The organism is Methylomusa anaerophila (genome assembly GCF_003966895.1).
Taxonomy (GTDB): domain Bacteria; phylum Bacillota; class Negativicutes; order Sporomusales; family Sporomusaceae; genus Methylomusa; species Methylomusa anaerophila.
Map to the genome: position 1 here is coordinate 2,706,544 of NZ_AP018449.1, position 57,671 is coordinate 2,764,214.

General features: G+C 50.6%; 43 protein-coding genes and 6 riboswitches (2 of these 49 only partly in view). Of the genes, 40 read left to right on the top strand and 3 right to left on the bottom strand.

Translation table 11 applies throughout. From position 1 onward, the window contains the following. The 25 genes from MAMMFC1_RS12270 to MAMMFC1_RS12385 all read left to right on the top strand — a co-directional run. Positions 1 to 288 carry the 3' end of a DUF1638 domain-containing protein gene (locus MAMMFC1_RS12270; protein ID WP_126308782.1) on the top strand. 390 nt of this gene lie to the left of the window's left edge, so the window shows 288 of its 678 coding nt (coding positions 391–678); its start codon lies beyond the left edge, outside the window; its stop codon occupies positions 286 to 288. Positions 289 to 319: 31 nt separating this feature from the next. Further along, positions 320 to 2,104 carry an ASKHA domain-containing protein gene (locus tag MAMMFC1_RS12275; RefSeq protein WP_197723812.1) on the top strand — a complete coding sequence of 595 codons (1,785 nt, stop codon included), beginning with the start codon at positions 320 to 322 and terminating at the stop codon, positions 2,102 to 2,104. A gap of 66 nt (positions 2,105 to 2,170) precedes the next feature. Beyond that, on the top strand, positions 2,171 to 3,445 hold the full coding sequence (locus MAMMFC1_RS12280; RefSeq protein ID WP_126308784.1) for a PocR ligand-binding domain-containing protein: 1,275 nt from the start codon (positions 2,171 to 2,173) through the stop codon (positions 3,443 to 3,445). Between the two features lie 15 nt (positions 3,446 to 3,460). Further along, entirely contained in the window at positions 3,461 to 4,165 is a 705-nt protein-coding gene (locus MAMMFC1_RS12285) for a corrinoid protein (protein WP_197723813.1), read from the top strand. 333 nt (positions 4,166 to 4,498) lie between these two features. Beyond that, positions 4,499 to 5,137, top strand: a complete 639-nt coding sequence (locus tag MAMMFC1_RS12290; RefSeq protein ID WP_126308786.1) for a corrinoid protein — start codon at positions 4,499 to 4,501, stop codon at positions 5,135 to 5,137. A 55-nt stretch (positions 5,138 to 5,192) separates the two neighbouring features. Beyond that, a complete protein-coding gene (locus tag MAMMFC1_RS12295; RefSeq protein WP_126308787.1) occupies positions 5,193 to 6,572 on the top strand; it encodes a methyltransferase MtaB domain-containing protein in 1,380 nt (459 codons plus the stop codon). A gap of 60 nt (positions 6,573 to 6,632) precedes the next feature. Continuing rightward, on the top strand, positions 6,633 to 7,430 hold the full coding sequence (locus MAMMFC1_RS12300) for a methyltetrahydrofolate cobalamin methyltransferase (RefSeq protein ID WP_126308788.1): 798 nt from the start codon (positions 6,633 to 6,635) through the stop codon (positions 7,428 to 7,430). A gap of 86 nt (positions 7,431 to 7,516) precedes the next feature. Beyond that, the gene (locus MAMMFC1_RS12305) at positions 7,517 to 8,113 is read left to right on the top strand and encodes a GTP-binding protein (RefSeq protein WP_158618749.1); all 597 of its coding nucleotides are present in this window, start codon (positions 7,517 to 7,519) and stop codon (positions 8,111 to 8,113) included. Continuing rightward, on the top strand, positions 8,106 to 8,570 hold the full coding sequence (locus tag MAMMFC1_RS12310; RefSeq protein WP_126308790.1) for a hypothetical protein: 465 nt from the start codon (positions 8,106 to 8,108) through the stop codon (positions 8,568 to 8,570). The genes MAMMFC1_RS12305 and MAMMFC1_RS12310 overlap by 8 nt, the downstream gene beginning before the upstream one ends. 406 nt (positions 8,571 to 8,976) lie before the next feature. Then, positions 8,977 to 9,152: riboswitch (cobalamin riboswitch) on the top strand. Between the two features lie 385 nt (positions 9,153 to 9,537). Further along, positions 9,538 to 9,900: a response regulator transcription factor gene (locus MAMMFC1_RS22680; RefSeq protein ID WP_158618750.1), complete on the top strand. Its 363-nt coding sequence runs from the start codon at positions 9,538 to 9,540 to the stop codon at positions 9,898 to 9,900. Between the two features lie 50 nt (positions 9,901 to 9,950). Beyond that, positions 9,951 to 10,082: a hypothetical protein gene (locus tag MAMMFC1_RS22685; RefSeq protein ID WP_269471833.1), complete on the top strand. Its 132-nt coding sequence runs from the start codon at positions 9,951 to 9,953 to the stop codon at positions 10,080 to 10,082. 102 nt (positions 10,083 to 10,184) lie between these two features. Further along, positions 10,185 to 10,634 (top strand): OmpH family outer membrane protein, encoded by a 450-nt coding sequence (locus MAMMFC1_RS12320; protein WP_158618751.1) that lies wholly within the window; start codon positions 10,185 to 10,187, stop codon positions 10,632 to 10,634. A 512-nt stretch (positions 10,635 to 11,146) separates the two neighbouring features. After that, a complete protein-coding gene (locus MAMMFC1_RS12325; RefSeq protein WP_004098827.1) occupies positions 11,147 to 11,392 on the top strand; it encodes a type II toxin-antitoxin system Phd/YefM family antitoxin in 246 nt (81 codons plus the stop codon). A gap of 4 nt (positions 11,393 to 11,396) precedes the next feature. Further along, positions 11,397 to 11,729 carry a type II toxin-antitoxin system RelE/ParE family toxin gene (locus MAMMFC1_RS12330; protein ID WP_126308793.1) on the top strand — a complete coding sequence of 111 codons (333 nt, stop codon included), beginning with the start codon at positions 11,397 to 11,399 and terminating at the stop codon, positions 11,727 to 11,729. A gap of 171 nt (positions 11,730 to 11,900) precedes the next feature. Beyond that, positions 11,901 to 12,082, top strand: a riboswitch (cobalamin riboswitch). A 208-nt stretch (positions 12,083 to 12,290) separates the two neighbouring features. After that, entirely contained in the window at positions 12,291 to 12,920 is a 630-nt protein-coding gene (locus tag MAMMFC1_RS12335; RefSeq protein ID WP_126308794.1) for a precorrin-8X methylmutase, read from the top strand. Between the two features lie 7 nt (positions 12,921 to 12,927). Beyond that, positions 12,928 to 13,896 (top strand): ABC transporter substrate-binding protein, encoded by a 969-nt coding sequence (locus MAMMFC1_RS12340; RefSeq protein ID WP_126308795.1) that lies wholly within the window; start codon positions 12,928 to 12,930, stop codon positions 13,894 to 13,896. Positions 13,897 to 14,072: 176 nt separating this feature from the next. Then, a riboswitch (cobalamin riboswitch) is annotated at positions 14,073 to 14,254 on the top strand. Positions 14,255 to 14,522: 268 nt separating this feature from the next. After that, positions 14,523 to 15,419, top strand: a complete 897-nt coding sequence (locus MAMMFC1_RS12345) for a hypothetical protein (RefSeq protein WP_126308796.1) — start codon at positions 14,523 to 14,525, stop codon at positions 15,417 to 15,419. Then, positions 15,409 to 16,356: a 4Fe-4S binding protein gene (locus tag MAMMFC1_RS12350; RefSeq protein WP_158618752.1), complete on the top strand. Its 948-nt coding sequence runs from the start codon at positions 15,409 to 15,411 to the stop codon at positions 16,354 to 16,356. Before MAMMFC1_RS12345 ends, MAMMFC1_RS12350 begins: the two co-directional genes overlap by 11 nt. After that, positions 16,349 to 17,587: a 2-hydroxyacyl-CoA dehydratase subunit D gene (locus MAMMFC1_RS12355; protein WP_158618753.1), complete on the top strand. Its 1,239-nt coding sequence runs from the start codon at positions 16,349 to 16,351 to the stop codon at positions 17,585 to 17,587. Before MAMMFC1_RS12350 ends, MAMMFC1_RS12355 begins: the two co-directional genes overlap by 8 nt. Positions 17,588 to 17,601: 14 nt before the next feature. Continuing rightward, entirely contained in the window at positions 17,602 to 18,372 is a 771-nt protein-coding gene (locus tag MAMMFC1_RS12360; RefSeq protein ID WP_126308799.1) for an acyl-CoA dehydratase activase, read from the top strand. A 56-nt stretch (positions 18,373 to 18,428) separates the two neighbouring features. Further along, positions 18,429 to 18,851 (top strand): DUF3887 domain-containing protein, encoded by a 423-nt coding sequence (locus MAMMFC1_RS12365; RefSeq protein ID WP_126308800.1) that lies wholly within the window; start codon positions 18,429 to 18,431, stop codon positions 18,849 to 18,851. A 134-nt stretch (positions 18,852 to 18,985) separates the two neighbouring features. Next, a riboswitch (cobalamin riboswitch) is annotated at positions 18,986 to 19,168 on the top strand. 222 nt (positions 19,169 to 19,390) lie between these two features. Further along, a complete protein-coding gene (locus tag MAMMFC1_RS12370; protein ID WP_126308801.1) occupies positions 19,391 to 21,349 on the top strand; it encodes a TonB-dependent receptor plug domain-containing protein in 1,959 nt (652 codons plus the stop codon). 130 nt (positions 21,350 to 21,479) lie between these two features. Then, positions 21,480 to 22,250 (top strand): carbon-nitrogen hydrolase family protein, encoded by a 771-nt coding sequence (locus MAMMFC1_RS12375; protein ID WP_126308802.1) that lies wholly within the window; start codon positions 21,480 to 21,482, stop codon positions 22,248 to 22,250. A 22-nt stretch (positions 22,251 to 22,272) separates the two neighbouring features. Beyond that, positions 22,273 to 25,986, top strand: a complete 3,714-nt coding sequence (gene cobN / locus MAMMFC1_RS12380) for a cobaltochelatase subunit CobN (RefSeq protein WP_126308803.1) — start codon at positions 22,273 to 22,275, stop codon at positions 25,984 to 25,986. Next, positions 25,979 to 27,001, top strand: a complete 1,023-nt coding sequence (locus tag MAMMFC1_RS12385) for an ABC transporter substrate-binding protein (protein ID WP_158618754.1) — start codon at positions 25,979 to 25,981, stop codon at positions 26,999 to 27,001. Before cobN ends, MAMMFC1_RS12385 begins: the two co-directional genes overlap by 8 nt. A 178-nt stretch (positions 27,002 to 27,179) precedes the next feature. Here MAMMFC1_RS12385 and MAMMFC1_RS12390 read toward each other — a convergent pair whose 3' ends face one another. After that, positions 27,180 to 28,016, bottom strand: coding sequence for a MerR family transcriptional regulator (locus tag MAMMFC1_RS12390; protein WP_126308805.1), 837 nt, complete (start codon positions 28,014 to 28,016; stop codon positions 27,180 to 27,182). A gap of 247 nt (positions 28,017 to 28,263) precedes the next feature. On the opposite strand from MAMMFC1_RS12390, the gene MAMMFC1_RS12395 reads away from it, so the two are divergent. From MAMMFC1_RS12395 to MAMMFC1_RS12465, 15 genes are all read left to right on the top strand, one after another. Next, on the top strand, positions 28,264 to 29,208 hold the full coding sequence (locus MAMMFC1_RS12395; RefSeq protein ID WP_232035435.1) for an ABC transporter substrate-binding protein: 945 nt from the start codon (positions 28,264 to 28,266) through the stop codon (positions 29,206 to 29,208). A 103-nt stretch (positions 29,209 to 29,311) separates the two neighbouring features. Next, a riboswitch (cobalamin riboswitch) is annotated at positions 29,312 to 29,489 on the top strand. A gap of 160 nt (positions 29,490 to 29,649) precedes the next feature. Continuing rightward, positions 29,650 to 29,961 carry a TonB-dependent receptor gene (locus MAMMFC1_RS12400; protein WP_126308807.1) on the top strand — a complete coding sequence of 104 codons (312 nt, stop codon included), beginning with the start codon at positions 29,650 to 29,652 and terminating at the stop codon, positions 29,959 to 29,961. A gap of 106 nt (positions 29,962 to 30,067) precedes the next feature. Then, on the top strand, positions 30,068 to 32,407 hold the full coding sequence (locus MAMMFC1_RS22690; protein ID WP_126308808.1) for a cobaltochelatase subunit CobN: 2,340 nt from the start codon (positions 30,068 to 30,070) through the stop codon (positions 32,405 to 32,407). A 25-nt stretch (positions 32,408 to 32,432) separates the two neighbouring features. Then, a complete protein-coding gene (locus MAMMFC1_RS22695) occupies positions 32,433 to 33,944 on the top strand; it encodes a cobaltochelatase subunit CobN (protein WP_158618755.1) in 1,512 nt (503 codons plus the stop codon). Between the two features lie 42 nt (positions 33,945 to 33,986). Beyond that, a complete protein-coding gene (locus MAMMFC1_RS12415) occupies positions 33,987 to 35,993 on the top strand; it encodes a putative cobaltochelatase (protein ID WP_126308810.1) in 2,007 nt (668 codons plus the stop codon). Between the two features lie 33 nt (positions 35,994 to 36,026). Further along, a complete protein-coding gene (locus tag MAMMFC1_RS12420; RefSeq protein WP_126308811.1) occupies positions 36,027 to 37,067 on the top strand; it encodes an ATP-binding protein in 1,041 nt (346 codons plus the stop codon). A 117-nt stretch (positions 37,068 to 37,184) separates the two neighbouring features. Next, complete coding sequence (locus MAMMFC1_RS12425; protein WP_232035436.1) at positions 37,185 to 39,095, top strand: TonB-dependent receptor plug domain-containing protein; 1,911 nt, start codon at positions 37,185 to 37,187, stop codon at positions 39,093 to 39,095. 258 nt (positions 39,096 to 39,353) lie between these two features. Continuing rightward, positions 39,354 to 40,724 (top strand): MATE family efflux transporter, encoded by a 1,371-nt coding sequence (locus MAMMFC1_RS12430; protein WP_126308813.1) that lies wholly within the window; start codon positions 39,354 to 39,356, stop codon positions 40,722 to 40,724. A 118-nt stretch (positions 40,725 to 40,842) separates the two neighbouring features. Then, positions 40,843 to 41,024, top strand: a riboswitch (cobalamin riboswitch). A 322-nt stretch (positions 41,025 to 41,346) separates the two neighbouring features. After that, positions 41,347 to 41,967 (top strand): tetratricopeptide repeat protein, encoded by a 621-nt coding sequence (locus MAMMFC1_RS12435; protein WP_126308814.1) that lies wholly within the window; start codon positions 41,347 to 41,349, stop codon positions 41,965 to 41,967. A 133-nt stretch (positions 41,968 to 42,100) separates the two neighbouring features. Beyond that, a complete protein-coding gene (locus MAMMFC1_RS12440) occupies positions 42,101 to 42,301 on the top strand; it encodes a hypothetical protein (RefSeq protein WP_126308815.1) in 201 nt (66 codons plus the stop codon). A gap of 16 nt (positions 42,302 to 42,317) precedes the next feature. Then, on the top strand, positions 42,318 to 42,851 hold the full coding sequence (gene cobO / locus MAMMFC1_RS12445) for a cob(I)yrinic acid a,c-diamide adenosyltransferase (RefSeq protein ID WP_126308816.1): 534 nt from the start codon (positions 42,318 to 42,320) through the stop codon (positions 42,849 to 42,851). A gap of 85 nt (positions 42,852 to 42,936) precedes the next feature. Then, the gene (locus MAMMFC1_RS12450) at positions 42,937 to 43,935 is read left to right on the top strand and encodes a TIM barrel protein (RefSeq protein WP_126308817.1); all 999 of its coding nucleotides are present in this window, start codon (positions 42,937 to 42,939) and stop codon (positions 43,933 to 43,935) included. Positions 43,936 to 44,303: 368 nt separating this feature from the next. Continuing rightward, positions 44,304 to 52,640: a GH36-type glycosyl hydrolase domain-containing protein gene (locus MAMMFC1_RS12455; RefSeq protein WP_126308818.1), complete on the top strand. Its 8,337-nt coding sequence runs from the start codon at positions 44,304 to 44,306 to the stop codon at positions 52,638 to 52,640. Positions 52,641 to 52,916: 276 nt separating this feature from the next. Next, positions 52,917 to 53,867 (top strand): NPP1 family protein, encoded by a 951-nt coding sequence (locus MAMMFC1_RS12460; RefSeq protein ID WP_197723814.1) that lies wholly within the window; start codon positions 52,917 to 52,919, stop codon positions 53,865 to 53,867. A gap of 413 nt (positions 53,868 to 54,280) precedes the next feature. Continuing rightward, a complete protein-coding gene (locus MAMMFC1_RS12465; RefSeq protein ID WP_126308819.1) occupies positions 54,281 to 55,663 on the top strand; it encodes a B12-binding domain-containing radical SAM protein in 1,383 nt (460 codons plus the stop codon). A 152-nt stretch (positions 55,664 to 55,815) separates the two neighbouring features. Here the strand turns inward: MAMMFC1_RS12465 and MAMMFC1_RS12470 are convergent, their stop codons facing one another. Then, complete coding sequence (locus tag MAMMFC1_RS12470; RefSeq protein ID WP_126308820.1) at positions 55,816 to 57,561, bottom strand: ABC transporter ATP-binding protein; 1,746 nt, start codon at positions 57,559 to 57,561, stop codon at positions 55,816 to 55,818. Beyond that, on the bottom strand, positions 57,554 to 57,671 hold the end of the coding sequence (locus MAMMFC1_RS12475; protein WP_232035437.1) for an ABC transporter ATP-binding protein. The gene runs 1,700 nt beyond the window's last position; only the last 118 of its 1,818 coding nucleotides appear in the window; its start codon lies off the right edge, out of view; the stop codon is at positions 57,554 to 57,556. Before MAMMFC1_RS12475 ends, MAMMFC1_RS12470 begins: the two co-directional genes overlap by 8 nt.

Consider the following 57,671-nt stretch of genomic DNA (forward strand, 5'->3'; position numbering starts at 1 on the left):
AAATACGGAACAGCCGATGCGGGATACTTAATTCGGACTCTCTATGGAACATATCGGGGGGCGGTGTTGATCCGCACCTGCGGCGGGGGAAAAATCGAAGAATGCCGACAGAAGGTAAAAAACATTGCCGACTTCTTTGACTGGTCGGTCACGGAGGTAGAGGGGGACTTAGGCTTATTAACGGCCGTTGTCGGCGGAAAGCAGCATCCGGATATTATCTGGGTTCCTCCCGGCAAACCTGTAAAATTAGAGGAGGGGAATAGTTCTGAATATCAAAGTCAATTCTAAACCACTGACTGCAGAGGAAGGGGAAAGCTTGATGGCATCCCTGCTTCGCCATCACCAGATAAGCGTGCCTAACATCTGCAATGGGCGGGGCACGTGCGGGAAATGCAAGGTCAGAATCGTGCGGGGAGCGCCGGAACCGTTGGAGATCGAGTACCAGAAACTGAGTGCCGGAGAGCTTGCCGGCGGAATTCGTTTAGCCTGTCAGGTCCAGCCCTGTGAGGATATGGAGATTATCTGCGGGCCGACCGGCAGTGTCGACCGGAAGGAGGGGCTCTTATTCGCCCCGCAAATATGCGGCCAGCATTCTGGTTTACGACTGGAAGAAATTGATGTGGACCTGCCGTCTCTCGAGGATGAGCGGGGTGACTGGGACAGATTGTCCCATAAATTGCAGGAAGCTTGTTCACTTACCCAACCGGCGATTAGTTTGCCGTTATTGCAAACACTGGCGCCGCTGCTGCGACAAGAAAATTTTTCGGTTACCGTTGCTTTGTGGAACAATGAAGTGTTGGCTGTCCGGGGAAAGGGGACTGTGCCGGTTTACGGCGTAGCTATTGATATCGGCACAACCAATATTGCCGTTGCTCTTTATGACCTGACTACCGGTCAGATAGTGCGTCTGGCAGCGGCAGAAAATGGCCAGACTCGTTTTGGCGCCGACGTCATTTCCCGCATTGAATTTTCCAATAGCAGCCCGGACAACCGCGCTTCGTTGCGTCAAGCGGTTATTGATACCATTAACGGGTTGCTGGCTAAACTGTGTACAGCGGCGGAAATTGACAGCCGGGATATTTTAAAGGCGGTTATAGTCGGCAATACTACGATGCATCACCTGTTTCTTGGCCTTGATGTCTCCTATTTGGCTCTTTCTCCTTTTGTTTCGGTGCGCAACGATTACCTGGAGCTAAATGCCGCCGAGACAAAGCTTGAACTGCAGCCGCAAGCCAAGGTGTTATTACTCCCCAATATAGCGGGTTTTGTTGGCGCGGATACTCTGGGGGCTATTTGGGGAGCAGAGGATCTTTTGGCGACAGGATGCCACTTGCTTATTGATATCGGTACCAACTGTGAATTATATCTTCAAGACGGCTCCCGGATGTGGGCTTGCTCCACCGCCGCGGGTCCCGCCTTTGAAGGGGCGGGAATTACTTACGGCATGAGGGCTCAGCCCGGGGCCATCGAACGGGTGACGATAGACGAACAAGGGCTGACGGTTACCGTCATTGGCGGTGGGGAGGCTTCGGGTATCTGTGGATCGGGGCTTATTGAAGCTATACAGCAAATGCGCCGGGCCGGCATCATTACTCAACAGGGAACCATTATTGACCCGGAGGATCCGGAGGCACAAGCCGACTTGGTTTATGGACTTAAAGACCGCATCCGTGATGGGCAGCACGGCCGGGAGTTTGTTTTATTCTACAGTTCCGCCGGCGATGACATCGTTTTAACCCAGCGGGACATCAGTCAGCTGCAACTAGCCAAAGGGGCGGTTTGTGCAGGTATCCGGACCTTGTTGGATATTGCGGGATTAACTGTGGGGGATCTTGAAAGCATCGTACTGGCCGGAACCTTTGCCGCCCATCTTAATCTCATAAGCACAATGGAAATTGGATTGATTCCGCAAATGAGTCCGCACAAACTAAAGACAGCAGGCAATGCCGCCCATGCCGGGGCAGTCAAAGCGCTGCTGGATCAAAGAGCTTTTAATGTCCTGCGGCAGCAGGCAAGCAACATCGTTCATGTGGAATTGGGCGGAAGCAGCATCTTTAGCCAGTATTTCATGGAGAGCATGTACATTGAACCATATAAAATCTAATCTATTATTCCTATGCGCTGCGCAAAACTAAAGGAGGATGCAACGGATTTGAGGTGATGATCACCGATGATTATTGACAGAAACTTGGTTGATCTCCAAGTTCTCCAGGAAATACTGGAGAACTTCTCCAAGGCCACCGGCTTACATGTGGTAATCGTAAATAAAAATGGGGAATCCTCCGGCCTATTTAATACAGCCGAGCGCTGTGAGTTTTGCCGCTATATCCGCAGTAAGCCCGCCGGTGTGGCAAAATGCCGGGCCTCCTATAAACAGGCTACTTTGGAAGCCGCCGGCTGGGAAGAGCCTTATTTCTTTCGCTGCCGTGCCGGAATGGTCATCTGGGTTGTGCCCATCAGCCTGCGTGGTATTTCATTGGGAAGTATCATCTGCAGCCAGGTGCTGTTATGGAAACCGGACCGGTATTTTTATCAGGAACTGCGCCAATTGAATCCGGAAGTGGAAGATTTTGCCGAAATGGAAAGAAAAGTGGCCCGGATGAATATCGTTGCTCCCGAACGTTTCCAGGCTGCGGCCGACGTCTTATATGCCGCCGTCAATCAGTTGATGCAACGCGACTCGTATGTTTTGGAAAAAGTTGAGACATATAAAATGCAGCAGCAAATCCGTAATGCGTTGGAGGACCGCAAAACACGGCAGATACCCGCAGCAAAAGGTAGTAACGACTATGGCGCATACCTTCATCAGGAACGAACCTTTCTCCGCTACATTCGGCTAGGCGATAAACCCCGGGCCGAAAAGAGCCTGCAAACGTTACTGACACAGTTGTTCATTAAGACCGCCGGCGATCAGGAGATCATCAAAATGCGGATTAGCGAATTGGCGGCTTTGGTTTCCCGGGCTGCTGTGGAAGGTGGCGCCAAAGCGGAATGTGTGATGGTAATGCTGCATCAGTTCAATGGGAAGATCAATGACTGCCGGCAGATGGAAGAATATTTTTCCCACATGCAGAAGCTCGTTAGCATGTTTTTGGTTCAAAGCCTGTCGCTGGAGGATAAGAAACACAATGGCTTGGTCAATGAGGCCAAAGGCTTTATCCGGGAAAATTATTCACGGCCTATTAAAATTGACGATGTGGCGGCACAGCTGTTCATTAGCCCATCCCACCTGTCGCGTTTATTTCGGCGGGAACTCAACTGTACGGTTAATGACTATATTACCAGGGTGCGAGTGGAACAAGCCGTTGAACTTATGAAAAAACCGGAGCTCAGTGTTGCCCAGGTTTCTCAAGCGGTCGGCATTCAAAGCCAGAGTTATTTTGCGAAAGTATTCAGCAAATACATTGGTGTTGCGCCGCTGGTTTATCGCAACAGCTTGGTTTGACGGGGAGGGATGTCGTTGATTTACACTGAAATTGTTGAAAAAGTCAAGAACGGTGAGGCGGAAGCCGTGATGGAGCTTTGCTGCAAAGCTTTGTCGCAGGGGTATCCAGCCCTGGCTGTTTTGCAAAAAGGGCTGATACTCGGTATGGACAAGGTTGCGGACAAATTTAGGCACCGCCGGGTCATCGTACCGGAAGTGTTAATGTCTTCCCGGGCAATGCACGCCGGACTGGCAGTATTGGAGCCGCAACTGAAATACAAAGTAAAACGGCAGGCCGGTAATATTGTGATCGGTACGGTAGCGGGAGACCTGCACGATATTGGAAAAAATTTAGTAAAACTAATGCTGATGAGCACCGGTGCCCACATTGTCGATTTAGGGATTGATGTTACGCCGAAAAAATTTATCCAGGCTGTCGACAAAACAAAAGCGGAGATATTGATGATGGCCGCATTGTTGACCACTACTATGCCGGTGATGAAAAAAGTTATTGACGCTTTGGAGGATACGGGTATGCGCAAAGGAGTAATCGTCGCCATAGGCGGTGCGCCGGTGGATGAAACGTTTGCACGGGCAATTGGCGCCGATTGCTACTTTAAATGCGCCATGGATGCCAAAAGCTTTCTGGAAAATAATTTAGACAAAATTGTGTTGCGGCGGAAACTGGCCGTATGGGAAAACATTGCAAACTCCGCGACGCTTGAAAAGATATCACAATAGTTCTACACATAGTTCTTGGTTAAGAATTTGTATTACAAATAGTGGACTTTTAACCGGCGTAATCCATGACTGAAGAATTTAATTTGTTTTTTGTTTCACAATGTCGACTATGCACGGAATGCACTCAAAAGGATAGAAATGTATCGAATTTTCAAAACAATAGCAATGCTATAATTAAACCAGTCAAAGGTAATACTATAGAAGCTTTAACAATCAATCAATTTATTGTAAAGTCGGAAGGAGGTAGATGCACCGATCCAAGAGGATGTAATATGGGCAATGGCAGAGTAATAAAGGTAAAAAGAAGAAGAAAAACATGAGGAGGAAGAAAAAATGGATTTAAATCAACTTTCGCTTGCTGTACAAAAAGGAAATGCCGCAAAGGTAAAAGAAATAGTGAATGAAGCTTTGGCGCAGAAGGTTTCTCCGTCAGAAATATTAAATACCGGATTGATTGACGCCATGAGTGTAGTAGGGGAAAAGTTCAAAAATAACGAAGTGTATGTACCGGAAATGTTAATGTCGGCAAAAGCAATGAATGCAGGGATGCAAGTATTGGAACCTATTTTAACTTCTACCGGGGTTAAACCTATTGGTAAGGCAGTTATTGGTACTGTTAAAGGCGATTTGCATGATATTGGGAAAAACCTCGTGCGCATGATGTTAAAAGGCGCAGGCATTGAAATGTATGATTTGGGCATTGACGTAACTGCCGAAGCCTTTTTGGCTAAAGCCAAAGAGGTTCAGGCCGATCTGGTTTGTCTCTCCGCCCTGCTTACCACAACAATGCCTTATATGGAAAGTGTTGTCAAAGAATTCGAGAAAGCCGGTGTACGGGACCAATTTACGTTTGTGATCGGCGGAGCTCCTGTTAGCGAATCCTATGCCAAGAGCATTAAAGCGGATTATTATGCTGATGATGCCGTTGTGGCGGTCGATGTTGCCAAAAAGATACTGGCCCAGAAAAAATAAATCTTAAATAAATCTTAAATAAATCTTATTTAATTTATTAAGGAGGTAAAGGCAAATGGCTAAAACTTTCGATAAATTAGCTTATAATTCGCTTAATGATTTTGTATATGGGAGTGCACCCAATCCTGTCAAAACCAAACATGGACTGGTTATCGGCGGTGGCGCAATTTACCCGGAACTTAATTTCACTCTGCCCCCCATGGAAGTTACTGCTGCTAACATGCCGGAAATTAAACAAATCTACAGCGAAATGATTGACGGAGTCTTAAAACGGGCTGTTGAGTTGCATGCACCCGGACTTGTAGTGGAATTCGAAATGTTGCCGGAGATGACCCTTGTACCTGAATGGGGAATTGAAGTCAACAACATCCTGGTCAATGCCATAGCTGAATATCATGCGAAATATGGTTTGAAAGGCGCACTGCGCAGTACGCCCGGCGACGTGCGGGAATTCAAACGTCCTCCCGTTCAGCGCAGTGGTGAAATCTACCAAAACCTTCTCAGGACGATTGAAGGATCTGCTAAAGGCGGAGCCGATTTTATCGCCATTGAGACTACCGGTGGTAAAGAAGTGCATGACGAGGCCCTTGTTAATGCCGACTTGACCAAAGTCATTTTTGCATTGGGAATAATGGGTACTCGTGATATGAAGTTCATCTGGGAGAAGATCGTTGAAATCTCTAACGCAAATGGAGCCCAGGCAGCCGGCGATACTGCCTGCGGTTTTGCTAATACCGCCATGGTATTGGCCCATAAAGGCTTTATCCCGAATGTATTTGCTGCCGTCGTACGGGTGGCATCTGTGGCTAGAACCCTCGCTGCTTATGAAGCAGGCGCTGTCGGCCCGAATAAGGACTGCGGCTATGAAGGCGTTTATTGCAAAGCCATTACCGGTTCACCAATTGCTATGGAAGGAAAGTCAGCGGCGTGTGCCCATTTAAGCGCTGTCGGCAATATAGCTGCTGCTGTCGCCGATCTGTGGAGCAACGAGTCGGTAACGAATGTTCGTCTTTTGTCGGATATAGCGCCCGTTGTGTCTATTGAACAGTTAATTTATGACTGCCGGTTAATGAATTTGGCCAAAGAAAAAGGATATGGCGTTACTTTCCGGGATTTACTGGCCGATTCCGATTCCAAATGGGATCCCCAAGCTTATGTTTTGCGTCCTGATGTAGTTCTTGACATCAGTAAAGACCTGATCAAAGCCAAGACTCCTTTCCTGAGAACCAAAGCTGGCGCTAAACTGGCCATTGATAAGATCAGAAAAGCAGTGGACAACAACGAAATCATCATTGCCGAGCGGGAAAAACCCTGGTTGGATATTATGGACAATCAAGTGGAAGCTATTCCTGATGATGAAGAGAAATTCTGGCATGAAATCAAAGGCGAGTTGGAGTTGGATAAATTTATTCCTTCCGAATACGAGCTTAAGTAATCTAAATTAATTACCACTGGGACCAGCGTGAAACCCATTAACAAGGAGGCGCACGAATCGATGTTAGTTGTCGGTGAATTGATCAATTCCAGCCGTAAGGCTATTGGCGCTGCTATTGAAGCACAAGATACAGCCCAGATCCAACAAGTGGCCAAAGACGAATTCGCGGCCGGAGCCCATTATATCGACGTTAATGCCGGCATCTTTGTAGGAAAAGAGGCCGAATACCTTAAATGGCTGGTAAAAGTAGTGCAAGAAGCGGTGGATGCGCCTTGCTGCATTGACAGTCCGGACCCGAAATGTGTGGAGCAAGCGCTGGCCGTGCATAAGGGAACGGCAATGGTCAACTCTATATCCCTGGAAAAAGAGAGATATGATGCTTTATTGCCGGTAATAGCCGGAACGGACCTTAAAGTAGTGGCGTTGTGCATGAGTGACGAAGGAATGCCGGAGACTACAGATGCTAGATTGAAAATTGCTGATAAGTTAATTAACAGTCTGGTTCAAAACAAGATACCTTTGGATAACATCTATGTCGACGCACTGGTTCAGCCGGTGGCGACCAATGATTCCTTCGGCATCGAATTCCTGGATGCCATTCAGGCAATTACCACTAATTATCGGGGAGTGCACACTATTTGCGGTTTGTCCAATATTTCGTACGGTTTACCGAACCGCAAATTTATAAACCAATTGTTTGCGGTGATGGGCATTGCCAAAGGCTTGGACGGTTTGATTATTAACCCGCTGGACAAGGCCATGATGGCTAGCGTAATAACGGCGGAAACACTGGCCGGCCGGGATAACTTCTGCAGTAATTATCTTGAAGCTTACCGGCGGGATGCATTTACGTTTTAGTCATTAGTCATTGTAGCGGTAGGGGCTGTCTCCGGTAATATGGGGGATAGCCCCTTATGTTGTAAGAGATGCAAAAGGAGGAAACTATGCGTATTTTGCTTTTCGGCGGTTTCTTAGGCTCCGGCAAGACTACAACAATGCTGCAGGTAGCCAAATACCTTACTGACGTTCACCAAGAAACGGTAGCCATTATCGAAAATGAGGTCGGGGCAGCCGGAATTGACGACAAACTTTTTTCTGCCAGCGGTTTAAAGGTTAAACAGCTATTTGGCGGCTGTGTGTGCTGTCAAATTGGCAGTGACTTAATAAGCGCCATAAGTGAAATTCATGGGTCCATCCACCCGGACTGGTTGTTGATCGAAATGACCGGTCTGGCGTTTCCCTCCAAGACGGCCGCGACGATCAAAAAATATAGTACGGTTTACTCTGCTTTTAAAACAGTTACGATTGTGGATCGCGCCCGCTGGTCGGAATTGAAGTTAATGCTAGAGCCGCTTGTTACTGGACAGATTAAGGGGAGTGACCTGATTGTTCTTAACAAAACGGATCTTATTGCCGGTGAAGATGTAAAGAGTATTATAAAAGATCTAAAGGAAATTGACGCCCACATCACGGTTGTGATTACGAGCGCAATAAATGAATTGCCCCCTGACGTACTTGAGGAGATTGTTTCCTATGAGTAGTGATGCAACCGTCTTTAGCCAAATTTATCATAGAGTTTTTGAGAAATCTTATACAATCCGGGAAACGGAAGGCCTATTACGGGACTTTGTCGGATCAATCGGAAAAGCGTTATCCCATAATGAGATCATTTTGGGCCATATTAAAATATTAGCTAAACTGCCGGAACCAGCGGCGGAATATTTTATCACTTTGTCGCTTACCAGGTTGGATCAGATAGATGTAACCCCCTCAGAGCATTGGCGCAATGGCGGCGGGGTTATCTTGGACAGTTTAGAACTGTATGTGAATGTCCTTATTTTTGGACACACGATAAGTGCAGTGGAAAAGGTAGTAACTGAAACACTAAAGGATTTGGGGACGGGTAGTACTGAATGGAAGGAACCATCAAAAAACGTATCACGCAAGGTTCAACCAAAAGTTTTGCGCGGCAAAAAGCGCAATAGCAACGAAAAATAATTGCTCCCTTTAAGGTAGGCAGTAAAAACAAAAAAACTGTTTATCTGAAAGGGGAGTATTTCTTATGCCCCAAAAGAATAAAATTATCACCGGACTGTGCTCCCTTTCATATAGGGAGCTTTTTACTTTTAAAAATCATATCCATATCATACGGATCATACGGTTATGTACGGAAAAATGAAATCTATACAGCAAACGATAAATAACGATAAAAGTAAAAAAAAGAAATTTTTTGAAAAATACCTCATTTGAGGTATTTACAGCTTCAGTCTACATAGTCTAATCTTAGATAGAGATTAGGAATTCTGACTACCGAGCAATTTGTGGTCAATAAAAAAATAATAAAATAATGCTGGGATAGGTGCCTAATGAAAGGTGTTGACGATAGATTTCTGCCTAAGTGGGCAGGAGTATTTTTCGGCAGCCAGGAAGGCTAAAAAGAGAAGCCGGTAACAAGCCGGCGCGGTCCCGCCACTGTATCGGGGAGTAAATCCGCACAGATGTCACTGAAGCATAGCTTTGGGAAGACGCGGATGAGCGAAGAGCCGGAGCCAGGAGAACTGCCTATCTGACAATCGCCGCTTGACCTACGAACGATGGGGAAGGAGGTTACGAATCCTGTCAATAGGCCTTATTCCTATTGGCAGTGTAAGTGTAACGCTCTCTTTTCACAGGGAGCTTTTTTATATCCAAAATATAAGGAAGAAAGACATTATGAAATCAATCTTTCAGACACTTGTTTTTCCCGGCGATTTATAAACTGTCATCAATATTTAAAAGGCTGAAGGTGTTAAAGACGATGCCTCCCGATGTTTTTCGACTATTGCATTCATCTTATCAAGGTATCTGCATTCTAAATTGGAATTTCAAAAAAAAATATCAGAATGAGAGCGCCAAAAAGATTTTTGCTGAAAGATGTCCTGAGCTTTTTCAACAACTCGAAAAAATTTGCCGGAATTTCAGCGAAATGGTTAATGACGTTAATAATCCTTTAATTAGCCATAGCGGGATGCTTCACTTTCTGTCCGGTACCCTTGTCTTTAGTTGTCTGCGGCTTGGGAAAGCAGAGAAAACCTGTTATTATATTATCTTCGATTATATTTCCCTGCTGGAGAACGAACTCACCAATGAAATAGCTCTTACACCACGGGAGCGGGAAATTGTGCAAATCATGGCGATGGGCAAGACGAACAAAGAAATAAGCAAAATATTGTGCATCGGTCTGGAAACAGTAAAATCGCATATTCGCAATTTATTTGCCAAGACAGGCGCGACTTCCCGGGTGGAATTGATTGGCAAGGTGCTTCAATTGCCCCGGCAGGCGCAGTAATTAAAACCTTGATACCATTGTGTTAGATCATAAAAAAGGAGGATTGCGTTATGGTTAATTCGTTTTGGAACGGTTTTGCGGTAGGAGCATTTCTTTTTTCGATAGTGGGGGCGGTTACCGGAACACTTATTGCAGCATTGTGTCATATAGCGGCGAAGGGAAAGAGCAGCAATGAATTTTAGTAATAATTTCCCAAAAAACAAACAGAAAGCGCTCCGCTTGACCGGGTTATGTACTACTCGGTCGTGGAAAGCCTTAAAAAATTTAGAAAAAGGAACAGACAAATGAAAAAAATCATAAAAACCATTTCCCTATTGGCCGTTGTTTTTCTCTTATCCGGCCTGGCAGCGCCCGTCCCGGCACTGGCTGCCAAGGCCAAAGACCGGCAGGAGACAAGTATCGGCTATGTCAATAGGCAGAAGATTTTCGCCGCTTACCCCGGCATTCAGGACATCATGAATCGCATCCAAACCATGCGGAATGAAGCGCAAAAAGACTACGACGAGCATACCAAAGACCTGCCGCCGGCCGACAAACAAGCCTATGGCGACAAGCTGTCGCGGCAACAGGAGCAGCAGGAAGACGAACTCATGAAACCGGTGAGCGATAAAATCGCCGCCGCCATTCAAGCCATCGCCGTAGAAAAAGGGCTGACCGTCGTTGGCGATGCCGCTATCGTGGTCTACGGCGACAGGGATATCACGGCCGATGTCATTGCCAAAGTGAAACGATAAAAAGAAGCAAAAGAGACCTGGATACATAAAAAGGTAAGGAGCATGCTGACGGCAAAGTATCCGGCAGCCCGGGACGGAAAGAAGGCGCAAAGGGCCAATTGAATTTTGAATCAATCTCAAAGTCATTACGATTACCAAAAAAAACTTTACAAAATACACTATAAATGCTAAAATAGCATGAAAAGTGGATTTTTGAAAAATTCACAAATGTGACTAGACGTCATATTTTGCGTCACACCCATAGTAAAAAGACAACATGTTAGACAGAATGTGGTATGAAACCATGGGAGTAAAAAACTTCCCTGGGTTCATACCTTTTTTATTGTCAAAGTGTTGGTTGCCAACGTTCTTGTGACAATATCTTAAGCTGATTACGGAACAATACGTAGCCTTTGTTCAGCGCCAGGAAGAAGGAAAGTTTCATATGGCCTTTGTGGATGTGCATTAAATGATTTTGTATTTTACGAATAATTAGGCTATAATAATATCAGCAAAGAAAAGGAGCGATTTTTATGCCGAACATTAAACCGGTTTCGGACTTGCGGAATTACAATGAAGTGCTGCGGGATGTTGCCGTTGGCGCTCCGGTCTTTCTGACGAAAAACGGCAGAGGACGCTACGCGCTTGTTGATATTGCCGATTACGAAAAAACACAGGCAACTATTAAGCTCATGTCACAGTTGGCGGAAGGTGAAAAGGCCGGACGCGAAAAAGGCTGGTTAACTATTGAGGAAGTTGAAAAATCTTTAGGGGTTTAGCAGCATGAAGGTCTGTATATCACCTGAAGCGCAGAATGATTTACAGGGCATTAAGAACTATATTGCAATGGAACTTGACCACCCTATGGCCGCCCTTGACACGGTTTCCAAAATAGTAGAAGCTGTTTGCAGACTAAAAGGTTTTCCTGATAGCGGAGCACCTTTGTCAGCTATTCTAGATATGAAGACCGATTATCGCTTTTTGGTGAGCGATAGTTATCTTGTGTTTTACAGGCATGAGGGTGAAAGCATTTACGTCGTGCGCATTCTCTATGGCAGACGGGATTATATGAGAATCCTATTTGGAGAACAGCAAAAAGACGAACCAAATTTTTGATGGATGACTATCTGTGAAAGACTCGTAGCTTTGTTTCGGGGATGATACCGCCCTGGCCGGGTTCTGGCCATGATCGCGCAGGGGGAAATCGCCTGAATTTTCACGTCCGTTTTTTCCTGTGCTATTGACAAAATAGTTGCTTTTCTGTAGTATGATATACAAGTACTGGTAACTGAATATTTTGAGTTAGGTGCCCAGTCGGGCTTAATAGGGAAGACCGGTGCAATACCGGCGCGGTCCCGCCACTGTAACGGGGAGCAAGCTTAAGATATGCCACTGAGACCATTGTTTTGGGAAGGTTTAAGCAAGCCATGATCCGGAGCCAGGAGAACTACCTAGCTGACAATCACCGTTTTTCACCCACGCGGTATGGGGAGGGGATTACAGTTAAGCGTATCTTCCGGGAGCATCCCGGAAAATTTGCGACTTTGGCTTAATTCACTCCTGATATTTACTATCAGGAGTTTTTTATTGGCCTACCTACTGTTAGGACACTCCCGGTTGCTTTGCGCAAGCGGGAGTTTTCTATATAGAAACTTGTCTTTATAAGGAGGTCATTTTATGGATTACATTATGGAACCGCAGGCCATCGAACAGCGGAGCATGGAGATCATTGCCGCCTACCTTACCGATCTTAACCTGAATGACCAGGCTGCCAGAGTATATTCCCGGATTATCCATGCTGCCGGCGATCCCGATTATGCAAAAAGTATCAGTATCCATCCCCAGGCTATTGCTGCCGGTATGCAGGCGCTGCAGCAGGGCAGGCCCATTTACTGTGATGTGGAAATGGTACGTACCGGCATTAACAAACGGCGCTTGGCCGAGTATGGCGGTGAAGCGCATTGCCTGATTGCCGATTCCGGTATTGCCGAACAGGCCAGACAGGCCGGCATTACCCGCGCTATGGCAGCCATACGGGCTTTTGCCGATAAACTGGACGGCGCCATTCTGGCTGTTGGCAATGCTCCGACCGCCCTGTTTGAAGCCATAAAAATCATGCAGGAGTCCCAGGTCCGTCCGGCGGTAATTATCAGCGTCCCGGTAGGCTTTGTCGGTGCGGCGGAGTCCAAGGAATACCTGGCTGCGCATTCACCGGTACCTTATATCACTGTCCACGGCAACAAGGGAGGAAGCGCGATTGCTGCGTCGGCCATAAACGCGCTGCTGTATATGCTGCCAGGCAAGTAAATATGTAATGATAGTAAGAATAGTAAGAATAGTAAGAATGGTTATTGTGATATGTATGGCGCTGTGGATAAGCGGCTGTACTACCAATCAGACGGCTCAGATGGGCAAAGGCGCGGCAAGTTATGGGCTGGCAGATAACAAAGGTCAGATTATGGTCTTAAAGGACAAACCGCAGCGGATTGTCTCGCTGGGGATTGCTATGGATGAAATTTTGGTTGACCTGGTTCCCGCCCAGCGCATTGCCGCGTTAACCTACCTGGCGGATGATGGCAAAATTTCCAATATTACTGCCCAGGCCAAAAAAATACCCCGCAGGGCAACTGCCGACGCGGAGGCGATAATCAAACTGCAGCCTGACCTGGTGCTTGTTCCCGACTGGCAGCCGGTGGAACTGATTCAGATCTTGCGGGATACCGGTATCCCTGTGTATTTGTATAAGGCACCGAAAACAGTTAGAGAAATCAGGGATGTAATCGCGGAAATTGCCGGCGTTGTCGGCGAAGCTCAAGCCGGAGCGCAGATCATTGCTGAAATGGAGACTAAGCTTGCCGCTATTCGCGCCAAAGTGAGTCAGATACCTGGCGGCCGGCAGCCGGTGGTTGTCCGTTTTAGTACTATGGGGGTAACCGGCGGCAAGGACAGTCTGTTCGATGATATCTGCCGGCATGCCGGCGTCCAAAACGGGGCGGCCTTGGCCGGCCTGCCGACGAACGGTCAGTTGTCCAAGGAGCAAATTGTTAAGGTGAATCCGGATGTGTTTCTCATTCCGGTTGCCGACCGCAGTGGCCGGAATGCGGATATGCGGCAGTTCAAGGCCGACCTGCTGGCCGACCAGGCGCTGCAAGCCGTGACGGCGATTCAGCAGCGCAGGCTGGTTACGGTGCCGGATGCTTACATGTACTGCTCCTCGCAGTATATCGTAAACGGCGTATACGCTATAGCCGCGGCTGCGTATCCGCAGTATTTCGGACAGTAGCAGCTGGAAGCGGGGGCCGGTCTTCTTTTGCTTCCTTTTGCAGGTACATAGAGCGGGTTAGGCGAGAATCCTGCCATACAGATTCCCGTAGCCTGGAAGCACCGGGAGCCATCCTTACATAGCTGTTAGCTATCCGTCAGGCCGTGTATCAAATTATTTCAGCCGAGATTTACAATTTCATAGATATTGAGACAGGTGCCCTACGGGGCTTAATAGGGAAGACCGGTGCAATACCGGCGCGGTCCCGCCACTGTAACGGGGAGCAAACCCAAGGAATGCCACTGGGGCGAAAGTCCTGGGAAGGTTTGGGCAAGTGTTGATCCGGAGCCAGGAGAACTGCCTGACTGAAAATCACCGTTTACTCACGAGCGATGAGGAGGGGATTTGACCAAAAGAATGTTTTTTAACATTTGCTTACTTCCAGTCTTCCAGTCTTCTGCACTCTGTTCAGAAGACTTTTCTATTTGCCCGGATTCAGCTTGATAATAAGTCAAGACTCCCGCCTCTACAGGCGGCGTTAATTCAGGTGGAGCAGACTCTCCACCTGAATCCCCGTGTTTCAGTGATGCTGAAACGAGTTCACTGTAGACGAGGCCCAGGCCATGCGGAGGAGAGGAGGATTATATTTGCCGCATAACAAAATACTGCGTACCCGGAATATACTGGCGGGTATTTTTTTGGCATTCCTGCTGCTTGTTCATAGCGCGGAATGCAGCGGCTTTGAAGACAGACCGGCATTTCTCTGGCTGGAGTATGGTACGAAACAGGATGAGCGGGACGGATCGGCAACGCAGACTATTTATATTACAAGCAGTGCCGAATCACTAACGCTTGCTGAGCTTACCGATTTAACCGCTTTTTACCATGACGGCCGCCAAACCGGTGAAAAACAGTATTACCGGATTCCCGTCGAGCAGCAGGATGGCCGCTACTTCCTGCGGGTTAATACCTCTTCCCGGTTTTTTTATCACGTGGTTGTCACAGGTAGCCGCCAGGGAGAGCATTTTACGGCCCAGACGACTTTTCCCCTGTATGCGGACGGGATGGATAAGCGGATAGAGCAAGGCCGGGCGATGGCGAAAAATACCAAAGTATTTCCCGCCATTGAACTGGACTTATCCGGCAATCCGTACAGGACGCTGATGACAGGCCAAACGTTCCGGTTTCTGTATAAGCCGGTTTATTCGCCCGGTCATGCTGTCCGGGAAATGCAGATCCTTGATTTGCGCAACAAGACTTCGGAAAAACTTTTGCCTGATGCCGCCGGTATATTTTCTTTTACCCCGCCTCACGATAAACGCCTGGATAACGGCGGCTACAATGCGTATAAGGAGACCATCGTCTATGCGGAAGAAGCTGTCGGCAATGAAGTGTACAAAACCTCAATGAATTTTTTACTGCGCCGCTCATACTTGGCTCACAACAACCTTACCCATGGCCTGCTTCTTTTCTTCTTGGCCATGGCAGTCAGTATCACCGTTGTATTATTTCGCAGAAGGAGCTTCCGGTATCATGGTAGATAACTTACGGTTACTAATTCAAAATTTCATGTTTGTTTTCTGGACCTACGGCGGCCGGGCCGGAGTAAACCTGGGCTACTCGGTTCCCTGTTTTTCCTGTCCTTATGTTCCTGGCTGCGCCGGGTATTGTTATCTCATGGCCTTGCAGGGGCAATGGAGCCTAGCCTTTTTATTTCCCGAACTGCTTTCCTATAAAAGCTTTAAGGTAGTACTGTATTTTCTTCTCTTTGTTCTGTTGGCAATTCTGCTGTCAAAACTATGGTGCGGCTGGATATGCCCGTTTGGCACCCTGCAGGATTGGCTGTCCCAGCTCAGAAAGAAGCTGGGAATCCGGGAAACGGAGTTTTCCTGGAAAACCCGGGAGCGCCTGAAGCCGGTTAAATATGTACTGCTGGCCCTGCTGATTATTACGCCGTTCTTAATGGCATTTGGGGGGCTGCACCGGGATTTTTACCTGCTGTTCTGTCAAATTTGCCCGGCCAAGCCCATTATGCCGCTGTTTGCCGGGCAAACCCGCAATCTCGCCCTGGACTATACGAACACGATCACGCTGACCTTCTCGGTTTTATCCCTCACCATTGCCGCCGTCACGCTGGTCGGGAGTTTTTTCAAGGACCGGTTTTTTTGCCTGTTCTGTCCGATGCTCCCCTTGATTCAGATGACCCGCAAACTTAGCTTTATCCGCTTTGAAAAAAAAGGTCATACCTGCTTAGGCTGTGGCAACTGCCAAAGAATGTGTCCGGTGGATATCCGGGACGTGCATCTGGAAACCAGTGAAAAAAACGTAATGAGCGAAGACTGTATGCTTTGCCTGCGCTGTATCGAATCTTGTCCGGAAGACAACACATTAACTGTAAAATTCTTTAATCACGATATATTTTCGTCGTCACGCAGGTATGTTGCCGAAAACTATCAACAGAGGAAATCAGCCAATGGATAACATGGTGTCGAAAGAGGAAGAGCGGCGTCTAAGACAGCGGGCAAAGGCGTATGAAAAAACCTGTGAAGAATATGAGCAGGAAATTGACGCATTAAAGGCAAGAGCCGACTATGTTGCCGAGTTCGACTATTTTCTGGATTTATTAACCTTGCCGCTGCAGCCTTCCCGGCTCAGAGAAAAGGTTGGCCGGCCGCTCATTGGCCTGTTTTGCATCCAGGCACCATGGGAACTGTTTCATGCTTTCGGGGTTCATCCGGTGAAACTGTGCAGCGGCTCCTATACGGCGCAGCGGCTTTCCGCAGCTTATCTGCCGGTGCTGATGTGCCCCATGCTCAAATCCTATATTGGCAGTATGGACTTTGCCGGCGCAGCGGCTGGTTATGACGCCACAATTGTCCCGACGACCTGCGACTGGGTTGTGAAAATGCCGGAAATCGCCAGAGAGAAGATCGGACCCCTGCATTATCTGGAGCTTCCCCATGTCAAACAGAATGAAAAGGGCCAAAAGCGCTGGCTTGAGGAAATCTATGCCTTAAAACAGTTTCTAGCGGAAAAAACAGGAGTTACACTAAAAAGACAAGGCCTCCTCTATTCGATGAATGCCTTTATGCATGTCTGGAAGCTGTTTCAGGCACTCATTGATTTAAAAAGACGCAATATCCTTCCCGGCATATGGTTTTTTTGCATTGCCAATACGTTTATGCTGGACGATCTTGATCGCTGGGCCGAGCAACTGGCGCTGGTGATACAACGCTTTCAGACGGAAGCTCCGCGCCAGAATCCGTACAAGGTCTTTCTTGCCGGGTCGCCGGTGATCTTTCCGAATCTGAAGCTGCTGCAGCTTATTGAACAGGCGGGCATGACCGTCTGCGCCGACGACCTCTGTTCTTCCGAACGGATACTTCCCGGCGCAACGGTGTATGATGACCCGTCGGAGCACGGCCTGTTAAGAGCGCTGGCCGAAAGATACCATAAGGCCTGTATCTGCCCGACCTTCGCGGATAATGAACGGCGCGTCAATAATATCCTGAAGATAACCGGGGACCACCAGATGAAAGGAATTGTCTTTCATGTGTTAAAAGGCTGTCATCCCTACGATATTGAGAGTTTTTCCATCGAAAAGAAAGTAAAGGACAGTGGACGCAAGTTTCTCAAAATTGAAACTGATTATGTAAAAGAAGACAGCCAGAACATTTTGACCCGTCTGGAAGCTTTTAAACAAACTTTATAGGAAGGTTGATCGCTATGAGCTATAAAATTGGCATTGATCTCGGCAGCACGGCCATCAAGGCAGTGATCGTCAAAGACAGCGAGCTTATCTGGAAAAAAGCGGTGCCGACCGCACCCGGCCAGGAGACCCTGGCCCGCCGGTTGCTGGACGAGGGTTTGGCTGAGATTGAGGTAAGCGAACAGGATAGTGAGGGTATCTCGGTCACCGGCTACGGCAAAAATCTGATTGCCGGCGCGCATACCGTTATTGACGAGGTTTCCGCCAATGCCTGGGGCGTTTACCTGTTAAGCGGCAGGAAAGCGCGCACGGTTATCAATATCGGCGGCCAGGATATAAAAATTATTCGGCTGGCCGAGGACGGCAAATTAAGCGACTTTAAGATGAATGATAAATGCGCGGCCGGGACCGGACGTTTTTTTGAAATGGCCGGCCGTATCCTGGACACGCCCATTCATGATTTTGCGGCCTTAGCGGACAAGGCCGATGCTTCCGTAAGCCTCAACAGTACCTGTGTGGTATTCGCGGAAAGCGAGATCGTATCCCTCATCGCCAAAGGAACGAAAAAGGAAAACATCATCCGCGGGCTGCATGAATCAATCGCCAGACGCATAGCCGGCATGATGGGAAATCAGGATTTCGAAGATGAATTGTATCTTGACGGCGGATCGGCCAATAACGGCGGGCTGGCGGCGGCAATGGAAGATGAACTTTTCCGGGATGTATATATTCTTCCCCATCCCCAGTTCACGGTCGCTTATGGCGCAGCCTGTTCGCTGCGAAGATAAGACAGACTACTAGGCCATGGGTTGACGAAAATGAAGAGAGAAAGCGGGAGGTTAAAATGAAAAAAAAAGGTATATGCCTGGGCTTACTACTGATGTTTTTGCTGGCAATCGGGTGCATGGCGCAGACGGCAGCGGCAGACAGCCAGAGTTGTGCCAATGTAATTGCAGAAAAAATGCTAACAGGTCTGAAGGAAGACAACTACGCAAAATTCTCGGAGGACTTTGACCAGCAAATGAGCAATAGCTTGCCGGCAGCGGAGTTTGCGAAAATAAGCCGGGAGATCAAAGGGAAAATCGGCGACTATATTGCCAAAGAATTTGTCAGCAGTGAGCAGAAGGAGCAGTACAGCATTTTTACTTATAAAGCGAAGTTTTCCCAAGAAGTTACTGATGTTGTTGTTCGAATTGTTCTAACGGAAGCTGACAGTAAATTCCTTGTCTCCGGTTTTTGGTTGGATTCCCCCAATTTACGCCAATAGCGGTATGTTGACTAACTAATTCACGGCATTACCCGGCAGCGTAACCCTTCCCTGGAAGCACGGGAGTCATCCTTACATAGCTGTCAGCTATTCGTCAGGCCGTGTATCGAATTATTCCAGCCGAGATCTACAATTTCATAAGTATTGAGACAGGTGCCCTGCAAGGGCTTAATAGGGAAGAACGGTGTAATACCGGCGCGGTCCCGCCACTGTAATGGGGAGCAAAGCCAAGATATGCCACTGAGACGAACGTCTTGGGAAGGTTTGGCCGAGCCATGCTCCAGAGCCAGGAGAACGGCCTGTCTGTCAGTCACCGTTTTACCCACGAGCGATGGGGAGGGGATTATTGCCGGGATTCTTTATTTAGATAAACCTTGCATAACCCTTCCTGCAGCGCAGAGAGGGTTTTATGTTGTCGGCGGAGCCTGCATGGGGCTGCGCGGTGCCTGCCATATGGCCGGAAGGCTGCGGAAGCAATATTCTGAAATTCTTTGGATTACTATGGGGATTTGAATGTGGATTTGAGGGGGACAACGGTAATGAAGCAGGCAAGGTTAAGGTTGACAAACAAAAGAAAAGCCATGTTGTGCGCCATGGTGAGCAGCGCACTGGTGCTGGGCATGACAGGGATTTCCTATGGAGAAGGGGAGAAACAGCAGGATTATTCGTTTGATCAGGTGGTTGTTACGGCCACGAAAACACCGGTTAAAGAGTTTGAGGCTAAGGCTAACATCAGCGTTGTTACCAGAGAAGAAATTGAAAAGAACCATTATGCGGATGTCAGTGAAGCCTTGCGGCATGTACAGGGTGTCACAATTTTGAATTATAGCGCCAGCGGCGAAAACTACAGTTCCAACGGCTTATACATCAACGGGGCCGCTAATGTGGTCTATTTGATTGACGGCGTGCGGGCCAATACCAATGGCAGTACATACAGTAAGGCTCCCATCGGGGAGTTTGTCAATATGGATGCGATTGAGCGCATTGAAGTACTGAAAGGATCCGCTTCCACCTTGTATGGTTCTGATGCGCAAGGCGGCGTCATTAATATCATTACCCGGAAGCCCAAAGACGGAGAATCCATCAACAAACTTGGCGTTGAATACGGCAGCTACGGCAAAGAGCAGTATAATTTCACCCACAGCGGGAGCAAGGATGGTGTTTACTGGAGTATTGACGCCCAGAAACGGCTTATGGGTGATTTTAAAGACGGCCGCGGCAACCCGGTCATTAATGATATTAACTCTATGGCCCTGAATTTCAAAATTGGCAAAGATTTTGATGAAAACTCCCATCTTACTTTACGTTATCAAACCTACCGGGCGGATTACCAGCGGCCTGACGGCGGCTCGTTTACTACTGTCAGAGACTATGGAGAAAAAGATAATAACAGCTTCAGTCTCATCTATGACCGAAAGATTTCCGAAAAGTTAACGAATACATTTTCCTTGTTTAGAAATCAGAATCGCCTCAGGGACAACTGCAGGGTACCGACTATGTGGCTCATGGATTTAGAAACCGTCGGCTTTAGTGATCAGCTAACCTATAAAGCCGGCGGACACACGCTGACCGGCGGCGTGGATTACTACCAAGACAAAGTCAAAGATTATTACTCGGCTTACTACGCCGGGTCGGTGTTCAATGTCGAGACCTATCAGGATAAAGTCCTCTCCAACCGGGCGGTGTTTATCCAGGACGAATGGGAACTCAGCAAACGCTGGAACCTGACTTGGGGGATTCGCTTCGACCATCATTCCGAATACGGCAATCACAGCACGCCCAGCCTTGTGCTGGGGTATAACCAGGATGATAGAACCAATTATTACGTCAGCTACAAAGAATTTTTTGTTGCTCCCAACCAGTATCAGATTTTTTCGCAGATTGGCAGCAAGGATTTGCAGCCTGAAGAGGGAAACACTGTGGAATTTGGTGTAAATCACAAGTTTGATGATACCTTTGCCGGCAGCTTCAACATTTACAAACAGAAGGCTGAGAATATAATTGGCTATCGTTATCTTGCGAGCGCGCCCTACTACCAATATTACAATACCGGGAAAGAGGATTCCCGCGGCTGGGGCGTCCGGCTGACAAAAGATTTTACGAAAAATTTCCGGGTCAATGTGGGTTATACCTACATTTATATCGATCCCGCCTCTGCTACGGCCAATGCGAACCGAAACGGGTTCCTGCCCCGCGGGACCTGGAATATCGGCTTGGATTATGAACGGGATAAATTCAACACAGTACTCAATGGCCGGGGGATCGTCGACCGGGAAGGCGGCTATGGCAAGGCTACAGTCGCCGAATTTAAGAACTTCTGGGTTTGGGACTTAGCTGTTAATTACAAGGCGTCGGATACGGTCAGAGTTTTTGCGAAAGTTAATAATATTTTCGACAAATTCTATGCCGAACAGGGGACAGACGGGAATCCCAGCCAAACTTACTGGTACTCTGCCCCGGGACGCAATTATCAAATTGGCATGCAATACAGTTTCTAATTCCAGTTTCGGACAAGGCTGGAGCATTAGCCCGGGCGCAACACTCTGCCCGTCCTTATAGAGAAAAAAGGAGATATTTCAGCAAGGGCCAGGCTTTGTATATATACAGAAAAAATAAGGAGAAAGTATCATGCGTATTGCTTTATTACATCTGGATCTAAGCGGCGGGCCGGAAGAGCGAAATCTGGCGCTGCTGCAGCAGGCTGTAACTCTGGCAGCCCAAGCGGGCGCAAATTGGGTTGTTACCCCGGAAACGGCGCTGCAAGGCTACTTTTTCACGCAAAAAAACCGGCCTTTCTCGATTCCGGTACAGCCGGCGCCAAACTTGCAGCCTCTGCGGTGCGTGGCTGCCGCTTACGGCCTGACGGTATTTCTGGGCTGCGGTGAGCAGGATGCGGCGAGCGGCCTGTGCTATAACAGCTGTCTGGTGATGGGCAGCGACGGGGAAATCATCGGCCGCCACCGGAAAATGCACTCCCATGGCACGGGCGCCGAGGGCTGGGCAGCCAAGGGGACAGTACTGGAGCCGCTGATCTGCAAGGAGATGACAGCCGGGGTTTTAGTATGCGCCGACGCCTATTTCGCCGAAAATGCCCAGACACTGAGAGCCAAACAGGCGCAGGTCATCCTGGTGCCGGCGGCCTGGCCGCCGGGACACTGCGGCGGACTGCCCGTCAATGCCTGGGAACGGTGTTCGCAGGCAAGCGGTCTGCCGGTCTGGGTCTGCAACCAGACCGGCAACCGGGAAGTAATGGATATGAGCCAGGCGCAGAGCGCCGTGGTGGTCGGCGGAAAACTGCGGCTGGCCTATCATGGTTTGCAGCAGGCGGTGCTGCTGTTTGACTGGGATGGGGAGCAGCAGCGGCTTTTATCGGCGGAGTTTAATGTACGTACAATATGAAATGGGAAAGTGAGGCAGGAGTATGGGACGCATCCTATTTTTGACCAATATGGAACGCCAGCAGCTGATGCTGGAAAAGGCCCGGGAAAGTGTGGCCCAGGCGGGGCTGCAGGCTGAAACCAGGACAGTGCTCTTAAGTGACGCGGTTCCCTGGGGGGAAGAGTGGCAGAAGACTTTTGCCGCCTGCAACATTGTTATTTTTACCTGGATGGGTAGCGGGCTGGATACCGCATTTTTGCGGAAGTCAGCCGAGTTTTTGCGCAAGCGCCAGCTTACGCACGTCATGCTGATCTCCGACCCCGATGCCGGCGAATTGTCCTGCGGTGTTTCCCCGGCAGCAAAAGAGACGCTGCAGCAGTATCTGGCGTTTGGCGGCATGGAAAACTTTCGCCAGTTCTGGCGCTGGCTGGCGCAAACCTATTGCCGGGAGGACACGCCGGTGCGGAACCCGGAGCCGCTTCTCTGGCAGGGCATTTACCATCCCCGGGCCCCGCGCCCCTTTACCGACCTGACAGAATACCGGGCGGCTTTCTGCCGGCCGGACCGGCCCACTATTGGTCTCCTGTTCTATCGCGATGAGTGGGTTTGGGGCGACCTGGCCTATCAGGCGGCCTTGATCGAGGAGATTGAGGGGCAGGGCATGAACGCGCTGGCGGTATTTTGCCAGTATGTCGGCAATCCCGAACTGCAGGCGCCGGGGCTTAAGGAAACGCTGGCAAGCTTTTTCTGCCCTGACGGCCAAGCGGAGATCGATGTTATCCTGAACACCTTTAAGTTTTCGATGTTATCCATGAAGGCGATTGCGCAGGAAGCGCTCAATCAGTTGGGCGTGCCCATCCTGCAAGCGTATACGTTATACCGGCCGCGACAGGAATGGCAGGAGTCCAGCGAAGGTATGACGGCTATGGAGATGGCTGTCAGCATTGCCATGCCCGAGTTTGACGGCGCCATTCACGGCGTGCCGGTCGCCGGACGGGAATATCAGGCGGACGGCAATGCTGTCTGTCTTCCCCTGGCGGAACGCATCACCATGATGGTGCGCAAAGCCGGCAAATGGGCCGGACTGCGCCGCAAACCCAATGCGGCCAAGAAGATCGGCATCATCTTTCATAATTATCCGCCCACGAACTCGAATATCGGCAGCGCGGCCGGCCTGGATTCGCCGGAAAGCATCCGCCTGCTGCTGGCCAGCATGCGCGGGGCCGGCTACAAAATTGACCGCATTCCGGCAGACAGCCAGTCCTTTATGAATGAGTTAATCGCCCATGCCACCAATGACCGGCGGTATCTGACGGAAAGACAGATTGAAGAAGCGGACGGGCAATTAACGGCTGCTCAGTACCAGACCTGGTTTGAGGCTGCAGAGCCCGGGACACAGGAACAACTGATCAAAGACTGGGGCCATCCTCCCGGCGATGTATTTCACTACGACGGCAAGCTTTTAGTCCCGGGTATGCTCAACGGCAATATTTACATCACGGTCCAGCCGCCCCGCGGCTTTGGCGAAGATCCTGCCAAACTGTATCATTCGCCCGATTGCGCCCCGACCCATCACTATCTGGGCTATTACTACTGGCTGCGCGATGTCTGGCAGGCGGATGCCGTGGTGCATGTCGGCACCCATGGCTCGCTGGAATGGCTGCCCGGCAAAGGCGCCGGCCTGTCACGCGAGTGCTATCCCGATTTGGCCATCGACGACTTGCCCAATATCTACCCGTACTGGATCACTGTGGTCGGTGAAGGCGTCCAGGCCAAACGGCGCGGCGCAGCCTGCCTGATCAGCTATCTGACACCGCCCATGAGCCATGCCGGTACTTATGATGAACTGGCCGAACTGGAGAATCTGCTGGATGAATACTGCCATTTCCGGCAGACGCAGCCTGATAAGCTGGCGACTGTCACGGAACTGATCCGGGCCAAAGCGGCTGCCGCCAATCTCGGGGAGGATGTGCCGGAAGACCCGGCGCAGCCCTTCGATGATTTTGTCGGCCGGCTGCACGTGTATGTCACCGATATTAAAAATATGCAAATCAGGACAGGTCTGCATACGCTAGGCCGCCCGCCCGCCGGCGATACCCTGATCGAGTATCTGCTGGCCCTTACGCGGGTGGACAATGGCGACGTCCCTTCCCTGGCGCAGACGCTGGCCGCCGCATACGGCTGCGACTATTATCAGCTCCTGGAGCAAAGCGGCCAACTGCTGCCGGACGGGACCAAGACCGGCGGCGCTTTGCTGGATGATATCCGGGAACGCTGCCGGGATATTCTCAGCCTGCTGGCTGAGCGGGAGTTTGAGCCGGATCAGGCGGCGGCGATCCTTACGTTTCCCTGGGCGGCTACGCTGCCCGCAGGGTTAAAAGAACGTCTTTTGACCGCGGCCGTTTATGTCTGCCGGACGATAGCTCCCAGTCTGGCGAAAACGACCCAGGAAATCACCAATCTGTTAGCGGCCCTGGCAGGCAGGTATGTCGAGCCGGGACCGGGCGGAGCGCCAACCAGCGGCGGCGCCGATATCCTGCCCACCGGACGCAATTTCTACGGTGTTGATCCCCGGACGCTGCCCACGCCTGCGGCCTGGGAAATCGGCAGGACCATGGGGGATGACGTCATTGCGTCTTATATCGCCGAAGAGGGGCGGTATCCGGAAAATATCGGTATTGTTCTGTGGGCGACCAGCAATATGCGCAGTCATGGCCAGTGCATCGCGCAGTTTTTATACCTGCTGGGCGTTAAGCCGGTCTGGCAAAAAGGCAGCATGCGGGTGGTGGAGTTGGAAGTCATCCCGGCCGCCGAGCTAAAACGTCCGCGCATTGATGTCACCGGCCGGATCAGCGGCCTGTTTCGCGACAGCATGCCTATGGCCGCGGCCTGGCTGGATAAGGCTGTTGCCTTGGTGTCCAGGCTGGAGGAGAGTCCGGACATAAACTATGTGCGGAAACACATTACCGCGGACGCCAAAGCCATGGAAGAAGAGGGTCTGGATAGTGCAACCGCCTGGGAGCAGGCCAGCTGGCGCATTTTCGGTGATCCGCCCGGAACCTACGGCGCCGGCGTCGGGGCGGTGCTGGAGGCCAAAAACTGGGAGACCATTGATGATCTGGCCAAGGTTTATGTCCGTTGGGGCGGGCACGCTTACAGCGGCAAGGGTCAGGGCGCTTATGTGCCGGAACTGTTCAGCCGCCGCATGGGCAGTCTGGACATTACCATTCAAAATCAGGATAACCGGGAAATCAGCATGCTGAATTCCGACGATTATAACGCCTACCACGGCGGCATGATTGCGGCCGTCCGCAGTATCAAAGGCGAAGCGCCCCGTTCCTACTGCGGTGACAGCTCGGACCGGAAAAAGGTTATCATGCGCAGCCTGCAGGCGGAACTCAAGCGCCTGTTCCGGGGTGAAGCCATCAATCCCAAATTCATTGAAGGCATGCAAGAACATGGCTATAAAGGTGCGGCCGATCTGTCCAATTACGTGGCCCATAGCTACCAATGGGATGCCACCAGCGATGTTATGGAAGACTGGATGTATGAAAAGTATGCGGAGAAATACGCTCTTGACGCCGCCATGCAGGCCTGGATGAAAGAAGTCAATCCCTGGGCGCTGCGGCGGATTGCGGAAACCCTGCTGGAAGCGGCTCAGCGCGGCTTGTGGGATGCCCGGGAAGACACGAAACGGGAACTGGAACAACTGTATCTTGCCATCGAAGGGGAACTGGAGGAGCGCAGCGATGCCTAACCACAGCCGGCTTCTGTCCCATAGTTGGGCAGGAGAGGGGGCAAAGAACCGGTGCAGCCGCCTGGCCGCCTGGCTTGTTGTGCTGCTGGGCATGCTGCTGGCGGCAGGCTGTTCCGGCGGCGGGCAGTTGACAAGCCCGCCGGTCGCTGCCGTGGCAACTGCCGGCTATCAGGTAACGGACACGCAAGGCAATGTGCTGCGGCTGCCGCAAAAGCCGCAGCGGATTATAACCCTGTCCTTATCCAGCGATGAGATAGTTTTGGGCCTGACGCAGCCGGAACGGGTAGTGGCCCTGCATTATCTGGCCGATGATCCGGGTATATCGACCATTGCCGCTGAAGCGGGCCGCGTGCCGGTGAGGCTGCAGGAATACAATGCCGAACAGATTTTATCCCTGCAGCCTGACCTGGTAATTGCTCCGGACTGGAGTCGGATCGAGCTGATTCAGACGCTGCGGGATATGGGCATCCCGGTGTTTGTCAGCAAGGGACCTTCCAGCGTTGCCGAAGTCAAGCAGGCTATCCGCGAAATTTCGCAGGCGATCGGGGAGGAAGCAGCCGGCAGCCGCCTGCTGGCAAGTATGGAGGCGGAACTGGCCGGTATTGCGGCTAAGGTCAGGACCATACCGCCGGAGCGCCGGCAGACGCTGGTCCTGATTTCCCACATGGCCGCCTATGGCGGCAAAGGCAGCCTGTTTGACGATATGTGCGGCTATGCCGGGGTGATTAACGGCGCAGCGGCTGCCGGCCTGGGGAAAAACGACGTGTTGGCCAAGGAAGCCATTATCCGCATCAACCCGGACCTAATGCTGCTGCCATCCTGGAATGGCGGCGAGCTTAATGCTGCCAAGGTAAAAACAGATTTGGCCAACGATCCGGCCTTGCAGACGGTCAAAGCCATTCGCACCGGCCGGCTGGAGCAGGTGCCTGACTTGTACCTGTACTGCGCTTCCCAGGACATTGTCCATGCCATTCGCGACATCATGCAGGCCGCTTATCCGGAGCAGGGGGATTAGGGCCTGCATGCGGCGGCAGCCGTTTCCTAAATAATCTTAAATGATCATGTTAGCGCCAGGGTTCATTCTTCGCCTGGCCGTAATCTCCAGGCCGGTATTCCACATACTTCTATCAAAACAGGTAGGGAGCCCGGTCCGGGCTCCCTACCTGTTTTGATAAGAGCGGCAGCGTACGAAATTAAGAAGGATACTCCACTTGAAAAGAGACTTGGTTGATATATGTTTCCGTATCCTCGGTAAGCCAGTGGTTTTTCAGCGGGAAAACGTATACATTACTGAGGACTTCTAAACGATTGCGTTGCACAAAGTCGAGAATTTCTTTATATATGAATGGTATTTTCTGATAATAAGTTCCTTGAAAACGGATTGTCACATACAAGCCTTCCGGACGGACGAAGCAGTGCTCCCGGGGAATGGTATGGGCAACCGGCGTAAAAAAGTGCAGTGTTTTATTGAATTTTTCCGCGAAAAATTCTTCTTTTCCTATAATCCAGCCGGTAGTAAATTCTTTAAAATGTTCTTTGGAAAATGCTTTTTGATTGTGTCTGGACAGAATCTGCATCCGTTCCCGCAGCGATATGCTCCCGCTTAAATTTTCACTGACGAATAAAATTTTTTCTTTCTGAAAGTTGATTTGGATTTGATTCAAACGGGTTTTGCGTATTTTTTCAATGGACTTCAAAGACAACTGCAGACTGTTTTTAATTTTTGCTGTTTCTTCCATTATTCTATTACATTCTTTTTCTTTTTCCTGTAAAATCTGCTCAAAGTTTTCCGGGCTGCGATTATGAAGATAATTTTTTATGTCCTGAATGGGGATATTTAGTTTACGCATATTCAGAATAATTTCCAGCACGAGATATTGGGAAACAGAGTAATAACGATAGCCGTGTTCATTCACAAAGGCCGGGACTAATAATCCGCTTTTATCATAATAAAGCAATGTTTGCTTGGGGATGCCGTAGAGGGAAGCCAGTTCGCCCGCGGTGATATAGTTTTCTTTGTCGATCGCCATTGTTCATATTCTCCTAACATATGATGCAACAGGAACAATTTTATACCAAAAATGCCCGGATGAGCGAATTATACTTATTATCCATTATTATTGATGCATCGGTTTATGTCAAGAAAAGCCACAATTTAAATTATTAATAACATTATTGACTGTATGACTGCTATATAGTCTAAACTGTCAAAAAGAGAAGTAAGTGGGGAATTAAATGAGGAAAAGTATTTCGGTTTTTTTGCTAGTGATTTCATTTATGGTTTTTGGCTGTGGCAGAACTGCTGATATAAGAACTTCTTCCGGGGAAATTTCGTATCAGATTGTCGATGCCGGCGGAAATGTTATCGAAATGCCTGGGAAGCCCAAACGGATTGTAACGCTCGCGGCCAGTACGGACACCATTATTTTGGGCATGCTGCCAACCGAAAATTTGGTTGCCGTTAATGCCCTGCTGGATGATCCGGTAAGTTCTAACATTGTAAAAAAAGCGCAAAAAATACCTGAAAAGATAAAAAATCCATCGGCAGAACGCATTTTGAGCCTGCAGCCGGATTTAGTGATTGTTCCTGACTGGAGCGATGCAGTGATCGTTGACAGTTTGCGGGATCTCGGCCTGAAAGTTGTTGTCTGTAAAGGGCCGCGGAGCGTGGCGGAGGTTCGGGAAACGGTCCGGCTGCTGGCCAAGGCCATCGGGGAAGAAAATAAAGGCAGCCAAATCATTGCCCAAATGGATGAAAAACTACGGGAAATTAAGAATAAAGTTGACAAAATTCCCTTGGAAAAAAGGAAAACGGTTGTTTTGATTTCCCTAATGACTTCTTACGGCGGCATTGGCAGTCCTTTTGATGACATGTGCGGCTATGCGGGCGTTATCAACGGAGCGGGGGCAGCCGGGATCAAGAATGGACAGGTGTTGGCCAAGGAGCGGCTGATAGCAATAAATCCCGACATTTTGATCCTGCCCATGTATAATGATCATGGAACTTATGATGTGGAATCCTTTTACAGAGAATTTTTGGAGGATCCTTCTTTGCAAACCTTAACCGCAATTAAAGAGAAAAGGCTGTATATGCCGCGAGAAGGCTATATGTATAATGTTTCCCAGGATATTGTTTTCGGAATCCAGGAAATTGCGCTGGCAGCCTATGGCAAAGATTTTGCCCAGCCGGCTGATTGCCATATTTCCGTGTCAGGTGAATAAAGAATAAAGAAAGGTAAAAAATGGCTTGACAATATGACCGGTATATAGTTTACCCTATTGATTAAGCAGGATTTATTATGCTGATTGCTTTTGGTTTTTAATTGAATAGTCTTGAGAAATAGGTGCCGCAAGGCTTAATAGGGAAATCGGTGCAGCGCCGATGCGGTCCCGCCACTGTAATGGGGAGCAAGTCCACAAAACGTCACTGGGAAATATTCCTGGGAAGGCGTGGAGAAGCGATGAACCAAAGCCAGGAGAACTGCCTATTTTCTATTTACCAAGAATCCTACGAGCGATGGGATGGTAAGTGAGGTATTAACAAGGTTAACTTTGCCAGGCAAGCGTTGGCAGGGTTAGCATATTTGTAATACTAAAAACCTTTCTCGTGCGTTAGAGAAAGGTTTTTGTCTATTTTAATTAAATGGGGGAATTTTTTTTCTTATGAAAAAAAGATTATTCAGGGAAAAAATGGTCGTAGCAATGGTTTCTGTATTCGCGTTTTCCGTCTTTGGTCCGCAAACACCGGATGCGGCAGCCAGTTTCTTTCCGGCCACCACCTACTGGGTATGGGATATTGGTCTGAACTATCAGGCCGGCAAAGCCATTAAAGCCTTTGTGAAAGTGAATAATATCTTTGACAAATTCTACGCGGAGCACTCTAACGCGCGTTATAACTGGAGCTCAACTCCGGTTGAACAATGGTGGAGTGCTCCCGGCAGAAATATTCGCGTCGGCATGGAATATATTTTCTAACTAAGCGATTGAGAGAATGTGACTGCCACCATTTAGTTTCAGTGGCGGCGGCCTTTGACTGTTTAGCGTATACTTTATATTTTTATAAAACGGGGAGGATGTGTGCATGAAAATCGGAGCCATTGTATTAACGGGTTACATGCCGGCATTGCTGGAGGCTGCGGGGGAAATCCCCGGCCTGGAGTTGAAAATGTGCGGTACCTGGGATCTGGAGAATCCGGATTTTCAGGGGGATTTTTTCCGGTATCTGAAGGAACAGGCGGATGTTCTGCTCTTGTCGCCGCCTGCCGACAAGGTATGGGAAAAAATATCGGCTGAAGTTCTTGCCATCGTACGGGAAAAGCCGGCAGTGGCTTTTGGCTATGATCCGGGTATTGCCGTTTACAATACGGTCAAACCGGAAATCGCGCTGACCGTGCAGCGGTATTTAACTTACGGCGGCCGGGAAAACACCCGGAATGCCGTCCGCTATATCCAAAAAGCGGTTCTGGGAGCCGATATAGCCGTACCGGAACCGGTGAATGTCCCCTGGCAGGGAGTTTATTATCCCGGCAGTGACCGCATTTATGAGAGTGCGGCCGATTACCGGATGAATTGTCCCGGTTACCGCCCGGACCGGCCGACGGTAGGCGTGCTGTTTTACCGCCACGCCTGGATAAGCCGGAACATGGAGGTCATTGATGCCATTGTCAGCGAGCTGGCGGCGCAAGGGTGTAATGCGCTGCCGGTGTTCAGCAGCGACCAGTGCGATCCGGATACAGGCTCGCAGGATAACAGCCAGGTTATAAAAACGTATTATATGAACAACGGGGCAGCCGTGATTGAGGCGTTGATTGATTTGCAGTCGCTCTTCGTCATAACCAGGGAAACGGGTAAAACCGCGGATAATCCTCCCGGCTATGAACTGCTGCAGCAACTGAATGTACCCATTATAAAAGGTCTGCTGACCTACGGCAAGACGGAAAGCGAATGGCGGGCCGATCCGTATGGCATCGCCGGCCCCTCCCTGGTCATGTCGGTGTCCATGCCCGAATGCAGCGGGGTGATCGAGCCCGTTATCATCGGCTGTCTGGACCGTCAGTATCAGCCGGGCGTTGCCGGCACCCTGGAATATTATCTGCCGTTGCCGCAGCGGGTGGCTTATCTTTGCCGCCGGGTAAAAAAGTGGATTGCCCTGCAAGCCAAGAAACCGTCGGCGAAAAAAATTGCCTTTATCCTGCACAGCAGTCCCTGCCACGGCGTGGAACTGAGTGTCGGCAGCGCCGCCAACCTGGATTCGCTGGAAAGCGTGGCCCGGCTGATGGCGGTTATGCAGCGGGAGGGCTATTATCTGGAAGATGTGCCGGCTTCCGGCAAGGAACTCATTGACCGGATTATGGAGCGCAAGGCCATTGCCGATTTTCGCTGGACCCCCGTTGAGGAAATCGTAGCCAAAGGCGGTGTCTGGCAATCATTAAGCGAGGCCGAATACCGGCGCTGGTTTGACCGGTTCCCGGAAGCGGTGCAGGCCAAAATGACTGAGACCTGGGGAAAACCGCCGGGTGAGGAAAAGGATGAAGTGCCGCCGGCCATGGTGTATGACGGCAGAATTCTCATCACCGGCGTCCAGTACGGCAATGTGGTGGTTTGCGTCCAGCCCAAGCGGGGCTGCGCCGGACCGCGCTGCGACGGCAAGGTATGCAAAATCCTGCATGACCCGGAATGCCCGCCAACTCACCAGTATGTGGCGACCTACCGGTATCTGGAAGACAGCTGGGGCGCCGATGCGCTGGTTCATGTCGGCACCCACGGCAATCTGGAATTTTTGCCCGGCAAGTCGCTGGGACTCTCCGAAGCGTGTTATCCGGAACTGACGCTGGGCACGGTTCCCAATCTGTATATCTACAATACGGATAATCCGGCTGAGGGAACCATTGCCAAACGGCGGGGCTATGCCACGTTAATCGGGCATATGCAAACGGTTATGGTGGAGACCCGGGCCTACGGGCCGATGGAGGAACTGGACAAACTGCTGGCCGAATACGGCAGGGCAAGGACGGGCCAGCCGGCCCGTGCCTGTGAACTGGAAACCCTGATCCAAGAAAAAGCCAGGGAAGGCAATTTTTTGTCAGGTGATGCAGCCGGGGAAGATTTCGCTGTGTTTACCGAGAAGCTGCACAATCAGCTAAGCCGTCTGAAAAACAGGATGCATCAGGCCGGCATGCATATCTTTGGCCAGGTGCCGCAGGGAGAGCGGCGGGTAAATTTCCTTAATGCCATCGTCAGGCATGAGGCCGGGGATGAGGGCAGCTTAAACCGCCTGGTGGCCGAGTTGATGGGGCTGGATTATGATCTGCTGCGGGACAGCCCCCATGCCTGGCATGACAATTTCGGCAAAAATTATGACGCTTTGCTGGCTGACGTCAACCAGTACTCCAGAGAGTTTATCAAAGAATTCATTGCTTAACAGAGTAATAAAAGGAGGGAAAATTATGGCGGTACAGGAAAAACAGGCGGTCCTGCTGGCGCTGGCCGGCAAAATTATGGGAGAGGCGCTGGTAAATGCCGGGGCCGTGGCGGAACTGGAATACTGGCGGGACAAAGTGCGGGCGATTGATGCCAGGCTTACGGTCTCGCTGGAAACGGAGGGGCTTTTCCAGGGCCTGCAGGGCGGTTATTTACCGGCCGGTCCTTCTGGGCTGATTACCAGAGGGCGGCCGGACATTCTTCCTACCGGCCGGAATTTTTACAGTGCCGATCCGGAATGCATTCCGACTCGCGCGGCCTGGAAAGTGGGGGAGAAATTGGCCCGGGCGCTGCTGGACCGGCACCGGGAAGATACCGGGCGGCTGCCGGAAAACTGCGCCATGGTATTATGGGCTTCGGACTGCATGTGGACAGACGGCGAGCAGGTGGCGCAGATTCTGGCGCTGCTGGGGGTTGAACCCAACTGGGTGGCAGGCGGCAAAGTCAAGGGTTTTCGCATTGTTCCCCCGGCTGAGCTTGGCCGGCCCCGCATTGACGTGACCCTCAGGATCAGCGGTGTAATCCGGGACTGTTTTCCGGGGATTGTGGATTTGGTGGACGAGGCCGTCCGCCAGGTGGCGGCTCTTGATGAGCCAAGTGAACAGAATTTTGTCCGCAAACATACCCTGGAGCAATTGACGGATGATTCGCCGGCGGCCTGGGAACAGGCCACAGCCCGGATTTTCGGCTGCAAGCCCAACACCTACGGCGTGGGCGTGGATTTGGCCGTACTGGCTTCGGCCTGGAAAACCGAACAGGATTTGGCCGATATTTTTCTTACCTGGAGCAGTTATGCTTATGGGCGGGAAAGGAGCGGACAGGCTTCGCCGGCCCAGTTCAAACGCCAGTTAGCCAGCGTCGATCTGGCGTACAATAAGGCGGCTACCGATGAATATGATGCCTTTGGCTGCGCCTGCCATTTTGCTTTCCTTGGCGGCCTGACCACCGCCGCCAAGCTGTTAAAGGGCGGCGAAGTCAAAACCTATTACGGCGACACCCGCGATCCCGGCCGGCCGGGGGTGGTCAGTCTGGCCGAAGAAATTGAGGGCATCATCCGGATCAAAAACCTTAATCCGGCCTGGATTGAAGGGATGAAGCAGCATGGCTACAAAGGCGCCGGTGACATGGCCAAACGCATTACCAATATATATGGCTGGGATGCCACCACCGGCGAAGTGGCTGATTGGGTATTTGACGGGCTGGCCAAGACCTATATCCTGGATGACGCCATGCGCAAATGGTTTGAGGATACCAACCCCTGGGCGCTGGAGGAGATCAACCGGCGGCTGCTGGAAGCGGCGCAGCGCGGCCTGTGGCAGACCGATCCCCAACTCTTGCAGAGTCTTAAGGAAACGCAGGTGGAAATTGAAGGCTGGCTGGAAGAGCGGCTGGGAGATGTTCAGGGGGAATTCCAGGGAGGAGCCGTGGATATTTTTACGGCGGACGATGTCCCGGCCTGGAAGGCCAAAATGATGTAAATATGAGCCGGCTGTAAACCGGCCGGGAATTGAGGCGATAATGTGCAGACGGCAACAAAACAGCAGCGAACGACCTATCCGTTTGCGGCCTTAGTCGGCCAGGAAGATTTGCAACTGGGACTATTGCTGCATGCGGTAAATCCGCGCCTGGGCGGGATGCTCATCCGGGGCGAAAAAGGCACCGCCAAATCTACGGCGGTGCGGGGCCTGGCGGAATTGTTGCCTGTTATGGAAACGGTACAGGGCTGTCCCTACCATTGTGATCCGAGAGAGAGCGGGACTGCCTGTGAAGAGTGCCGGACTGCCGGCAGCAGCCGGAAAATCTCGGTTATGCCGGTGCCGGTTGTAGAACTGCCGGTCTCCGCTACCGAAGACCGGGTAGTGGGCAGTCTGGATTTCGAACAGACCATGAAAACCGGCCGGCGGGCCTTTACCCCCGGGCTGATGGGGGAAGCCAACCGGGGCATTATTTATGTGGATGAAATCAATTTGCTGGACGATCATATTGTGGACGTACTGCTGGACGCTGCCGGCAGCGGCATCAATGTCGTGGAACGGGAAGGCATCAGCGTAACCCATCCGGCCGGGTTTATTCTGGTCGGGACCATGAATCCCGAAGAGGGTGATATCCGGCCGCAGCTGTTGGACCGGTTTGCCCTGTGCGCCGATATCACCGGCGAAGCGGACCCGCACGCCCGGGTGAAAATCATCAAACGCCGGGAAACCTTTGATCTGGCGCCGGCAGACTTTCTGGCTGAGTGGCGGACAAAACAGCAGGAACTGCGGGAAAAAATTGCCGCAGCCAAAAAAAAACTGCCGCAGGTAGTGGTTGCCGATACCGTATATGAATATATCGGCGATCTCTGTATGAAAGCCTGCGTTGCCGGCCACCGGGCCGATGTGGTGCTATTGCGGGCGGCGGTTACCCTGGCGGCCTGGCGGGGGCACGGCCGGGTGACACCAGGGGATGTGGCGGATATTGCGCCGATGGTGCTGGCCCACCGGCGCCGCCAGCCGCCACAGCCCGAGCAGCAGGCGCCGGAACCGCCGCCGGATGCCGGCGAACCGCCAACTGAACAGGACGAACAGCAGCAGGCGCCGGAACGCCGGCCTGATAACCGGCCTGAGGCCGGGCCGGCCGGCGAGGCGCCCGGGCAGCAAGCCGAAGCGGACAAGCAGGCGGGCGGCTCCCAGCCGGTCAAAGAAGTGGTTTACGCAATCGGTACCCCGTTTGCGGTAAAACGGGTGGCGCCTGATAGAGACCGCCTGGTGCGGCGCGGTTCCGGCCGCCGGTCCCGCACCAGGACCGACTCCCGTGCCGGCAGGTATGTTAAGAGTACCTGCCGCCGGGAACGGAATGATCTGGCGCTGGACGCCACCATCCGGGCGGCTGCCCCTTTCCAGCGCCGGCGCCGGCAGAACGGCAGGGCGCTGGTGATTGAGAAGGGTGATATCCGGGAGAAAGAACGGGAAAAACGTATCGGCAACTTCATTCTGTTTGTTGTCGATGCCAGTGGCTCCATGGGGGCGCGGCAAAGAATGGTGGAAACCAAAGGGGCAATTCTTTCTTTGCTGCTGGACGCCTATCAGAAACGGGACAGGGTGGCGATGATTGCTTTTAGAGGAACGCAGGCCGAACTATTGCTGCCGCCGACCAACAGCGTGGAATTGGCGCAAAAATCCCTCAGTGAGCTGCCGGTAGGCGGCAAAACCCCGTTAACCGCCGGCCTGGTTAAGGCCATGGAGGTTATCAGGCAGCAGCTGAAACGCAGCCCGCACATGCGCCCGATCCTTATTTTACTGTCGGACGGCAAGGCTACCGCCGCCATGGCCGGCGGCAGCCCGCTGGCCGAAGCCCGGCTGACGGCCGCCAGCATCCGGGAAGAACTGGACATCGCCTGTCTGGTCGTTGACACCGAAAAGAAGGATCTGCTGTCCCTGGGCATTGCCCAGGAACTGGCGGCAATTATGGGCGCCAAGTGCTGCACCATTGATCAGCTTAAAACCGATAGCCTTGCGGGCCTTGTCCGCGCGCAGCTGGCTACCTGACGATATTTTTGAAGGAGGCGCACTATAGAATATATGAATAAACATAAGCTGCCGCTATACCCGTTTGCCGCCATTGTCGGCCAGGACACTATGAAGAGAGGCCTGCTTTTAAACGTCATTAACCCGCGCCTTTCCGGCATCCTGATCCGGGGCGAAAAAGGCACCGCCAAATCGACGGCAGTACGGGCCCTGGCCGAACTGTTGCCGGACATCGCCGTGGTTGAGGGCTGTGCCTACAGCTGCGACCCGGACAATGTTCCGTCCTATTGTCCGGCTTGCCGCCAACGGCATGAGGCCGGGGAGGTGTTACGCCCCGCCCGCCGTTCCATGCGGGTGGTCAACCTGCCGGTATCGGCCACCGAAGACCGCGTTGTCGGGACTTTGGACATTGAGCAGGCGATTAAGAGCGGCGAGAAAAAATTTGAACCCGGGGTGCTGGCCGAAGCCAACCGCGGCATTTTGTATGTGGACGAGGTAAACCTGCTGGACGACCATATTGTGGATGTCCTGCTGGATGCCGCCGCCATGGGCGTTAATACTGTGGAACGGGAAGGCGTGTCGTATTCCCACCCGGCCCAGTTTATCCTGGTCGGCACAATGAACCCGGAAGAAGGCGAGCTGCGGCCGCAGCTTCTGGACCGGTTCGGGCTGTGTGTAACCATTGCCGGCATTTATGAGGTCGGTCAGCGGGTGGAGGTAATTAAGCGGCGGGCCGCCTTTGAGGAAAATGCCGCCGCCTTTGCCGCCGTGTGGCAGGGGGAACAGACACGCCTTAAGGAACAGATTGCAGCTGCCCAGAAGCTGCTGCCGGCCGTGCAGGCGGATGACGGTATTTTGTACAAGATTGCCGGCACGGCAATTGAGGTTGGCGTTGACGGCCACCGGGCCGACCTGGTGATGCTTAAGGCGGCCAAAGCGCTGGCCGCCTGGTATGGCTGTGAGCAGGTAAGACCGGAACATGTGGAAGAGGTGGTTGAACTGGCGCTGCTGCACCGGATGCGGCGCAAACCCTTCCAGGAAGTAGGCGCCGAGCAGCGCAAGCTGGCGCAGATTATTAAGGGGACAAGTTTATAAGTTTATAGTTTAAAATTCTTTAATGTTATCGTGCGACTACCGGGGAAAAGGCGCGGGAACCTTTGCTTTGCTAGTTATTATTAAAGGGAGAGTAAGATGAAAAGCGTCAGGAAAAAAATGAAATGGCAGTGTAACAAGGCGCTGTTGTCCCTGCTGCTTGTTGGTGCTGCTTGCGGGGGCGGGAGTGAGACCTGTGCCGAAGAGATCTTTGACCTTGATCAGATTGTCGTTACCGCCACCAGAACGCAGGTGGAGGAATTTAAAGCGAATGCCAATATCAGCGTTATTACCAGAGAGCAAATAGAAAGAAATCATTATACAAATCTAACCGATGCATTAAGAAATGTTCCGGGTGTTTTTATTGCCAACTACGGAGCCACCGGGGAGTCGTCCGCATCGAATAACCTGATGTTAAACGGTTCTTCCAATATTGTTGTTTTGATTGACGGTCAGCGGGCCAATATTAACGGCAGCAGCGGCACTTACGGAAAAATGGCCATGGCTGAAATCTCCAATATGGATTCCATTGAAAGAATTGAGATACTGAAGAGTTCGGCTTCAACTCTGTATGGCTCCGACGCCCAGGGGGGTGTTATCAATATTATTACCCGTAAACCGGAGGACGGAAAAACCACGACTAAAATCACGACAACACTCGGCAGTTATGACCGTGAACAGTATAATATTTCCCATCGCGGCTCGGTAAACGGATTTTTCTGGGACATCTCCGGCCAGAAAAAATTACAGGGAGATTTTAAAGACGGCTGGGGAAGAACGGTCCGGGACCGGATTAACGTAACAAACAATAGCTTCAAGATCGGGAAAAAATTCGCCGATAAGGCTGACGTCACCGTGGTTTACCAAACCTATGAGGCTGAGTATACGGCAACCAACGGCGGATATAGCAAGCCTTCGATCGTTCAGGGCACAAAAGACAACAGTAAATTAACCATAACGTATACTCAAAAGATCAGCGATAAGATGTCGAATCAATTGGCGTTTTTCCGGCATACCAATAAGGCGCAGGAATCCGATTACACTAAGTTTAATGATTTTACTACAACCGGTTTCAGCGATCAGTTTACCTATGCGGCAGGGGAAACTCACACTATTATCGGTGGTCTTGATTATTATGAAGATAAAATCAATCATTATAAAAATTCATCGGCTACTACTGACGGCGAGAAAATTTCCAATAAGGCGGTCTATATTCAAGATGAATGGCAGATAACAAAGGAGTGGAAATTATCTTCCGGTATCCGGTTTGACGATCAGTCCCGCTATGGCCGGAACAACACACCAAGTTTTGTTTTAGGCTATACTCCGAACGGAAGGATGAACGTGTATGCCGGATATAAACAATTTTTCACGGCGCCGTATGTGGCCCACTTATACAGTGCTACCTATGGCAATCCGGATTTAAAAGCGGAAACGGGGCATGCTGTTGAAGCCGGTATCAACTATAAATTTGACGCTACCTTTGTTGGCAGTCTTCATGTTTTTAAAAGGGATTCGGAAAATGTGGTAGCATATGTTGACACTCCGACCCCTACTCATCCCAAAGGGCAATATGTCAATATAGATGAGGAACATGCCAGAGGAGTTACCATTCAGCTAAAAAAAGCCTTCAGTGATAGATTTAACACCAATGTGGGCTACAGTTATCTTTATATTAAACCAAATGCAGGCCAGACTCCCAATCGGAACGGAGCTTTGCCCCGCGGCAGCTGGAACCTGGAATTAAATTATGTTCAGGATAAATTTGATGCGGTTATCAGCGGCAGAGGCACCGTCGGCAAGGGTCAGCAACGGGCGGATAACCAGACAATCGGCAAACCGTACCGCACGTATTGGATTTGGGACGTTGCCATGAACTATAAAACCACGGATATGATAAACATTTTCGCCAGAGTTAATAATATTTTTGATACAATGTACACAGATATGAGCTATGAGTTAAATCCAAATTCAGCCTGGTTTTCCGCGCCGGGACGCAATTTCCAAGTTGGTGTTGAATATACTTTTTAATATTAGACAATGTTTAGGCAAGGCATTATGCCGTGCTATCGGGAACGCATTAAAAAGTTAAAATTATATCCGGGTATTAGGAAGGCCTTGACGTTGTCGTTTAACCTCAGCTTATCCTAATACCCGGATGTCAATTTTTTAAGGCGACAGACATATATATATTTAGTTAGTATATTGTTTTTCTGTCTTGCCGTCAAGATTTGCGGCGCTTTTGGATATAATTCTGCAATTGTGTGCCGGGATGGAAGAAGGTGTGAAGTGACAGAATTATGGAAAGAGGAAAGCAGTGTTTCTTTTAAACGGATTATTAGAATTACCTACCCGGTGCTTCTCTCCATGCTTTCCTTTAATGCCGTGGTATTTGTCGACAGACTGTATGTGGCGCAATATGATCTTACGCAGTTTGCCGCCATGCTGCCGGCCGGTTTTTCAGCCATTGGCCTTGCCAGTATTTTCACAGGAATAATCGGTTATGTTTCCGTACTTGCCGCGCAATCTTATGGAGCCGGACATTATCGGCACTGTGTAGCGGCCATGTGGCAGGGCATATATTTAAGCCTGATCTTCACCTTGCTTTTACTGCTGCTTTCGCCGTTGGTATCTTCGGTATTTCAGATGATGGGGCATGTGGGAGATCTTCTAACCTACGAAGTGGAATATTTTTATCTCATTATCATAGCTGAGTGCATTCAACTTTTTTCTACCGCCTTTTTTGGCTTCTATTGCGGGATTGGGGACACTAAGACAACGATGTATGTGGCGTTAGTTACGAATATGGTAAACATCGTCTTAGCCGGTGTGCTCGTATTTGGCAAGTTGGGTATGCCGGCGCTGGGAATGTTCGGGTCGGGAGTAGCGGCAATCATCAGTTGTGCAGTCGGCCTGATTCTCTATCTGTTCCTGTTGAATAGAAAGGTGATTAAACAACAATACCGGCCTTTAAAATACTGTCAGGTGAACGGCCGTTTACTTTATAGTTTGCTGCGATTCGGCCTGTTTGCGGGAATACAGTCTTTTCTTGAAACAGGCTGTTTTGGTATTTTTCTGCTGATTATCGGTACAACAGGTGAGACTAATCTGGCTGCTGCCAATGTGGCTTTTTCCATGGAGTCTGTTTTTATATTACCCGTGGTTGGAATGACAACGGCAGTAGGGATTATCGCAGGTCAGGAGAGAGGAGCCAACCGGTTCGGAAATATTTCGGAAGTTCTCATAAAAGGGCTGGTTCTGGGAATTTGTTTTAACATCATTATCTTCATTTCCTATAATTTTTTCCCGGAGATTTTGATTTCTGTTTTTCATAGTGATTCCAGTAATGATCAAAATCAGCTTATCCATACCGCTACGCCGTTAGTGAGACTTGCCTCCCTATGGCTGGTGCTTGACACTGTCCATTTAATGATTGGCAGCGTGCTAAAATCAATGGGTGACACGCAATTTATGATGATTACCTATGCCGTTGTTCCGATTTTGTTTTATGTAATTATACCCTATATGTTTTGTACCATGGCCCAAGTTTCTTTACTCTGGTTGTGGATCTTGCTGGTTGGTTATAGCGCAGTCATGCTGATTGTCATGACCATACGATTTTGGGGCGGGAAATGGAAAAGCATCGAAGTAATTGAATAGAAGTGAGTTGCGAGTTGCGGGACGGTTCCACGACTCATTTGATGGAAACATTGAATATATTTGCTGAACCTGTTGACAAAATAGGTAATAAATGATAAAATATTTTTAGAAAGCTTTACAATTTCATAATGAAGCAGGTGCCCTACGGGGCTTAATAGGGAAGACCGGTGCAATACCGGCGCGGTCCCGCCACTGTAATGGGGAGCAAACCCAAGGATATGCCACTGGGATGAGAGTCCTGGGAAGGTTGGGCGAGCTATGATCCAGAGCCAGGAGAACTGCCTGTCTAAAGATCGCCGTTTTTACCCACGAGTGATGGGGAGGAGATTACAGTTGCAATTGCTGGCTTGGAGAAATCCAGGTGAGTGATGTTGCTTTGCTGAATTTACTCCTGGTCATTTCCCGACCAGGAGTTTCTATTTGGTTTGCACTGAGAAATCCTCCCGCCTGTTATAACGAGCGGGAGTTTTTCTATACATTTTTTCTAACCTCCTTCATGTTTGTGGGGCTCAATGCCCCTCTTCTTTTTCTTTTATTTCGGTTTTAATACGGCCATGCAGTCACTCATTATCTTGTCAGGTTGCTGAATATAGATAGTTCATGAAAGAGAGAGGTGTCCGAATTGAAAAAATACACGGTTGTGCTCATCGCCGCATTGCTGATGATCAGTGTAGCTAGCGCTTGGGCCGCAGACAGCAAGGCAGCCGCTGAGAACAAGCAGAAACGCATCACTGCTTACACCCGGGCCATTACGGCCAATCCCCAGGATGCTGCCGCGTATATAGACAGGGGAGATGCTTATAGAAGCGACAACCAGCTTGATTTGGCAATCGCTGATTATACCCAGGCGATCAAACTGGAGCCCCAAAATGTACAAGCATATGCAGCGAGGGGGCTGCTCTATCTTGAAACGAAACAGTATGATGCCGCGCTGGCTGATTACTCAAGTATTATTGAAATGGATCCCGGGAATATGGATGCTCGCTTTCGGCGGGGAGTATGTTATTACTATAAGGGACAATATGAACTTGGTATCCATGATTTAGATCAGGTTACTGTCTTGCAGCCTAAACATGCCGGTGCCTATCTCGTGAAAGGCGTCTGTTACCAGAGGCTGGAACGCAAAGAAGAGGCTATTGCCGCTTATAAGAGTTTACTGGCTAATGTGCCGGTTGACAAGCAAACACAGGAAGCCGTTACCGTGGCCAAAAACATGCTCAAAACGCTGGGAGCGGAGCCTTAATCCGCTGCAGTGAGCGTGATTTTACCGGCGGCGGTCGAATCGTAAAATTAACCGGCCGCAAGTGACGGTTTTGAGCCCGGTTTAGTTTGCGGAACGGATTTTCCAAGGTATAATGTAAGAGGAGAGAAATATCATGCTTCAATATATCCCGGTCAATTGGCCATATGACGGCGCCGGCGGTTCTGCGCCGGGAAACAAGACGAAGGATTGCGGCCCTTCCGGCTGCTTTCTCATCGTCTTACAACCCAAAGCTGCAGCAAAGCGGCAGTTCGGTTGTTTTAAAGCCAGGCAGCTGGCCTATCTTGCTGAACAGCGCATGAACCACCGGACGTAGAAAAGGAGATTGCAAAATGGCAGAAACTAGAGGCTTAATTATTGTCAATACAGGTAACGGCAAAGGCAAAACGACAGCTGCCCTGGGAGTGGGAATGCGGGCCTGGGGACAGGGCCTCAAGGTGTTGGTGCTACAGTTTATCAAAGGAAACTGGAAGTATGGCGAATTGCAGGCCGCGGCAAGAATGGGCGACGATTTTGTAATCCGCCAGTTGGGCGAAGGGTTTGTGAGAGATGCCGACAGTGATGCCAAAGCCGGTCATCAGGCTGTGGCGCAGGCAGCACTGGCTGACGCCAACAGGGAAATCATGTCGGGAAATTGGGATATGATCATCCTGGATGAGATCAACTATGCGATAAAGTTTGGCTTGGTGCCGGTGGACAAAGTAATTGAATTGCTGCAAAGTAAACCGGCAGCATTGCATCTTGTACTGACCGGACGCGAGGCGCGGCAGGAAATTATTGATCTGGCCGACCTGGTAACGGAAATGAAAGAAATCAAACATCCGCTTAAACAGGGAATAAAGGCGCAAAAGGGTATCGAGTTTTGAGGTTTCATTTTACATACGGATGACTTTGTTCTATATGCTGCTATTGGCCAAGATATACAAAATAAATAAGTGAGGCTTTTTTGCTATGTTGCAACTGGTAAATTTATCAAATTATATTACCGATAATGAACTTATTGCCAATAGTCCGGAGCGGCTGCAAAATTTTTTAGAACAACATAATTTGGATGGTCTGGAAATGATGTTCTGCGGGCCCTGTGACACCCGGCTGCATAAGCGCGAGTGGCTGCACGGCTGCCATCTGCGCTTTTGGCCGTGGTGGCTGGATTTTTGGCGCGGTGACCAGGAAGCATTGCTGAAGCAGTTTGGCAGTCAGGCGGCGATTGATGCCTGCTATGGCGGGCCGACCCGGGAAGACTGGCTGGCTGTTTATCGTGCTAACATTCGTATGGCCATAGCGGCAGGAGTAAAATATCTCGTTTTTCATGTCAGTAATGTACGGCCGGCGGAATTGTTCAATTGGCAATTCAGTGCTACCAGCCGTGAAGTCATCGAAGCCACACTTGAGGTAGTCAATGCCCTGGCACCGGAAATTCCCGCGGATACCGCCTTGTTATTTGAGAATTTGTGGTGGCCGGGACTGACGCTTACCGATAAAGAACTGACGGCCATGCTCCTGGATAATGTAGCCCACCGCAACAGCGGGATTATGCTGGATACCGGCCATTTGATGAACACGAATCCGGATTTAAAGACCGAGGCCGACGGGGCGGCATACATTCTGGCAACCTTAGAGAACCTCGGCCATTACCGTCAATTTGTCCGGGGAATTCATTTACACAAGTCCCTGTCGGGAAAATATCTGCGTCATAGCCAAAATTCCCAGCATAAAGCCGAGTATGGCGAGTATGGCGAGTATGCCGAGTATACCATGGAAGAGATTATGAACCATATCTTCAAGATTGATGAACACCGGCCCTTTACCACGCCTGCGGCTCAGCAAATTGTCGATTATGTGCAGCCGGAATTTCTTGTGCATGAATTTATGCAAAAATCGCTGGCTGATTGGGAGCTAAAGCTCAGTAAGCAACAGCAAGCACTTACGCTTGCCAAAATGGCGATCTGACTCTATGAAATAAGCCGGGGGGTGTGATTCAGGGGACGGTTCCGCGACTCATCTTGATGAGTCGCGGAACCGTCCCCTGAATCATTTCGCTCACCTTACAAGCTTCTGCTTGGAGGTGAGCTTTTTTTTTTCGTGCGCAAAATTTTCGATGGAACCCTCCGTTCTGCGTGATTCAAAAGACTGTTTGTTCCCTTGACTCACGGTATTATTAACAGGTTGCTGTGTCTACAACTTATAATTAATGGCCAAAAAGGGAATATTTTAAATGTTTCCGATTTCGTAACATCGAATGGTGTCGACGGTCGAACGGTAATAAATTCTATTCTTTCAAATACTAATACTAATTTTTAATTTTCTTCGGGAGGACTATGATTCTAAACACTGAACAACTCCGCCAAAAAGCACATGAGCTTGCCCTGACCCATGACCCTTACGTAAGTCGCTGGCCATCAAAGCGTCTGTGGCGGGAGTTTTATGCCGATATCGAAAAATTACGCGCGTTTATGCGCTCCCTTCAGGGCGACGATACAGGCTGTTCGCAGCCTGCGGAAGAATGGCTTTTGGATCATGCCGAGTTCATTGAAGAACAAGTGTTGGTCATCCATCAGCAGCTTTCCGGTTCTTTCTGGCGAAGTTTACCCAACTTACGCAAGACCGGCAAAACAAGAATACTGTCTATCTGTGCTGATTATCTCCAGCATGTGGACGGAAATCTGGATGAGGATTCTCTCATCTCCTATATCAATTCTTACCAGGAAGTATCGGTTCTGGCTATTGCCGAGTCGTGGGCGGTCCCGCTTTTCCTGCGTATCAGCTTGATTCAGCGTCTGGCTGAAGTTATGGAACTGGTCCGCGAACGGCGGGAGGTGTGCATGTTAGTCGAACGGTTACTGGCGCGTCTGGAGCCGTCCAGGTTAAATCCGGAAGTGTTAAAGGCTTCTCTTGAAGAAGCCGGCCAGGATATGCCGCTCTCCGGGGCGGCTGTAGTCTACCTGGCCAGACGTCTGCGCGAGTGGGCAGACGATTCGGCAACCGTACGGGAATGGCTGATGTGCAAGTTGGAAAACGGCCCCGACAGCCTCGATCAAACTCTCTCTTACGAGTATCAGCTTCAGGCCGTCTATCAAGTGACCATAGGCAACCTTATCGACAGTCTGCGTAAAATTTCGCGCTTGGACTGGCACCAGCCGTTCGAGCAGATTTGTATGGTCGAGCACACGCTGCGCGCAGAGAGCGCAAATATATATACGTTTCTCGATTTTTCCAGCCGTGACGTGTTGCGGAAGCAGGTTGAGCAATTAGCCCGCCGTCTGCACGTGCCGGAAAATCTGGTGGCGCAGCAGGCCGTTCAGCTTGCGGCCAAGGAATATGAGCAAGCAAAAGCAGCTGAGGCTGCCGGTAAGGTGCCGACAGAGCCGGAAGCGCTGCCGCGCCGGGCATTTGTCGCATACTATCTGCTTGAACCGGATGGCATCAGGGAACTGCGGCGCGCAATGAAAATGTGCGGTGCTCCCCGGCATTTGCCGGAAATAGAAATTTTACGCCGGGCCACCGGCACGTATTTCACCGTCCTAACAGGACTGTTTGCAGCCGCCCTTAGCGGATTTACCATGTGGATTGCCAACGGCACAAGCTTCTCCGTCGGCCAGTGGGCGGTGATTGTACTGGCGCTGTTCCTGCCTGTGAGCGAGTGGGCCGTCACGGCGGCGCACTGGCTTATAGAGCGCACCAGGCGGCCGCTGCCGCTATTGAGATACGATTTCTCACGCGGTGTTCCACCGGAAGCGGCCACATTGGTCGTCATTCCCGTTATCTGGTCTACAGTCAGAGAAGTGCAGGAATTAGCAGTCCGGCTGGAACTGCATTATCTGGCCAACCGTGACGCCAATATCCATTTTGCTCTTCTGGGTGATTTTGTCGACGCAGACGCGGAGAAACTTCCCGGGGATGCTGCCATCCTTGCAGCCGCCCGCGCGAGCATTGAGGGGTTAAACTGTATGTATTCCCGTCCGGGCGAAAGCACCTTTCATCTCTTTCAGCGTTGCCGGAGGTGGAACCCATCCGAAGGGGTATGGATGGGTTGGGAGCGCAAACGGGGAAAATTGGTAGAATTTGTCCAATTGCTTAAAGGGCGGACTGATACTACTTACGACTGCGTACTCGGGGATACAGCCATCTTACCGCAGATACGCTACATCATCACCCTTGATGCGGATACCCAGTTGCCGCTGGGAAGCGCACAGCGAATGATCGGCACCATGCATCTGCCTTACAATCGGCCACGGTTAAACCATACATCTACACGGGTCATTGAGGGTTACGGCGTACTGCAGCCGCGTGTCGGCATCAGCCACGGCGCGGCCTTCCGTTCACGATTTGCATATCTGTGGTCGGTGGATCCGGGAATCGATCCGTACGCTTTTGCCGCTTCCGATCCATACCAGGACGGGTTGGGGCAGGGCATTTTTACCGGGAAGGGTATATTCGATATTGATGCATTTTCAAAAGTTTTATGTGAACGTATCCCGGAAAACCGGGTGCTTAGTCACGATTTGCTGGAAGGCGGCTTTTTACGCGCCGGCCTGCTGTCGGATATTGAGTTAATTGATGAATACCCATCTACCTTTAGCGCTTATCAGCTGCGAACACACCGCTGGGTCCGGGGCGACTGGCAACTTATTCCATGGCTGTTTCGGCGTGTCCGCGACCGGGGGGGAAGGCTGTTGCCGGTTGATTTATCCCCGCTTGCCCGCTGGCAGATGATCGACAATTTGCGGCGCAGCTTGCTGCCGCCGGTACAGTTTGCGGTACTGCTGCTGGGACTGACCGTTTTACCCGGCTCTGCCGGCCGCTGGGTTGCCTTTGTGTTTGCTACCTTGTTTTTGCCGCTGTTGCGCCAATTGGCGGCAATCAGGCGGGCAATCTGGCGTCCACGGAGCTTGCTGGCTACAGCCGGGCAAGTTTTGATAACCATAATGACACTACCGTTTCAAAGCCTGCTGTTGCTGGACGCAATCACTAAAACTCTTTACCGCTTATTTGTGACGAAGCGTCATTTGCTCGAATGGGTCAGCGCTGCGGAAGTTGAACGCCGCAACCGGGGCGGGCACTATCCTGTATTGCTGAAAATGTTTGAAGGCTATGCGCTGGTGTTCCTGTTTGCGCTGGCAGCGGCATCCAGTACCGTACCGGTGCTGCGGTGGGCAGGCTTCGCGCTTGGCGCTTTATGGGCTATTGCTCCGCTGGCGGTCCACTGGCTGGGCCGTCCCGTGCAGCAGCCTGAACGCTCGTTTGCGGCGGCTGAGGAAGAAGAACTGCGCAAGCTGGCGGAACGGATTTGGACCTTCTTTGAGGACTATGTTACGGCAACAGATAACTGGTTGCCGCCTGATAACCTGCAATTGGAGCCACCCAATGGGATCGCCCACCGCACTTCGCCCACCAACATCGGACTTTATCTTGCCTGTGCGCTGGCGGCGCGGGATTTTGGGTTTATCAATACGCCTGGCCTGATTGAGCGTTTGGAGCGTACTATCAGTACAGTGGAGCAGTTGGATAAATGGCAGGGCCATCTTTACAACTGGTATGACACGGTCACGCTTGAAACATTGCCGCCGCTTTATGTGTCAACAGTGGATTCCGGCAACTTTGTCGGCTGTTTGATGGCGGTCAAGGAGGGAGTAGCAGAATGGCTCAAATCCGACATTGAAGAAAACGGAAAGTCTGGTTCCGATCAGGCAGGTGGTAAAACGGCAGAAGCTTTGCACGTGGCCTTTGCTGAGGAACTAGCACCGGCACTGGGAGGCGAAACTGCCGGCAAACTTGCAGTATTGTCCAAAAGCGACCGGGAAAAATGGCTTGGTCGCGGTCAAAATCTGATCGCCCGCCTGGAAACGCTAATCAGCAACACAAATTTTCGGCCACTCTACGACCAGAAAGCAAAATTATTTCACCTAGGCTATCAAGCCGGGCTGGATAAACCGGATCCGGTCCTTTATGACCTGATGGCGTCGGAGGCAAGGCTGACAAGCTTTATTGCCATCGTCCTGGGTCATGTATCTGTGTCCCACTGGCATGCTCTCGGCCGGACAATGACAAGAGTAGGACGGCAGGTTACATTGCTGTCGTGGTCCGGAACAATGTTTGAATATTTAATGCCTTGGCTCTTTATGCGCACCTACTGCAACACTGTATGGGACAGCACATACCGGGCGGTGGTTCAGCGGCAAATTGAATATGCGCAGCAACGCGGAACCCCTTTCGGCATCTCTGAATCCGGCTACTATGCCTTTGATTATCGAATGAACTATCAATACAGGGCCTTTGGCGTTCCCGGCCTTGGATTCAAGCGCGGCCTGGAACAAGATTTGGTTGTGGCGCCATATGCAACAATCCTCGCCCTGCCTTTTGCGAAACACAAGGTACTGGAGGATTTGCACAAACTCGAAGAACTGGGTGCACGGGGGAAATACGGTTACTACGAAGCCGTTGATTTTACGGCCGAGCGGTTGCCGAAGAATCAGACCAGTATGGTTGTCCGGAGTTTTATGGCTCATCACCAGGGGATGAGCATGCTCGCCCTGGCCAACCTGCTGGCGCCGAAAAAAATAACGGAACGCTTTCACCGTGACAAGCGGGTGCAGGCGGCGGAACTGCTGCTGCAGGAACGTATCCCCGCACGGCCGAGAATTATTAAACATCCTGCTTTAACATGTGTAAATAAGCCTCATTCAAGGCCGGTATTTACCAGCGCCTTGCGCGAATACCGCAGTGCGGATACGCCTATACCCCAGGTGTGTGTTCTGTCAAACGGAACGTTTATGACCATGGTAACCAACAGCGGCAGCGGGTTCAGCCGGTACGAAGGCCTGGCCGTATCGCGCTGGCGGGAAGACCCGGTACTGGATAATTGGGGAAGCTACATGTATATTCGTGATGTTACCCGCGACGCAGTATGGTCGCCAACATTCCAGCCATGCCGTATCCCGTCTGATAAACAACGGGTGCAATTTTCCCTTGACCGGGCTACCTTCATGCGCGTCGACGGCAGTCTGCAGACCAGCCTTGAAATCTGTGTGTCCCCGGAATGGAATGCGGAAGTCAGGCGGCTGACACTTACGAATACCGGCAATGAAGCGCGGATCGTTGAAGTCACAACCTTTCTTGAACTGGCCTTGGCGTCTCCCGTAGCCGACGATGCGCATCCGGCTTTTAGCAAATTGTTCATCAAAACAGCTTATGTGGAGGATGCCCAGTATCTGTTGGCCCTGCGCCGGCCCCACCGGGAAAACGAAAAACCGTTGTGGGCGTCACATTCGCTGATGACCGCAGGCCGAACCCTGGGGCCGGTAGAATATGAGACCGACCGGGCCGGCTTTGTCGGCCGGGGTCATACCCTCGCCCTGCCGCAAGGAATTCGGTCTCGCCTGCGGGGAACGGTAGGCTCTGTGGCTGATCCCGCTTTTATCATGCGCCAGCGGGTAAGCGTTGAGCCTGGTGAACAGGTGCAGTTCTTCGCTGTCACTGCCATGGCAGACACGAAGCAGGAAGTTGTGGATATTGTCAGCCGTTTCTCGGGAGACCTGGTAGTGGAACGGACATTTCAACTGGCCTGGAATCGCAGTCAAATCGAACTGCGGCACTTGCACATCACTGCCGCCGAAGCGGCGGCTTTCCAAACTTTTGCGGGCCAGGTGCTGTATACGGCACCGCTGCGGCAGGAGCGAAAGCAAAACCTCACTGCCAATGTAAAAGGTCAGTCCGGACTTTGGGTATATGGGGTTTCCGGCGACGTGCCGTTAATCCTGGCACGGATTGAGAACGAGGCCAATATACAGTTTATAGTCAAATTGCTGACCGGATACGAGTATTTGCGCCGTCTGGGTTTGCTTTTCGACCTGGTTATTCTGAACGAATCGACAGGAAGCTACCGCGAGGATTTACAGGAGGCGCTGCGGCGGGCGGTGGAGAAAGTGGTTAACTGGCACGGAACGGGACCATGCGGATGCGGGGTTTTTCTCATCAATGCCAGCCAACTGCCAAACGAAGATAGGACACTTTTGCTTGCCGCCGCCCGTGTTGTGCTGCGGGCTGACGGTCCCAGCTTCAGGGCACAGTCAAAACTGCCGCGGCCGACAACCGATTTTCCGGCACTCCTCAAACCGACAGCGCCGTTAAACAGATTCGCCGGGCCTGCGCCGGACGTTGGACGCGATTTACTGTTCTTCAACAGCTGGGGAGGATTCTCACCTGATGGCCGGGAGTATCAGATTATACTTAAAAACGGCAATCATTTACCGTCGCCCTGGATCAATGTAATTGCCAACCCGTGGTTCGGCTGCCTTGTCTCCGAACTCGGCACCGGCTACAGTTGGTGGCGCAATAGCCGCGAGTACAAGCTGACTCCGTGGTCAAACGATCCTGTGCTCGACCCGCCAGGTGAAGTGTGTTATCTGCGGGACGAAGAGAGCGGCGAAGCATGGTCCGCCACGCCGTCCACCGCAAATACTGATCAGCCTTACACCGTTACCCACGGCAGGGGTTTTACGCATTTTTGCCATGAAAGATACGGTGTCAGACAGGAAATGACCATTTTTGTTCCGTTGGCGGACCCTGTCAAGGTGGTCAAGTTGCGGCTTACGAACAAGAGTGCCGGGCGGCGGCGCCTTTCCGTTACCTATTACGCGGAATGGGTATTGGGTGTCCGGCGCCAGGAGAATGCCTCTTTCATCGTCACCGAATGGGACGAGTCGGCCCAAATCATGCTGGCACGCAATGCGTACCAGAAAACATTTGGCAATGCATGCGCCTTTTTAGGCATGTTTTCGCCCCCGGAAAGGTCTGTTGGGTCACCCGCCATAGCAGAATCCGAGGCTAAGCGGAACAGCGGCTTGGACGATCTGTCCTGGACGGCGGACCGCAGCGAGTTTCTCGGTCGCAACGGCACTTTGGAAAATCCGGCGGCTATGGGCCGGGAGCGCCTGTCGGGCCAAACAGGACCCCTTTACGACGCTTGCGGTGCGGTGCAGGTAAAACTCACCCTGGAACCTGAAACTGAACGGACAGTCTACATCCTGCTCGGCGCGGAGCATTCCCGGAACGCCGCGGTGCAACTGGCGCAAAAATACTGCCAATCCCGGTTTTGCAGCCAGGCCTTTGAAATCGCAGGAGAATTCTGGGATGGTGTTTTGGACCGGATTTCGGTTTCCACGCCTTGTCCGGAGATGGATATACTATTGAACGGCTGGCTTTTATACCAGACGCTTGGCTGCAGAATGTGGGCCCGGTCGGCTTTTTACCAAGCAGGAGGCGCATATGGCTTTCGCGATCAACTCCAGGATTCGCTGGCGTTCCTGCACTCCCGTCCCGACTTAACGCGGACGCAAATTTTGCTGCATGCCGCCCATCAATACGAGGAAGGCGACGTGCAACACTGGTGGCATGAAGAGACGCAGCGCGGCATCCGCACCCGTTTCACCGACGATTTGCTGTGGCTGCCGTATGCTGTTGGACGGTATGTGGAACATACGGGGGACGGCAGTATCCTGGAAGAGGTAGCGCCGTTTCTTTGCAGCGAACCTTTAGCGGCAGATGAACATGAACGCTACGAGCCAACCCAAACCTCTACTCAGAGCGGCACTGTTTTTGAGCATTGCTTACGGGCCATTGACAAGTCTCTACAACGCTTCGGTGAGCACGGGCTGCCGCTGATCGGGATCGGCGACTGGAATGACGGCCTGAGCCGTGTCGGCGCTGAAGGCCGCGGTGAAAGCGTCTGGCTTGGCTGGTTCCTTTGTGACGTGCTGAACCGGTTCACGGATTTATGCCGGCGGCGCGGCTGGACGGAGCAGGCGGAACGCTACCGGGATGTGCGGGAACAACTGGCAGTTGCCCTTGATGTGCACGCCTGGGACGGGCAGTGGTATCGGCGGGCTTTCACCGACGCCGGCCAATGGCTGGGCTCCATTGGCAATGTGGAATGCCGTATCGATGCCATCGCCCAGTCGTGGTCGGTTATTGCCGGCGTTGCGCCGCCGGAGAGGGCGCTGCAGGCCATGCAGTCATTTGACCGGGAATTGGTGGACCGGGATCTTGCCGTCGCGCGTCTTTTAACACCGCCTTTTGACCGCACGGATCCCAGTCCCGGTTACATTCAGGGTTATCCGCCCGGAATCCGGGAGAATGGAGCCCAGTACACCCATGGTGTCATCTGGAGCATTATCGCTTGGTGCCTGCTTGGCAACGGCGATAAGGCCTGTGAATTATTCCAACTGCTAAACCCTCTCAATCATACGCGCACAGCCGGTGAAACGCGGCAATACGCCGGTGAACCTTACGTCATGGCGGCCGACGTCTATACGGCGGAGCCGCGCCAGGGACGGGCCGGCTGGACCTGGTACACCGGGGCTGCGGGATGGATGTATCAGGCAGGAGTTGAGTGGATTCTCGGTCTTCGCCGCCGCGGCCAGCAACTGTACATTCGCCCGTGCATTCCCTGTGGATGGCCGGAGTTTTCCGTCAGCTACCATTATGGCAGCGCAAGCTACCATATTACTGTCAAGAATCCGTCCCATAAGTGCGGTGGAGCAACCGCTTTACAAATTGACGGGCGGGAAGTTGCGTTTACGGAACAAGACATGAAAGATGGTCTTTACGTTAAATTGCATGATGACGGGCAGGCCCATTATGTTGTTCTGGTATTGTAGGCTTGTAGGCAAAGACAAAGAAAAGGAACAAGTCCAGCGGTGCTGGTCTTGTTCCTTTTTTGAAAAATAGGGTTCAGGCATTGACTTACTTTTATTGCGTTTATTACAGCGTACTGAGCTGGCCATAAGTCAATTATTCTAATAAGTCAAGGCCTGAACCCTATATAATTTTAGGTGGCGTAACAATAATTTTACATAGGCTTAACTATCGTGCGAGAGAGACCTGTTAAAATAAAAAAGGTAATATTTTCTAAATTAGAAAAAAGGAGGATTACTATGCTGGATGTAAAAACACATTTATGGCCAAGCGTACTGATTGGGCTGCTGGCATTCTGCGCCCTCGTTTCCACCAATGCGGCGCCAAGCGACCTTGATCTGGCTTACCGGTGGGCTCCCATTCATTATCAGGACACGGACTCTTCTGATTATGATGCCGACTACATAACCGCAGTCGATTTTGATGGTGATTGGGATGGGTTAAATAACTGGGAACATCAGGATGATAACATCAGCAACCTTAAAGCTAAGGCGTACTATTCCGTAACGGAAACTTCCACCCACTGGTTTATTTTGTACAGCTTCTTTCACCCTCGCGATTGGGTCGATTATCCTGATCCGTTTAACTTGGACCATCATGAAAATGATATGGAGGGCGTATTGATGGCCGTTCGTAAAGACGGTTCCACCTATGGCGCTCTTGAAGGTATCGTTACCGTAGCTCACCAGGATTTTTACTCCTATACGCCGGCGGGCAGCCCATGGCGGAGTGGACAGGAAAATATTGACGGAACGGTACTGATGCAATCCTACGACGGCTACCAGCATCCGACAACCTTCCAGGAAGCAAAAGGTCATGGGTTAAATGCCTGGAATGGGAGCAATTTCCCCGGCGGTGATGGTGTAGTTTATTATCCCAGCCGTTCTGCCGCGGAAGTTCCCGCCAGCGGCAATGACCGGTCCGTTCAATATCAACTTATCGATACTTTCGCCAGCGGCGGCCTGTGGGCACACCGTTCTGATCCCCTTACCTTCGCCAGTTGGGGAACATTTCGCGGCGATGATGGGAAAGATAATGCCGCGAATGCAGGCTGGAAGTGGGATGACCATAATGACGGCGGCCAGTTGCTTGGAGGCGAACTGGCTACCGATCCGGCCAAACTAATAGCCATATATTTTAGCAACTTAGGCAACTTTAGCAGAACCTACTTACGTAATCTTTATAACTAATATAATATTACTTTTTTACAGCCGCGGGATGATATCGCTGCTGGGCTGTTGATAAAGAGGTTGAGGAGAAAAAAGTTCCTCAACCTCTTTTCTGTGATGTGAATAGAGCCATATCTCCCTAGAAACTCTTATGGATATAGACCGGGAAGGTCAGCCATCGATGCGATCGAGGTTACCCGGAAGCGGTGTGGCTCAAGGCATCTTTTCAGAGAAAAATCCGGTTACTGTTCCTGGAATCCTTTTGCAGGTAGAGATAAATTTAATTCGTTATTATACTTATAAACAATATAGATAATTATTATCGATTATTAATGTTTAAAATTGGCAATGCAGCGCACTTTTGACAATGGCAGTTATCAGAAATCTGAATATTCGGGCGGGAAACTTACAGCAATGACAGGAGGTCCTTGATTTTGAAAAAATATAAACTAGTTTTGTGGAATTTGATACCCTTTGGTATGGAGAAAAGTGATAGAAAATATCCACCGCTTAATTTGGGGATCATTGCTTCACTAACGCCGCCTCATTGGGAGGTAGTCATTCGCGATGAATATTTTGAAGAGTTTAAGACGGAACCCTGCGATATTGTGGGCTTTACCGCTATGACCTCCCATGCATTGGGGGCATACGAAGCAGCCGGTGAATTCAAAAAAATGGGTATTGTGACGGTAATGGGAGGTGTACATGCAACCATATGCACGGAAGAAGCGCTTGCGCATGTGGATGCTGTCATAAAGGGAGAAGCCGAGGAACTATGGGGAGAATTTATCGGGGATTTCGAGAACAATCAGTTGAAACGATTGTATTTTTGTGCTAAGCCGGTAAATCTAAACAAAGTGCCTAAGCAGGCATTTCATTTGTATAATTCTAATTATCAGTGGGGAATTGTCCAGACTACGAGGGGGTGTGCCGGAAATTGTGAATTCTGTGTGGTTACGTCAATTTTTGGTGCTACGTATCGCAAAAGGCCTATTGAAGCAGTAGTGGGTGAAATTCAGGATATGCCTCAGAACCGGCTGTTTATCGCCGACGATAATCTTATTGGTTTTTCCAATGAAGACCATAATCGGTTTAAAGATTTATGCAGATTACTAATAAACAAGAATGTTAATAAAATATGGATTACTCAGGTGCCGCTCCAGTTTTCGGACGATGAAAAAATGATGGATTTAGCGTATAAGGCAGGGTGCCGAGGCGTCTTCATTGGAATTGAATCAGGGTCGGTTGAGGTATTGGCGGGAAAAATGAAGAAACACATGAATGTAAAGTATGTCAAAGAAGGCAATTTTGTAGAAAAAATAAACAAGCACGGCATACAAGTATTTGGATCTTTAATCTTAGGAAATGATGAAGACGGCAAAGACTGCTTCAGATTAACCTATTCGGCCATAAAAAGGCTAAAACTGGCAATGGTTCATGTTAGCCCGCTGGTTCCATTTCCGGGAACTCCTTTATTCAAGCGGTTAATAGCGGAAAACCGTTTGTTATATACTGATTTTCCCAATGACTGGAGATATTACAGAAAAGCTGAAATTATTTTGTTTAAACCAGCGAAAATGAACGTTCAGGAGCTTAATGAAGGCACACTGTGGCTTTATGAAAAACTATTTTCATTGTCGTCTATAATTTCCAGAGCCATATCTTCCTATTTTACTTCGGGTAATCTAAAAACAGCAATGATAGCTTATAAAGTAAACCTGGAATATAGAAAGACATATAAAGAATGCAGCAGGCTGATTAAAGAACAATTAAAAAACTCCAATTTCGATTCTCAATTGGATAAAATTTCTGGATAGAGCACTAAAGCTGCTTCCCTTTGGCCTTTCGAAAAAATTTGGCGTCAGTTGCAGTAAATATTTGAATCAGTAAGCCCCATCTTCATTAAGACAAAGGCAAGAGGAAATCCCGCTTTTAAGCCAAAAGGCCAAGAAAGCGGGATTTTGTCAGGTCAGATACTCCAGCCTTCTGCGGCTTGCCGTAACGATAAGAAGCGTTTATAAACACCGTCCTGCTGCACGAGTTGTGCATGTGTTCCTTGTTGCGCAATGCGGCCGTCAGCCACGACCAGTATCTGATCGGCGTTTTGGACGGTGGTCAGACGGTGGGCGATGACGATGATCGTTTTGCCATGCACCAGCGCACTGATTGCCTGTTGAATGGTGTGTTCATTTTCCGGGTCCACGCTGGCGGTTGCTTCATCCAAAATGACAATCGGGGCATTTTTCAATATGGCCCTGGCAATGGAAATCCGCTGTTTTTCACCGCCGGAAAGCGTGGACCCGCCGTCGCCGATTACCGTTTCATACTGATTGGGAAGCGCCATAATAAAATCATGGCAGCAGGCTTTCTTTGCCGCCGTTACAATTTCTTCCAAGGTGGCTGCCGGCTTGCCGAACCGGATATTATTCAGCACGGTATCATGGAATAAATAGACTTTTTGGAATACCATGGCGATATTCTTAAGCAGACTGTCGCAAGTCATGGTTTTCACATCGACGCCGCCTACGGTTACGCTGCCCCGGTCGACGTCATAGAATCTGGCGATGAGACTGCAGATTGTCGTTTTACCGCTGCCTGACGGGCCGACGATGGCAGCCGTTGTGTTTTCAGGGATGACGAAGGACACGTTTTTTAATATCTGCCGCTGTTCATAAGCAAAGGTTACATTCTGAAACCGAATGTCATAGGCGGACAAAGCCATATCTTTGCTGTTCTGGTCAATACATTCCGCATTTTCGATGCCGGCTAATTTGTCCAGGACGGCATCAATAATTTTCAGGACGTGCGCTGCATTATTGACGGTTTCAATATGGCCGAAGATAACAAAAGAAAAAATAGCCATCATGAGCATGACCGGCAGGTCCAGGATTCCGTTCAGCGCAAACAGTGCCGAGAGCAGGACCATTCCTGTTGCCGCCGCCTTCAGCGCCAGCAAATGGAGGCAATTATAAGGGACATAATTTTTTTCAATTTTGACGTTAATGTCCCGGTTGCTTCTATAGGCTTTGAGAATTGCTTCCCTGGCCACTCCGTCCTGCTTAAACGCCTTTACGACCGGCATGCCGCGGATGTACTCAAAGGTTGCCGCCACCATGCTGTCCCGCGTTTGTTGCTGGACCGGCGCATTCTTGCTGCTTTTATTTCCCAGCAATGTCAGGAACAGGGCCGATACCAGAATGCCGGCGGCGGCGATGAGGGCAATCCAGCCGTTGTAAACAGCCAGGCAAAGGATCATGGTCAAAACACTGATATAGCCGTTAACCACCGTGTCAATCATCTTCATGCCGAACAGCTCGATAAAGGATAGGTCGGTTGTTACCGCCGCGGCGATTTCGCCGGCATTTTTTTTACTGAAAAAACCCAGGGAAACCCGTTTTAAGACGGCGCCGATCGCCAGCCGCTGCTCGGCGGCAACCTCATAGCCGATGCTCTCCTGGGCGGCGGCCCGCAGATAGGCAAACCAGAACCTGCCGGCAACGGCAAAGATCATAAAGCCTGCCATGTAGAGAATCTGGTCAGTGGTCAGCGGGGCCGTGCCGTTGCTGTCCTCGATGATGAGATTGAGTCCGTAGGCGGCGCCCATGATCGGCATGGCGGTAAAGAGGGTATGAAGGAAGGAATAGACAAAGCCGGCATACAGGCGCCTTTGGCGCCGGCCGGACCAGGTTATGATCCGTTTTATTATTTTATACACAGCGTTTCACCTCGGTGGTCTCCCGGTAGGCTTGGTTGGCCGCCCAGTTTTTTGTGCCGATATGGGCATCCCACATGGCCCGATAGAGTTTACAACCGGCAAGCAACTCA

What these genes read in the sequence shown, in the direction of transcription:
- MAMMFC1_RS12275 (WP_197723812.1), top strand. Translation starts at nt 320, where the DNA reads ATGGCATCCCTGCTTCGCCATCACCAGATAAGCGTGCCTAACATCTGC.
- MAMMFC1_RS12280 (WP_126308784.1), top strand. Translation starts at nt 2,171, where the DNA reads ATGATTATTGACAGAAACTTGGTTGATCTCCAAGTTCTCCAGGAAATA.
- MAMMFC1_RS12290 (WP_126308786.1), top strand. Translation starts at nt 4,499, where the DNA reads ATGGATTTAAATCAACTTTCGCTTGCTGTACAAAAAGGAAATGCCGCA.
- MAMMFC1_RS12295 (WP_126308787.1), top strand. Translation starts at nt 5,193, where the DNA reads ATGGCTAAAACTTTCGATAAATTAGCTTATAATTCGCTTAATGATTTT.
- MAMMFC1_RS12300 (WP_126308788.1), top strand. Translation starts at nt 6,633, where the DNA reads ATGTTAGTTGTCGGTGAATTGATCAATTCCAGCCGTAAGGCTATTGGC.
- MAMMFC1_RS12305 (WP_158618749.1), top strand. Translation starts at nt 7,517, where the DNA reads ATGCGTATTTTGCTTTTCGGCGGTTTCTTAGGCTCCGGCAAGACTACA.
- MAMMFC1_RS12310 (WP_126308790.1), top strand. Translation starts at nt 8,106, where the DNA reads ATGAGTAGTGATGCAACCGTCTTTAGCCAAATTTATCATAGAGTTTTT.
- MAMMFC1_RS22680 (WP_158618750.1), top strand. Translation starts at nt 9,538, where the DNA reads ATGGTTAATGACGTTAATAATCCTTTAATTAGCCATAGCGGGATGCTT.
- MAMMFC1_RS22685 (WP_269471833.1), top strand. Translation starts at nt 9,951, where the DNA reads ATGGTTAATTCGTTTTGGAACGGTTTTGCGGTAGGAGCATTTCTTTTT.
- MAMMFC1_RS12320 (WP_158618751.1), top strand. Translation starts at nt 10,185, where the DNA reads ATGAAAAAAATCATAAAAACCATTTCCCTATTGGCCGTTGTTTTTCTC.
- MAMMFC1_RS12325 (WP_004098827.1), top strand. Translation starts at nt 11,147, where the DNA reads ATGCCGAACATTAAACCGGTTTCGGACTTGCGGAATTACAATGAAGTG.
- MAMMFC1_RS12330 (WP_126308793.1), top strand. Translation starts at nt 11,397, where the DNA reads ATGAAGGTCTGTATATCACCTGAAGCGCAGAATGATTTACAGGGCATT.
- MAMMFC1_RS12335 (WP_126308794.1), top strand. Translation starts at nt 12,291, where the DNA reads ATGGATTACATTATGGAACCGCAGGCCATCGAACAGCGGAGCATGGAG.
- MAMMFC1_RS12340 (WP_126308795.1), top strand. Translation starts at nt 12,928, where the DNA reads ATGATAGTAAGAATAGTAAGAATAGTAAGAATGGTTATTGTGATATGT.
- MAMMFC1_RS12350 (WP_158618752.1), top strand. Translation starts at nt 15,409, where the DNA reads ATGGTAGATAACTTACGGTTACTAATTCAAAATTTCATGTTTGTTTTC.
- MAMMFC1_RS12355 (WP_158618753.1), top strand. Translation starts at nt 16,349, where the DNA reads ATGGATAACATGGTGTCGAAAGAGGAAGAGCGGCGTCTAAGACAGCGG.
- MAMMFC1_RS12360 (WP_126308799.1), top strand. Translation starts at nt 17,602, where the DNA reads ATGAGCTATAAAATTGGCATTGATCTCGGCAGCACGGCCATCAAGGCA.
- MAMMFC1_RS12365 (WP_126308800.1), top strand. Translation starts at nt 18,429, where the DNA reads ATGAAAAAAAAAGGTATATGCCTGGGCTTACTACTGATGTTTTTGCTG.
- MAMMFC1_RS12370 (WP_126308801.1), top strand. Translation starts at nt 19,391, where the DNA reads ATGAAGCAGGCAAGGTTAAGGTTGACAAACAAAAGAAAAGCCATGTTG.
- MAMMFC1_RS12375 (WP_126308802.1), top strand. Translation starts at nt 21,480, where the DNA reads ATGCGTATTGCTTTATTACATCTGGATCTAAGCGGCGGGCCGGAAGAG.
- cobN (WP_126308803.1), top strand. Translation starts at nt 22,273, where the DNA reads ATGGGACGCATCCTATTTTTGACCAATATGGAACGCCAGCAGCTGATG.
- MAMMFC1_RS12385 (WP_158618754.1), top strand. Translation starts at nt 25,979, where the DNA reads ATGCCTAACCACAGCCGGCTTCTGTCCCATAGTTGGGCAGGAGAGGGG.
- MAMMFC1_RS12390 (WP_126308805.1), bottom strand. Translation starts at nt 28,016, where the DNA reads ATGGCGATCGACAAAGAAAACTATATCACCGCGGGCGAACTGGCTTCC.
- MAMMFC1_RS12395 (WP_232035435.1), top strand. Translation starts at nt 28,264, where the DNA reads ATGGTTTTTGGCTGTGGCAGAACTGCTGATATAAGAACTTCTTCCGGG.
- MAMMFC1_RS12400 (WP_126308807.1), top strand. Translation starts at nt 29,650, where the DNA reads ATGAAAAAAAGATTATTCAGGGAAAAAATGGTCGTAGCAATGGTTTCT.
- MAMMFC1_RS22690 (WP_126308808.1), top strand. Translation starts at nt 30,068, where the DNA reads ATGAAAATCGGAGCCATTGTATTAACGGGTTACATGCCGGCATTGCTG.
- MAMMFC1_RS22695 (WP_158618755.1), top strand. Translation starts at nt 32,433, where the DNA reads ATGGCGGTACAGGAAAAACAGGCGGTCCTGCTGGCGCTGGCCGGCAAA.
- MAMMFC1_RS12420 (WP_126308811.1), top strand. Translation starts at nt 36,027, where the DNA reads ATGAATAAACATAAGCTGCCGCTATACCCGTTTGCCGCCATTGTCGGC.
- MAMMFC1_RS12425 (WP_232035436.1), top strand. Translation starts at nt 37,185, where the DNA reads ATGAAATGGCAGTGTAACAAGGCGCTGTTGTCCCTGCTGCTTGTTGGT.
- MAMMFC1_RS12440 (WP_126308815.1), top strand. Translation starts at nt 42,101, where the DNA reads ATGCTTCAATATATCCCGGTCAATTGGCCATATGACGGCGCCGGCGGT.
- cobO (WP_126308816.1), top strand. Translation starts at nt 42,318, where the DNA reads ATGGCAGAAACTAGAGGCTTAATTATTGTCAATACAGGTAACGGCAAA.
- MAMMFC1_RS12450 (WP_126308817.1), top strand. Translation starts at nt 42,937, where the DNA reads ATGTTGCAACTGGTAAATTTATCAAATTATATTACCGATAATGAACTT.
- MAMMFC1_RS12455 (WP_126308818.1), top strand. Translation starts at nt 44,304, where the DNA reads ATGATTCTAAACACTGAACAACTCCGCCAAAAAGCACATGAGCTTGCC.
- MAMMFC1_RS12460 (WP_197723814.1), top strand. Translation starts at nt 52,917, where the DNA reads ATGCTGGATGTAAAAACACATTTATGGCCAAGCGTACTGATTGGGCTG.